Annotated in this window: 30 protein-coding genes; 23 read left to right on the forward strand and 7 right to left on the reverse strand. The window is 36.2% G+C overall.

Annotated elements, in window-relative coordinates; translation table 11 throughout:
• Nucleotides 1–74: 74 nt before the first annotated feature.
• Complete coding sequence (locus ABD792_RS01280) at nt 75–404, reverse strand: four helix bundle protein (protein WP_345003899.1); 330 nt, start codon at nt 402–404, stop codon at nt 75–77.
• 83 nt (nt 405–487) lie between these two features.
• Nucleotides 488–1306 (reverse strand): 3-methyl-2-oxobutanoate hydroxymethyltransferase, encoded by an 819-nt coding sequence (gene panB / locus ABD792_RS01285; RefSeq protein ID WP_345003900.1) that lies wholly within the window; start codon nt 1304–1306, stop codon nt 488–490.
• 119 nt (nt 1307–1425) lie between these two features.
• Between panB and ABD792_RS01290 the strand changes: the two genes are divergently transcribed.
• Nucleotides 1426–1887 (forward strand): nuclear transport factor 2 family protein, encoded by a 462-nt coding sequence (locus ABD792_RS01290; RefSeq protein WP_345003901.1) that lies wholly within the window; start codon nt 1426–1428, stop codon nt 1885–1887.
• 9 nt (nt 1888–1896) lie between these two features.
• On the opposite strand, the gene ABD792_RS01295 is transcribed toward ABD792_RS01290, so the two are convergent.
• Complete coding sequence (locus ABD792_RS01295) at nt 1897–3321, reverse strand: L-serine ammonia-lyase (protein ID WP_345003902.1); 1425 nt, start codon at nt 3319–3321, stop codon at nt 1897–1899.
• A 201-nt stretch (nt 3322–3522) separates the two neighbouring features.
• On the opposite strand from ABD792_RS01295, the gene dnaK reads away from it, so the two are divergent.
• Nucleotides 3523–5436: a molecular chaperone DnaK gene (gene dnaK / locus ABD792_RS01300; protein WP_345003905.1), complete on the forward strand. Its 1914-nt coding sequence runs from the start codon at nt 3523–3525 to the stop codon at nt 5434–5436.
• Between the two features lie 137 nt (nt 5437–5573).
• Here dnaK and ABD792_RS01305 read toward each other — a convergent pair whose 3' ends face one another.
• Nucleotides 5574–7049, reverse strand: coding sequence for a carboxypeptidase-like regulatory domain-containing protein (locus ABD792_RS01305; RefSeq protein ID WP_345003906.1), 1476 nt, complete (start codon nt 7047–7049; stop codon nt 5574–5576).
• A 243-nt stretch (nt 7050–7292) separates the two neighbouring features.
• Here ABD792_RS01305 and ABD792_RS01310 point away from each other — a divergent pair, with 243 nt between their 5' ends.
• Nucleotides 7293–8324 (forward strand): metallophosphoesterase, encoded by a 1032-nt coding sequence (locus tag ABD792_RS01310; RefSeq protein ID WP_345003907.1) that lies wholly within the window; start codon nt 7293–7295, stop codon nt 8322–8324.
• A 244-nt stretch (nt 8325–8568) separates the two neighbouring features.
• Complete coding sequence (locus ABD792_RS01315) at nt 8569–9798, forward strand: class I SAM-dependent rRNA methyltransferase (RefSeq protein WP_345003908.1); 1230 nt, start codon at nt 8569–8571, stop codon at nt 9796–9798.
• 186 nt (nt 9799–9984) lie between these two features.
• On the opposite strand, the gene ABD792_RS01320 is transcribed toward ABD792_RS01315, so the two are convergent.
• The gene (locus ABD792_RS01320) at nt 9985–10449 is read right to left on the reverse strand and encodes an Lrp/AsnC family transcriptional regulator (protein ID WP_345003909.1); all 465 of its coding nucleotides are present in this window, start codon (nt 10447–10449) and stop codon (nt 9985–9987) included.
• 375 nt (nt 10450–10824) lie between these two features.
• Here ABD792_RS01320 and ABD792_RS01325 point away from each other — a divergent pair, with 375 nt between their 5' ends.
• From ABD792_RS01325 to ABD792_RS01380, 12 genes are all read left to right on the forward strand, one after another.
• A complete protein-coding gene (locus tag ABD792_RS01325) occupies nt 10825–11367 on the forward strand; it encodes an RNA polymerase sigma factor (RefSeq protein WP_345003910.1) in 543 nt (180 codons plus the stop codon).
• Between the two features lie 183 nt (nt 11368–11550).
• Nucleotides 11551–12492, forward strand: coding sequence for a FecR family protein (locus tag ABD792_RS01330; RefSeq protein ID WP_345003911.1), 942 nt, complete (start codon nt 11551–11553; stop codon nt 12490–12492).
• A gap of 72 nt (nt 12493–12564) precedes the next feature.
• On the forward strand, nt 12565–16005 hold the full coding sequence (locus tag ABD792_RS01335) for a SusC/RagA family TonB-linked outer membrane protein (protein WP_345003912.1): 3441 nt from the start codon (nt 12565–12567) through the stop codon (nt 16003–16005).
• A gap of 20 nt (nt 16006–16025) precedes the next feature.
• Nucleotides 16026–17507, forward strand: coding sequence for a SusD/RagB family nutrient-binding outer membrane lipoprotein (locus tag ABD792_RS01340; RefSeq protein ID WP_345003913.1), 1482 nt, complete (start codon nt 16026–16028; stop codon nt 17505–17507).
• A gap of 242 nt (nt 17508–17749) precedes the next feature.
• Nucleotides 17750–20296, forward strand: a complete 2547-nt coding sequence (locus tag ABD792_RS01345; RefSeq protein ID WP_345003914.1) for a phosphocholine-specific phospholipase C — start codon at nt 17750–17752, stop codon at nt 20294–20296.
• Nucleotides 20297–20653: 357 nt separating this feature from the next.
• Complete coding sequence (eat, locus tag ABD792_RS01350; protein WP_345003915.1) at nt 20654–21973, forward strand: ethanolamine permease; 1320 nt, start codon at nt 20654–20656, stop codon at nt 21971–21973.
• Between the two features lie 3 nt (nt 21974–21976).
• Nucleotides 21977–23335 carry a glutamine synthetase family protein gene (locus ABD792_RS01355; protein WP_345003916.1) on the forward strand — a complete coding sequence of 453 codons (1359 nt, stop codon included), beginning with the start codon at nt 21977–21979 and terminating at the stop codon, nt 23333–23335.
• 8 nt (nt 23336–23343) lie between these two features.
• Nucleotides 23344–24495, forward strand: a complete 1152-nt coding sequence (locus ABD792_RS01360; RefSeq protein ID WP_345003917.1) for an iron-containing alcohol dehydrogenase — start codon at nt 23344–23346, stop codon at nt 24493–24495.
• A 10-nt stretch (nt 24496–24505) separates the two neighbouring features.
• Nucleotides 24506–25243, forward strand: coding sequence for a gamma-glutamyl-gamma-aminobutyrate hydrolase family protein (locus tag ABD792_RS01365; protein ID WP_345003918.1), 738 nt, complete (start codon nt 24506–24508; stop codon nt 25241–25243).
• Nucleotides 25244–25331: 88 nt separating this feature from the next.
• Nucleotides 25332–26705: an aldehyde dehydrogenase family protein gene (locus tag ABD792_RS01370; protein ID WP_345003919.1), complete on the forward strand. Its 1374-nt coding sequence runs from the start codon at nt 25332–25334 to the stop codon at nt 26703–26705.
• A gap of 389 nt (nt 26706–27094) precedes the next feature.
• Nucleotides 27095–28042 carry an NAD(P)H-dependent flavin oxidoreductase gene (locus tag ABD792_RS01375; RefSeq protein WP_345003920.1) on the forward strand — a complete coding sequence of 316 codons (948 nt, stop codon included), beginning with the start codon at nt 27095–27097 and terminating at the stop codon, nt 28040–28042.
• Nucleotides 28043–28206: 164 nt separating this feature from the next.
• Nucleotides 28207–29226 carry a fasciclin domain-containing protein gene (locus ABD792_RS01380; RefSeq protein WP_345003921.1) on the forward strand — a complete coding sequence of 340 codons (1020 nt, stop codon included), beginning with the start codon at nt 28207–28209 and terminating at the stop codon, nt 29224–29226.
• Nucleotides 29227–29343: 117 nt separating this feature from the next.
• Here the strand turns inward: ABD792_RS01380 and ABD792_RS01385 are convergent, their stop codons facing one another.
• Nucleotides 29344–29724: a RidA family protein gene (locus ABD792_RS01385; protein ID WP_345003922.1), complete on the reverse strand. Its 381-nt coding sequence runs from the start codon at nt 29722–29724 to the stop codon at nt 29344–29346.
• Nucleotides 29725–29805: 81 nt separating this feature from the next.
• Nucleotides 29806–32553, reverse strand: coding sequence for a putative LPS assembly protein LptD (locus tag ABD792_RS01390; RefSeq protein ID WP_345003923.1), 2748 nt, complete (start codon nt 32551–32553; stop codon nt 29806–29808).
• Nucleotides 32554–32755: 202 nt separating this feature from the next.
• Between ABD792_RS01390 and ABD792_RS01395 the strand changes: the two genes are divergently transcribed.
• The 7 genes from ABD792_RS01395 to ABD792_RS01425 form a co-directional block, all read left to right on the forward strand.
• Nucleotides 32756–33832, forward strand: a complete 1077-nt coding sequence (locus tag ABD792_RS01395) for an N-acetylmuramoyl-L-alanine amidase family protein (protein WP_425568095.1) — start codon at nt 32756–32758, stop codon at nt 33830–33832.
• A 50-nt stretch (nt 33833–33882) separates the two neighbouring features.
• Complete coding sequence (locus ABD792_RS01400; protein WP_345003925.1) at nt 33883–34824, forward strand: MlaD family protein; 942 nt, start codon at nt 33883–33885, stop codon at nt 34822–34824.
• Nucleotides 34825–34830: 6 nt separating this feature from the next.
• Nucleotides 34831–36138: a 4Fe-4S dicluster domain-containing protein gene (locus ABD792_RS01405; protein WP_345003926.1), complete on the forward strand. Its 1308-nt coding sequence runs from the start codon at nt 34831–34833 to the stop codon at nt 36136–36138.
• Nucleotides 36139–36250: 112 nt separating this feature from the next.
• Nucleotides 36251–37045 (forward strand): (Fe-S)-binding protein, encoded by a 795-nt coding sequence (locus tag ABD792_RS01410; protein ID WP_345003927.1) that lies wholly within the window; start codon nt 36251–36253, stop codon nt 37043–37045.
• A gap of 58 nt (nt 37046–37103) precedes the next feature.
• Nucleotides 37104–37589, forward strand: coding sequence for an ABC transporter ATPase (locus ABD792_RS01415; RefSeq protein ID WP_345003928.1), 486 nt, complete (start codon nt 37104–37106; stop codon nt 37587–37589).
• A 212-nt stretch (nt 37590–37801) separates the two neighbouring features.
• A complete protein-coding gene (locus tag ABD792_RS01420; RefSeq protein ID WP_345003929.1) occupies nt 37802–40720 on the forward strand; it encodes a serine hydrolase domain-containing protein in 2919 nt (972 codons plus the stop codon).
• 376 nt (nt 40721–41096) lie between these two features.
• The coding region (locus ABD792_RS01425) for an IS110 family RNA-guided transposase (RefSeq protein ID WP_345003931.1) at nt 41097–41801 on the forward strand (705 nt) is incomplete at its 3' end.

Below are 41801 nucleotides of genomic sequence, written 5' to 3' on the forward strand. Positions count from 1 at the left end.
GCGCTGTAAAACTGAAAATATTCATAGAGACACTGTTTTTTCAAAAATAACCCTATTTTTTGAATTATGATATATTACGGATATTCAATTATCATTTCACTTAATTCTTTACTTGATTCAATAAGTTCTAATTCTGTAATAAAGTTTAAATCAAAAGATATAAGTAATTGTGTTTCTATTTCATAAGCTGAACCTAAAGTAATTTCAAGAAAACGACAAAAGTCCTTATTGGATTTTCTGGAAGATCCTTCAGCAATATTTGAAGGGATGGATACGGAAGCTCTTCTTAATTGGTTGGTTAATCCAAATTTTTCTGATTCGGGAAACTTAGAAGTTAAGTCGTAAATGTTAGAACAAAAACATCTACTTCTTTTCCATATTTCTAATTCTTTAAATCTATGCATCTATTGAATCTAAAATATCTATTCTCAAACACATTGGTAGTCTAAAAGACTAATAGGGTCTAAGAATCTAATAAAGCCCATATTTAATATTGCTCCATTTCGTTAGGGAAGTCCAACGATTTTACATCGTCAACATATTGAGAGATTGCATTGGTCATATCTTCGTAAAGGTTCATATAACGACGTAGAAAACGCGGATTGAATTCGTGTGTCATGCCTAGCATATCGTGAAGTACTAACACTTGACCATCAACACCATTTCCAGCTCCAATACCAATAATAGGGATACTAACGTTTTCGGCCACTTGTTTTGCTAGCTTGGCAGGTATTTTTTCAAGAACAATGGCAAAACACCCAACACGTTCTAGCATTTTAGCATTTTCAATAAGATCTAATGCTTCCTGCTCTTCCTTGGCACGAACGGTATAGGTACCAAATTTATAAATAGACTGTGGTGTTAAGCCCAAGTGCCCCATAACGGGAATACCAGCATTTAGGATACGTTTAATGGAGTCTTTAATTTCTTTACCTCCTTCAACTTTCACAGCATGGGCACCACTTTCTTTCATGATTCTAATGGCAGATCGTAAGGCTTCCTTGGGGTCGCTTTGGTAGGTTCCAAAAGGTAAATCGACTACAATTAAGGCCCTGTCTATGGCTCTAATTACGGAAGACGCATGATAAATCATTTGGTCTAATGTAATAGGGAGTGTGGTTTCGTGTCCAGCCATAACGTTACTAGCCGAATCACCGACTAAAATGACATCGACTCCTGCACCGTCAACAATCTTGGCCATAGTATAATCGTAGGCAGTAAGCATTGATATTTTTTCACCATTAGCTTTCATATCAACTAATGTTTTAACCGTAATGCGCTTGTATTCTTTTTTAGCCGTAGACATGTCTTTTTATTACTGATTTTGATAGGGTGTAAAAGTAATAAATTAAACTGTTAAACTTTTCTTTAATGGCTTAGTTTCTTAAAAGCGATAAACTATTTTAGTGGGAAAAATAATAACATATGGTACGCGGCATACTTTATTTGATAGTTATAATGACCTCTACATTGTATGGTCAGGAAAATGAAAAGAATAGTGTAAAGGCAACGGTCGACACTTTTTTTGAAGCATTTCATAAAGGAGATACGGTATTGCTTAAATCGGTGATGGCCGATAAAATACGTTTACAAACAGCTTATAGAGATAAGGAAGGAAAAGACGTTTTAGTAACCGATGAACCACAAAAACTTATTGATGCCATTGCAAACAGACCAGCCGACCAAAAGTGGGATGAGCGTCTATTAGAATACAACATTCAGGTAGATGGTAATATGGCCAATGCATGGACGCCCTATGAATTTTGGTTTAACGATAAGTTCAGTCATTGTGGCGTGAATTCTTTTCAGTTATTTAAAGATGGAGAACATTGGAAAATTATTTATTTGATGGATACCAGGCGCAGGAATGGGTGTGGTAATGAATAATTTTTAAAATTAACAATCGGTTAAATTGACACCTACAGCAAGTCCACCTTCAGATGTTTCCTTGTATTTGGTGTTCATGTCTTTAGCTGTTTCCCACATCGTAGAAACCACTTTGTCCAGAGGAACTTTAACGTTGTTAGGATCTGTTTCAAGTGCCAGTTCGGCAGCATTAATGGCTTTGATCGCTCCCATAGAATTACGTTCTATACAAGGTATTTGAACCAAGCCTCCAATGGGGTCGCAGGTGAGTCCCAAATGATGTTCCATGGCAATTTCGGCAGCAACAATAACCTGTTCGGGCGAACCTCCCAATAATTCGCATAAACCAGCAGCGGCCATTGCCGACGACACACCAATTTCTGCCTGACAACCACCCATGGCAGCCGATATGGTAGCGCCCTTTTTAAAAATACTGCCTATTTCGCTAGCTACCAATAAAAATTTCTTGACCTGTTTAAAATCGGCATCGTGATTTTCTATCACCATATAGTACATAAGTACGGCAGGAATAACGCCGGCACTTCCGTTTGTGGGGGCGGTAATCACACGCCCGAGAGACGCATTTACTTCGTTTACCGCCAGGGCAAAGCAGCTTACCCATTTAAGGATCTGACGAAACTTTACTTCGGTTTTGCGTATTACTTGCAACCACGTTTCGGGAGTGTCGTAAGGTAAATTTCCTTTTAGCTTTTGGTGCATGTCATACGCCCTACGTCTAACATTAAGTCCGCCAGGCAGGTTACCTTCGGTATGACACCCTGTATACATACATTCCAGCATGGTATGCCAAATACGCTGTAATTTGGAATTGATTGTATCAATATCCCTAATGGATTTTTCGTTTTCCAGAACCACGTCCGAAATAGGTAAATTTAATTGATGGCAATATTTTAATAACTCACTTCCTGTTTGTGCCGGGTATGGAAAGGTGCAGTTGAAGATGATTTTGTTATTCTCGGCCGATTTTCGTTCTTCCTGTACTACAAAGCCGCCTCCAATGGAATAATAGGTCTCACTAGTTTTAGTGCCTTTGGCAAACGCCGTGAATGTGATGGCATTGGCATGGAATGGTAAAAACGATTTGTTTAGTCTAATATCTTTTTCTGCATCAAACGGTAAAGGCTTTGTATTATTTAGTACCAATGTCTTTGTACTCTTTATAGAAGCAATAATATTGTTTATGTCGTCTACGGGAATATATTCTGGATCGGCTCCACTTAAACCGAGCATTACGGCTAGATCGGTGGCATGTCCCTTTCCTGTTAAGGACAAGGAACCATAGAGATCTACTTCTACTTTTTCAATACTATCGAAGGTATTAGAGGTTTTTAGTTTGTCGATCCATCGTTCAGCTGCCCTCCAAGGCCCTAAGGTATGCGAACTAGAAGGGCCGACACCAATTTTAAGCATGTCAAAAACAGAAATACATTCCATATAAGATTCAATAATTAGATTTTGTTCAAGTTTAGTTTATGCGACAAAAATAGATCTTTAAACAATATGGGATATTAAATTAATATGAATAGTGAAAAAATAACAAATGACAAGGTGTCATATTTTTTGTCATGGCATAATCATTGACATATGTGTTATGAATTTAAAATGAACATTCAACACAATAAAGTATAAGATATTATGAGTAAAATTATTGGAATCGATTTAGGAACAACCAACTCTTGCGTTTCGGTAATGGAAGGTAATGAGCCTGTTGTAATCCCGAACTCAGAAGGTAAGCGTACAACACCGTCTGTAATCGCATTTGTAGAAGGTGGGGAAATTAAGGTTGGTGATCCTGCTAAGCGTCAGGCTGTAACAAACCCTAAGAAAACGGTTTATTCTATCAAGCGTTTTATGGGTAATAAATATTCTGAATCTAAGCATGAAGCAGAACGTGTACCATATACAGTAGTAAAAGGAGATAATGATACACCGCGAGTAGACATAGAAGGCCGTTTATATACGCCTCAAGAGTTATCTGCCATGATTCTTCAAAAGATGAAGAAAACAGCTGAGGATTATTTAGGAACATCGGTAAGTGAAGCTGTTATTACTGTGCCAGCATATTTTAACGATGCACAACGTCAGGCTACAAAAGAAGCTGGTGAAATTGCAGGGCTAAAAGTTCGTAGAATTATCAACGAACCTACAGCAGCAGCCTTGGCTTACGGTATGGACAAGAAAGGTACCGATCAAAAGATAGTGGTATTTGACTTTGGTGGAGGAACACATGATGTATCGATCCTAGAATTAGGAGATGGTGTATTTGAAGTATTGTCTACCGATGGAGATACACACTTAGGAGGTGACGATGTTGATGAAAAAATCATTAATTGGTTAGCCGATGAGTTTAAGGCTGAAGAGAACATGGATTTAAGACAAGACCCTATGTCTCTTCAACGATTAAAAGAAGCTGCAGAAAAGGCTAAGATCGAATTGTCGTCTTCTGAGCAAACAGAAATTAACTTGCCGTATATTACGGCAACAGCCACAGGACCAAAACACTTGGTACGTAGCTTAACACGTTCAAAATTTGAACAATTAATCGATGATTTGGTAAAGCGTACCATCGAGCCATGTCAGTCTGCATTAAAAGCTGCAGGATTGAGCAAAGGCGATATCGATCAAATTATATTGGTAGGTGGTTCTACACGTATCCCAGCTGTTCAAAAAGCGGTTGAGAGCTTCTTTGGAAAAGCACCAAGTAAAGGTGTTAACCCAGATGAGGTTGTATCGCTAGGAGCTGGTATTCAAGGTGGTGTTTTAACAGGTGATGTTAAGGACGTATTGCTTTTAGATGTAACGCCTTTATCACTTGGTATTGAAACAATGGGGAACGTAATGACAAAACTTATTGAAGCCAATACAACCATTCCTACTAAAAAATCACAGGTATTCTCTACAGCCGCCGATAATCAGCCATCAGTAGAAATCCATGTGCTACAAGGAGAGAGAGCTATGGCAGCAGATAATAAGACTATTGGTCGTTTCCATTTAGATGGTATCCCACCAGCACAAAGAGGGGTGCCTCAAATTGAAGTGACTTTCGATATCGACGCCAACGGTATTATTCACGTAACTGCTACAGATAAAGCAACTAATAAAACGCAAAACATTCGTATTGAAGCTTCTTCAGGTTTAACGGAAGAAGAAATCGAAAAAATGAAAGCGGATGCTGAAGCAAATGCCGAAGCCGATAAAAAAGCAGCCGAGAATGCTAAGAAGTTAAACGAGGCGGATTCTATGATCTTCCAAACAGAAAAGCAATTAGCTGAATTTGGTGATAAGTTATCTGATGATAAAAAGAAACCTATCGAAGATGCTTTAGAAGAACTTAAAAAAGCTTATGAAACTAAAGATGTAGCCGTTATTGAACCAGCTTTAGAGAAAATAAACGAAGCTTGGAAAGTTGCATCCGAAGAAATGTACAAGGCACAAGCCGAAGCACAGCAGCAACAAGGTGGTGGTGATGCTCCTGGACCAGATGCAAGTCAAAATGGACAGGGAGAAGGAAGTGATGTTGAAGACGTGGACTTCGAAGAGGTGAAATAATATTTGAAGCTAGAAGGTAGAAGACGGAAGTTGGATGTCATAAAGGCTTAAATTAGAATAAAGGCGCAACTAGAAATGGTTGCGCTTTTTGCTTGTATGTATAAGCTGCTACTTAATCAGGTACTTCTTCACCAAAATCATTGGGAATTCCCAAACCGCTTCATTTCTTCAAGGGGTTCTATAATGGCCTCGTTTTGCCAAGCTGCTGTATCGAAAGCACTTAATTGTGTAAAAGGAACTTTATTTTCTTGTTTTATTTTACTAAAACTTTCCAGATCACACTTGTCCATTGCGGTTAGTAAGAATTCCTCTTTGGTATGGCTATCACCTTCAATTTTAAAGCCAAAGCCTACCTTATTTTTCTGCGGACTGTTTTCAATAAGTTTAAAATCGCGGTTTATGTAAAAATAGCTTCCCTTAACACGCTTAATGTATTTAGGTTGGTAGGTGCTATCACTTTGTTTTTCGAAAATATAAGAGCCTTCGCTAAGGTTATCAATGTACTTAATACCTAATAGCAAGCGTAGATTGAACTTGCTGCCGTGCCTTGATTTGTAGTAACTATAATCTACTCGGGTAATAGCATAATCACTATTGTTCACTACAAGTGTACCCGTTAATTTAGATTTGGCTTTTCTGGGTTTAAAACCAATAACGAAAACCCGTTCATTGCCGTTATAATTAATGTCATTTAATGCATACTCATACAGCTCGGGGTTTATAACAGTTTTTAAAAAAGACATATTGCTAAAGGTTCCCTTTTTTACCAGTGATCCTATACTGTGCTTTAAGTCGCTTACATTAATGGTTTTACTCTTGTCGCTTTTAAATTCTTCATCGTTTAAAGACATGGAGTCTTCAACTTTAAAAAGCCCTGTTTTTACCTTGTAGGTTTTAGTTGTGTCCAGATATTTTAAAACCAAGGTTTTGGCTTTGTTTTCAATATTTTCAATGGAAAAATCTTTTTTATGATCCAATAGTTTCGTGACTTTTTGAACAGCCATTTTACTACTGTCCTGATTAAGTGTGTGAAGCACAGCTTTAACATCAGTAAAATGTACAATGTTACTGTTAATAATGGTATTGGTGAGTTGTGTGAGATCGGTATTGGCCTTATCTATATTTTTGGATGATACATGTGAGGCCTTTTCAATTTCGAAATCCAAATGCTTAAAGTCGACATGTCCCGAAGTTCGGTAAAATAAGTTATAAGTATTTAAGTCTATATTGTAATTCTTGTCAATGTGTCGCTTTACTCTAGCCATGATAGAGTCTATGTGGGGTCTTTTATTGCTTAAGTGTACTGCGTCGAGTTGGTTTAAGGCTTCGTTTAATGTAATAATATAATTAAGGTTTTTTATATTTTCAATGCTAAGCGTTTTGGATTCATATCCCATGCAGGAAATCGTTATAGTACTAATGTTGCTATGTGAAATATTGATAGAAAAGTAGCCTTCCTCGTTAGAAATAACGCCGCTGTAATTACTCATTTTTACTGTGGCATAGGCAATGGGAGTACTGTTGGAAGCGGCAATAATTTTAGCGGTAATTGTTTGTGAAAAAGCAGAAAAATGAATGGTGAGGGCAACTGCAAGTAGTAAAACGTTCTTCATAAATAAGCTAGTTTTATAAAAATGACGATTTAGGCTATAGATTGTTACAAATTATTATTAAAGGTTTACATAAGGACATAGGAGGTAGATGTTTTAGCAGAATCAGAAAAAAATAATGCACGGAATTATTGGCATTCCATTAGTAAGAAGCATCTTATTTTATATTTTTAAAGCAAAAACCAAAATAGAACAAAGAGTATGAACTTTTCAAAATATATAGTAATGTTATTATGTGTTCTCTTTATGAAGAACACTGTTAATGGACAAAATGGCTACGAGGCTCCAAAGCTTTCAAATAAAGATTCGTGGTCACTAATATTATTGCCAGATCCACAAACCTATATGAAGTTTGGGAGGAATCAAGGTATATTCGAGCTTATGACGGGATGGATTGAAGAAAATATAGAAGCCTTAAATATTAAAATGGTCTTGTGTACTGGCGATTTGGTTGAGCAGAATGAATTACTGGTGACCGATAAGATTAATGGAAATAGGCCGAGTAGGGAGCAGTGGCTTACTATATCGAAAGCATTTGATAAGCTAGATGGAAAGGTACCTTATATTTTAGCTGCCGGGAATCATGATTTTGGTTATAAAAATATAGAAAATAGAAAATCAAATTATAATACCTATTTTCCAGCCCACAGAAACTTGTTAAATGCCAAACAACTAAAAGAAGTTACGAATAATATTGATGGATTGCCCACTGTTGAAAATGCTGCTTACGAATTTATTTCTCCACACGGACGTAAATTCCTTTTTCTTAATTTAGAATTTGCTCCAAGAAATGCGGTAATAGAATGGGCAAAAAAGGTTTCCGACAAGGAAGAATATAGCGATTATACACTAGTGGTACTGACACATTCGTATTTGAATGCTGAAAACAAACATATTGAAAAAGAAAATTATCCTATTGAAGATGGTAATTACGGAAAGGCCATATGGGAAAAATTGGTGCAACCATCCTCCAATATTCAAATGGTTTTTTCTGGACATATTGGGGCTTCCAACGATTTTAAAAAGCATGTAGGATACCGTGTAGACACAAATTCTGCCAACAAAAAAGTAAATCAGATAACATTTAACGCACAAGCATTAGCGGGCGGTTGGCACGGTAACGGAGGTAATGGTTGGTTGAGAATTCTTGAATTCCTACCAGACAAAAAAACGGTAAAAATGCATACGTTTTCGCCTTTATTTGCTATTTCTCCAGAAACAAAGAGTAAGGCTTGGAACAAAGAACCTTATAATGATTTTTCATTTCAATTGGATTGAAGTTAGTATTGGATATTTAATTTAATACTTTTCAATACCATCCAAAGCTTTTGCAGCAAGATCGTTTCACAGCCAGATAAAAAACTTACTGAAAATAAACCAGTCTAATTTCTTAAATACAAAGCATAGTGGTCTTTAGTCTATTTTTCGGATAGCTAGCAAATACTTTTATTAATCTAAAAGCAGTTAAAACGTTTATGGTTATGTATTAAAGTCATACTTTTGAGCGATTATAAACAGAATCATGGTATTTTCTCCAAAAATAAAATCAAATTATAACTCAAAACGCCTAGCTGTAAAATTAACAGCAAAGGGAGAACAGTTTGTTTTAAACGGACATCCTTGGGTGTTTTCCAATAGTATCGTCAAGATAAATGACGATGCAAAAACGGGAGATCTAGCTATTGTTTTTGGTAAGAATAAAAACAAGGTTATAGGTTTGGGGCTGTACGATGCACATTCACCTATACAGATTAAAATGTTGCACAGTGGTTATAAAAGTGTTCAAATTAATTCAGGTTTCTTTTTAGGAAAGATTCAAGAAGCATTTAAAAAGCGGCTACAGCTATTACAAACCAATACCAATAGTTATCGTTTAATATTTGGCGAAAATGATGGTTTCCCTGGTTTGATAGCCGATGTATACGCATCGGTTTTGGTAGTTAAGTTGTACTCAGAAATATGGTTGCCCTATTTGGAAGTTATTTTGCCACAATTGCAGGAAATTTCAAAAGTTGCAACCGTAGTTATCCGGTTGAGTAGAAGTTTGAACAAAGCTGCTCAAGATCATATAAGTGATGGTGAGGTGGTTTATGGCGCATTAGAGGATGAGGTTGTACAATTTGTTGAACATGGGGTAAACTTTTCAGCAAACGTTATAAAAGGACATAAAACGGGTTATTTTTTAGATCATCGAGCCAACAGAAAACAAGTAGGTGAGTGGAGTAAAGGAAAAACGGTGTTGGATGTGTTTTCTTATGCCGGTGGTTTTTCGGTTCATGCATTATACAATGGGGCCAAAGAAGTGACTAGTCTTGATATAAGCAAGCAAGCATTAGAGGTTGCCGTTCAAAATGGAAAGCGAAATGCCTATGAAGGTGAACACAAAATTATTGTAGGCGATGCATTTAAAGAACTTAAACACTTAGTGGATAGAAATGTTACTTTTGATGTTGTTGTAATTGATCCGCCAAGCTTTGCAAAAAGTGCCTCAGAAGTAGAACTGGCTAAGAAAAAGTATGCCCAATTGGCAGTTTTGGGAGAAAGTTTAACTAATAAAAATGGTTTACTGGTTTTGGCTTCTTGTTCGTCCAGAGTTACATCACAGGTCTTTTTTGATATTAACAATCAAAGTTTGGGATTTACAAAAAGGAGGTATGAGGTGTTATTGAAAACACAACATGATGTAGATCACCCTGTTGCATTTCCAGAAGGCGCCTATTTAAAATGTGGGTATTATCGGTTTTTAGATTAAAAAAAATCATTTATGCCGCAAATGTACAAATAAGGCAATTTGAATTATGCTAGTTTTGGCAAGTAGACCTAAATCGAAAAATGTATTAGGAAAGTATTCGTTTATTCTCGGTAAAATAGACTTTTAGCCTACACCAAACCTTAGATATTGCCGTCCAAAAGACTAGTTTAGTCTTTTAAGCAAATTCTATATAAATAAAGGTAAGCTGGTAGTATTTACTATTTCCTTCATAACAAAATGGCTTTCCATGTGCCTAATATTTTTAATGGCTGCCAGTTTTTTGAAATTAAATTCGTGGTAATGGTCAATATCCCTAGCATATACCTTTAACTGAAAGTCGAAGGCTCCCGTAACGTGAAGGCATTCCACAATCTCAGGTATTTTTTTTACTTCGTTCATAAACATCTGAGCATCCTCACCAGAATGCTTATCAATACGCACCGATACCAATACCATTACGTTTAGCCCTAGCTTTTTTCTGTTTAATAAATACACCTTTTTTTTAAGTAGCGATAGCGCGTTCAGTTTTTTAATGCGTTCGTAAACAGGTGTTACCGAGAGGTTTGTAATGGCAGCGATGGCTTTGTTGCTTATGTTGGCGTCCTCTTGTAGTAGGTTAAGAATAGTTAAGTCTTTATCGTCTAGTTTCATAATGCAGTAATTTTTAACTATAAAAAATAATATTGCAATGATAAACAAAAAAAATATACTGTTATAATTGTTAAATGTGGATTTATTTTTTGAAATAATAAATTTTACAGGTATATGTAATTGTGTAATGCTAAATTACAGTAGCTTTATGTCGATTCGTACAGTGTTTTCAGCAAGGTTTTATACATTACTATGCGTCATTTATATCTGCATAATATTGAGGTAGTAGTAATTTGGAGTAGAGAAAAACAAGAGAGCGTTCTGTCAGAGCATAGATAGGGATTGTTTTTTTAAAGAATACTTTACATAATGATAATACAAAGTGTAAAGAGTGAAACGGGAAAGAAAATATTTTTGTAATGACATAAAATAATAATGATTTTGGAATCGGATAGTAAATTAATAGACGCAATTAAAAAAGGTGATACCATTGCCTTTAATACATTGTATACCAAATATTGGGAGCAATTGTTTTCTTTTGTTTACAACATGTCCAAATCGGAAGCACTATCTAAGGACATTGTTCAGGAAGTTTTTATTTCCTTATGGGAAAGACGTGAAGTCCTTAAAATTATTAATGTAGAAGCTTATTTGACTCAATGTGCTAAATTTTCTTTTTTTCAGGCATATCGCAAGAAGAAGTTTAATACAGAAACTTTACATGCCGAATTTGAAAACCACTTAATTGATTGTATTACTGAAGAAAATCCGGAAATGGTCAGTTCTCTTATGCATCTCATAGAAACTTTACCAGAACGAAGAAAGGAAATCCTGTATTTGAGTAAATTCCAAAACTTTTCAATCAAAGAAATAGCTTCAGAGCTGAATATTTCAAATCAGACCGTTAAAAATCAAATGGGTTTGGCTATAAAGCAATTAAAAGAATCATTGAAAAAGGTGGCCTTAACCTTGTTTTAAGTTGTTTAATCAGCATTTAATTAAATAACGATGAAAACTTTTAATATCATTAATACTACACAGGCTTTTCTTTTTGTGTCTACAATGTTTAACGCTTAATTAATGCGTACCTAATAATTAATTAACATATTGGAATGGTACTTTTTTTCATTTTCTACACTTATTAGTGAAAGAAACGTATAAATGAACGAAAAAAATAAACATCCGTTTGAATTATTGGTTGATAAATATTTAGATGGAACAATAACGTCTGAGGAAGAAAAGCTTTTAACAAGCTTTTTAGATACATATAAAGAAGAAGGAGTTTGGAATCTGGAGTTAGGTAGTAAATATGAAGTTAGAGACGCTATAGCACAAACAATAAATAATAAGCTGTCAAGTCCCAAGCCAAAGTATAATAAGTATTATATGATTGCGGCGTCCTTTGTTTTACTATTAGGAATCTTTTTAGGCGTAAAATGGCAAAGCAGAATAATTGGGGATATGCAAGTAGTAACGACCACTACACAACAAGACTCTCTTTTGTTGGCAGATGGGAGTATGGTTTACCTTAACAGGCATACAATATTTAGATACCCTAAAACATTCAGAGATAATCAACGTCAAGTAGAACTTGAAAAAGGAAGCGCTTTTTTTAAAGTGACTAAAAATCCCAATAAGCCTTTTATTGTTAAATCCGGAGCTTTAAAAACTAAAGTGTTGGGGACTTCCTTTAATATAATTAATAAAGATACAATGGTAAATGTAAGCGTGTCTACAGGTAAAGTTGGTGTGTGTGCAGGTAACCAGTCTGTTAAATTGCTTCCTAATGAGCAGGCCAATTGGACTCAAAATGGAAGCATTGTTAAGCGGAAAGGAAATGCTAGTCTATATGATAATTGGATTCATAAAACCATCGATTTTGAAGATGTTTCATTAGGAGAGTTGTCTACACTTTTCGAATTACGGTTTGGGTATAGTTTTCATTTCACCCAACCTGAATTAAAAGATTATCATGTTAAAATATCTGTTCTCAAAACAGATACCATAGAATCCTTAGTAGAAAAATTAAGCTATATAACCGATGTGAAATTTAAAATAAAAGACAATTATGAAATAAAAATAACACTAGACCAATCAATGTAAAAAACAGGCCTGCTGGCACAGGCCTGAATAATCAAAGCATTAAACTACAAATTATTAATCACATTTAACACTATGAAATTTTATAAACAAAAAAATCGAATACTACTTTTACTGGTGTTTTTTCTAAACACACTTATTTACGCCAGTCCAAATACCGGTTCAAAAATTTCCTCAAAAATAAGCATTAATGTTAACCGAGTTACTCTAAATGAAGTATTTTCTATTCTAGAAGATAAATCGGCATTACATTTTAATTATGGAAGTGATATTTTAAATGATAAAAGAACATTTGATTTTCAATATGCAAATGAAGAAGTTAAAACTATTTTGGACGATATAGCTTTAACAGCTAAAATAGTATATAGTATTTCGGGAGAGACAGTACTTATAAAGAAAGAATTAGAAACAACTAAAAAAATACAACAACCTATAAAAGTTACAGGGCAAGTAGTATCTTCAGTAGATGGAGAACCTTTACCAGGAGCTTCAATTGTTGAAAAGGGTACGACCAATGGTGTCTCAACAGATTTTGATGGTAATTTTAATATAACCGTATCAGGTTCAGATGCTATTCTGTTAGTTACTTATATTGGTTTTGTAAATCAAGAAGTTAAAATTCCAGCGAATGGCAGGCTAACCGTTACTTTGTCTGAGAACATGCAAGGTTTGGATGAAGTAATTGTAACGGCTTTAGGTATCACCAGAGCAGAAAAAAAGGTGGGTTATGCTACACAAGGTATTGAAACATCTACTATCGAAGAAGTAAAGGCACCTAACGTAGGAAGCTTGTTTTCTGGTCAGGTTGCTGGACTTACGGTAACAAACCCAACAGGACTTTTTCAATCTCCTTCTTTTTCTCTTAGAGGTAAAAAACCATTAATTGTTATTGATGGAATTCCTGTAGATACAGATTTTTACGATGTGTCTTCTAACGATATAGCAGAGATAAACGTATTGAAAGGAACTACTGCATCTGCTTTATATGGATCGAGAGGTAGAAACGGAGCCATATTAATAAATACTAAAAATGCGAAGGCAGAAGGATTAGAAGTAACACTTTCCCATAGTACCTTGTTTTCGGCTGGTTTTACAGTATACCCAGAGTACCAAACCGAATACGGTAATGGATCTAATGGAAAATACGAGTTCTGGGACGGTAAAGATGGAGGAATCTCCGATGGTGATATGATTTGGGGACCAAAATTCGAACCAGGCGTTATGATTCCACAATGGAACAGTCCAATTTATGACAACCAAACAGGAGAAACCATACCTTGGTGGGGTGATTTAGCAGGAACACAATATAACGATAAATCACGCTACTCAAGAGTACCTATTCCATGGGAACGTCATGATAACCTTCGTGATTTCTTGGAGCTTGGATATATTTCAACTACAGATTTTGCAATTGCCCATAAAGGCGAAAAAGGATCGTTTCGTATATCGGGTATGTTTACAGATCAAAAGGACAGAGTACCTAATGCCAGTTTAAAAACAGGAAGTTTAAGCTTTAAAGGGGCTACCTTTTTAACAGATAAGCTTACCTTAAACAGTAAGTTAGCATACAACAAAGTATACTCGCCAAATTACCCCAGACACGGGTATGGGCCTAAAAACCATATGTATACTATTTTGGTATGGATGGGTGACGATGTAAATGGTAAAGACCAAAGAGCACATTTATATGTGCCAGGACAAGAAGGTTACAGGCAAGCGAACTGGAATTATGCATGGTACAATAACCCCTATTTTGCAGCCTATGAGTTAAATCAAAAGTATGACTCAGATATTGTAAATGGCCAGTTAAAACTAAACTACGCAGTAACAGAAGATTTGAATCTTCAAGTTCGGGGTTCTGCCGTTATAAAAGATAATTTTGAAGATAGGGAAAGCCCTAAAACCTACCTTAATTATGGGGATCCAAGGGAAGGTGATTACAAAACATGGAACAGGAATTGGACGACTATCGATTTAGATGTTTTAGCAAGTTACGACAAGACTATTAGCGATAATTTTGCTGTTAACATAAATGCAGGAGCTGCTACTTACTATCATAAATTTCAGGAAGAGTACAATGCTACCGATGGATTAATAGTACCATTCGTTTACAGTCTCAACAATACACAACGTAATGTAAAAGCTACTACGCTGTTAAGGGAAAAAGCAACAAATAGTGTGTATGCTACTCTGGGAGTAGATCTGTTTGATGCGGTCTTTTTAAATTTTGCAGCTAGAAATGACTGGTCATCAACCTTACCGGTAGAAAACAGATCGTATTTTTATCCTTCATTCTCGGCAAGTACCGTTGTGTCTAACCTAATTGAGATGCCAAAAGCAATAGACTTTTTAAAAGTTTACGGGTCTTGGGCAGAAGTTTCTAGTGATTTAGATCCGTATCAAATTTCTTCTTATTATAATAACAATGGTAACTTTGGAGGTTTAACAAAACTTACCTATCCAGGAGGTATTGTAAACCCTAATATTCAACCCGAAAATTCAACTTCTTACGAATTGGGGCTTAATTCCTCATTCTTAAAGGGTAGATTGAAGTTTAACTTCACTTACTACAATGTGGTAGATACCAACCAAATTATAGATTTACCAACTTCTATAGCTTCAGGGTTTGAGGACAGAAAGGTAAATGGTAATGAATATACAACAAATGGTTATGAAGTTGTGGTAGGAGCCATACCAGTTCAAACAGCAGACTTTAAGTGGAACGTAACAGCGAACTGGAGTAAGTTTGAAAAAAAGATCACTGATATTTATGGCGGACAAGAGCGTTTTGGAGATTTGTTCCTTAATGATAGAGCCGATAGTTACTATGCTACTGTTTGGCAAAAGGCTCCAGACGGACAATTAATATTGAACAGTAATGGGTTGCCAATAAGAGATAATTATAAGAAATTGTTAGGCAACAAATTGCCAGATTGGAGATTGGGGCTTCAAAATAGTTTTAAGTATAAGAAATTAAGTTTGGATATTGGAATCGATGGATCTTGGGGTGGTGTTATGCGATCGCTTTCAGTAGAAAAAATGTGGTGGGGTGGTAAACATCCAAATTCAACAGAATACCGTGATGCAGAATACGCTGCAGGTCAACCAGTTTATGTGCCTGAAGGGGTTAATATTGTTAGCGGAGAACTGATTCAAGATGTAAATGGAAATGTTGTTTCAGATACACGTGTTTTTCAGCCTCATACAACCCCTGTAAGTTGGCAAACATGGAGTCAGAACTATCCATATAGAGCACAGGTAACAACCGAAGAGAATAAAAAGTTTGCAAATGTGTTTGACCGTAGCTTCTTTAAACTACGCTCGGTAACATTTAAATACAACTTGACCGAGTTGTTAAACATTAAAGGTATTAAACACATTGATGCAGCTTTAAACGGGTACAATTTATTGGTATGGAAAAAGGCCGATATCATCGATCCAGATTTTGGAGACGACAACAATCTTCAAGATCCTTCTACAAGATATATAGGAATGGGGTTAAACGTGAAATTTTAATCAAATAAAAAATTAAGAAAATGAAAATTTTAATAAAGTTCTTTGTACTGGTTCTTTTAGTCTCATTAAGTGCATGTAGCGATTTGACCAGTATTAATGAGAATCCGAATAACGTAAGTGAAACGCACCCACAATTATTGTTAACACAAATAGCCCATAGTGCTTTTAGTGTACAAGGGAGAAGTGCTATGTATGCATCCAGAATGATCGTTCAAACCGATGGTGAAAATGCAGAACAGTATTATAGATGGAACCGAGGTGGTTTTGGAGATTACAACAGTCTTCGTAATGTTACAAAAATGCTGGAAGAGGCAAATAGAATAGACAATGACGTTTACAAAGCCATTGCCAAGTTTTTTAGAGCCTATTATTTTTACAAATTAACCTTAACGTTTGGCGATATTCCATATAGCGAAGCGTTGCTAGGTGAATCTTCAGAATTATATAACCCTAAATATGATACTCAAAAAGATGTATTTAAAGGTATTTTAAACGAATTAGCTGAAGCTAACACATTGTTAGAGAGTAATAATGACCTAATCGCGGGAGATATTATTTATGGAGGCAATCCTGCCAAATGGAGAAAGTTGGTAAATTCCTTTAGGTTAAAGGTTTTAATTTCCCTGTCCAAAAAGGAAAATGACACCGATCTTAATGTAAAATCGTCCTTCGCATCAATTTATAACAACCAACCAATATTTGAATCCAACGCAGATAACGGTCAATTGGTCTTTATTGATCAAGACGGAAGCCGATACAATGAGTTTAATTCCAGTAGCTATGGTTCTGGTTTATATATGGATTCAACTTTTGTAAAGAGATTACAAGATAGAAAAGACCCAAGGTTGTTTATTTTTTGCTCCCAAACAAGAAATGCCAAAGAAGCAGGCTTATCAGAAGATGATTTTGATGCCTATGAAGGAGGCGACCCATTAGCACCGTATGCCGAGGTAAACGATAAAGCAGCACAAGGAGATGCCTCAAAAGTTAATCTTCGCTATACCACAGATCCCACAACAGAGCCCCATAATTTACTTAGCTATGCAGAGTTAGAGTTTATTTTGGCTGAAGCTGCTTTAAGGGGATGGATCACCGCTGATGCTAAAATGTTTTATGAAAATGGCGTAAAAGCATCCTTTGCATTCTATAATACCTATGCAAAAGGTTATGAGAGTTATGTGACTCAAGCAGCAGCAGATGCGTATTTGATGGAAAGTTTGGTAGACTTGGATAATGCCTTGACTTCAGATGCAAAGTTAGAACGCGTTATGACCCAAAAGTATTTTACAGCATTCCTGCAATCAGGATGGCGTATGTATTTTGACCAATTAAGAACAGGTTATCCATTTTTTGAACATAATACAGGAGAAATGCCACCGACACGTTGGATTTATCCAGAGAGTGAATATTTGCAGAATTCAGAGAACGTTTCATCTGCCATAACGAGTCAATTTGGAAGTGGTAATGATAAAATTCGAGAAATTCCATGGTGGTTACAATAATAAAAGTATTAAGTTGATTTTAAGACTTTTGAGTTAAGTTAGTTTTTTTTCAATTTTGAATTGCAAGGGTGGAAAGTTTAACTTTACCGCCTTTGCTTTTTTGAAAAAGAAATATAGTAAATTACCTTGGTGTAAGCTTTGGAGTGTTTAAATCTCGATTATCGAGTAAGAAGTGTTGGCTGAGTCAAAATTTTCAATGAATTTTAAAATCATTTCAATAAAAAGCATTAAATAAAGATAAGATGAGTACAAGAAGAGATTTTTTAAAACAAGCAGGAATGTTAACAGGAGGTCTTGGTGTTATGGGAACATTGCCAGCTTCTATTCAACGCGCATTGTCTATTGATCCAGAAGAAGGCAGTAGTTTTGAAGATGCAGAGCATATTGTTTTGCTGATGCAGGAGAACCGATCGTTCGACCATTGTTTCGGATCCTTACAAGGGGTTAGGGGGTTTAATGATCCGAGGGCCATAACATTGCCAAATAAAACCCCAGTTTGGTTACAGTCCAATAAAAAAGGGGAAACCTATGTTCCTTTTCGATTAAACATGAAAGAAACTAAAGCTACTTGGATGGGTGATTTGCCCCATTCTTGGGAAAACCAAGTAGATGCACGAAATAAAGGAAAATATGATAATTGGTTAGAAGCCAAAAAGATGCATCGAAAGGCCTATGAGCATGTGCCTTTAACGATGGGCTACTACAATCGAGAAGATATTCCTTTTTATTATGCCTTTGCCGATGCCTTTACCGTATTCGATCAGCATTTTTGTTCCAGTTTAACAGGGACAACGTCCAATAGGCACTTTTTCTGGTCTGGAGCAATTAGAGAGACACCTACGGCAACACCGTGTGTACGTAACTCTGAGAGCTATTATAATAACGAAGCAAAATGGAAAACATTTCCTGAGCGTTTAGAAGAGCAAGGCGTTTCCTGGCGCGTTTATCAAAATGAAATTAGCCTTCAAACCGAACTGGAAGGAGAAGATGTGTCGCTGTTGGCCAATTTTACAGACAACAATTTAGAATGGTTTTCACAATTTAACGTGCGTTTTAGTAAAAGCCATCAAACCTTTTTAAAAAAGCGCTTTTCCGAACTTCCCGACGAAATCAGTGAATTAGAAAGTAAGATTAAAGAATTGCCCCAACAATCCGTACAGAAGCTGAAAAATAAATTAGAACAGAAAAAGAAGCAACTCATAAAGATAAAGAATGAGTTAGAGGTGTGGAGTCCCGAGAATTATGAAAAGCTAAGCGAGTTTCAAAAGCGTTTACACAAAAGGGCATTTACGACTAATAGTGGTGACCCGTACTACCATGAAACAGAAACTATGACTTTTGATGATAATGGAGAAACGCGTAGCATGAGAGTACCTAAGGGCGATATCCTTCATCAATTTAGGGAAGACGTTAACAAGGGTGAGTTACCAACCGTTTCTTGGCTGGTGGCACCCCAAAAATTTTCCGATCACCCCAGTGCCCCGTGGTTTGGAGCTTGGTACGTGTCTGAAGTATTGGATATTCTTACGAAAAACCCTGAAGTATGGAAAAAAACGATATTTATTCTAACCTACGATGAAAACGATGGTTATTTTGACCATGTTCCACCATTTGTAGCTCCAAATCCAAAGCAGAAGTATAAAGTGTCAGAAGGTATAGATACAACTTCAGAATATGTAACTTTAGAAGAAGAACTCAAAAAGGAAGGAATGAAACCAGAAAATGCTAGGGAGAGTACCGTGGGCTTAGGATACCGAGTTCCTATGGTAGTAGCATCACCTTGGACACGGGGAGGTTGGGTGAATTCTGAAGTATGCGATCTTACCTCTTCCTTGCAGTTTATGGAGACCTTCTTAAAAAAGAAAACAGGAAAGGAACTTAAGGAAACCAATATTAGTAGCTGGCGAAGAACAATAACAAGCGATTTAACATCTGCTTTTAGACCATTTGAAGGCTCAAACTTTAATTTTTCGGAGTTTGTAAACAGAAATGAGTTAATGCAAGATATCTACAAGGCGAGTTTTAAAGCACCTCCGGTAAATTTCAAGCCGTTAACCAAAGAAGAAATGGAACAAGTAAGGAAAGGAAATGAAATGGCTTCCTTTATGCCCAAACAGGAGCCAGGTATAAAAGATTCTTGTGCTTTGCCTTACGAATTGTATATACAGGATACTGTTGACAAAAACGCGGGATCCATACAATTGTCCTTTAAAGCTTCTAATGCTGTTTTTGGTGATAAAGCAGCTGGTGCTCCTTTTAATGTATACGCACCTGGAAATTATTTACAGGAAGATGACACAGGTAAAAAAGACTTCCAACCCGTAAAGACTTGGGCTTTTGCAATAGCAGCCGGGGATATTGTATCCGATACATGGACTTTGGATAGTTTTGAAGATAACAACTACCACTTACGTGTTTATGGACCTAATGGGTTTTATAGAGAGTTTAAAGGGAATCAAGCAGATCCTGAGTTAGCAATTACTTGCCACTATGAAAAATCAGGGAGATTTTTAAAAAAGCTATCCGGGAATGTTGAGTTGGAAATAATTAATAGTTCAGGAGGAGATTATACCATAGAACTTATCGATCACGCATATAATGCTCCCAGAGTAGTACAAAACGTTGCCAGAGGAGCAACAAGTCGAATACTATTGAAGTCTAGCGAGAGTTATGGTTGGTATGATTTTTCAGTGAAGGTAAAGGGCTGTAAAAACTTTGAGAGACGTTTTGCAGGTCGGGTAGAAACAGGTAAAGCATCAAAAACAGATCCATATATGGGACGAGTATAATAATAAATAAAACCCCGAGGATATGCCCCGGGGTTTCCTTTGAAATGGTTATTCTAATGTTTGTAATTGGAATTTAGGATTTATAAATTTAGAAAATAAAGTCTTACCAGAATTTAGGACAGTAGGTTTAGACTGAAAAAAATAATATTGCAATTATAAACAGTAAGTTAAAACTGTTCTTTTTTGTGTTACTGTATTTTTTTATTGAAAATATATATTTTACAGGTTTTTATGGTTGAAAAATTATTATTTGCAATAATTTTAAACCAAACAAGTGGTTTGGGTTAACAATCTCTGAAACGGTTTTATAATAGCATTGATATAAGCAAACAATTGAAGTAAAATAAAGAATAAATTATGAGTGATGATAAGTTAAAAAAAGTTCTTAGCCCTTTAATGTTATGGGGGCTTGGGGTTGGTTATGTAATATCTGGAATGTATTTCGGATGGAATTTAGGATTAGCCGAAGGAGGTACTTACGGTCTGGCCATTGCCACTTTTTTTATTATTATCATGTATGTTACTTTTACCTTTAGTTATACCGAGATGGCTTGTGCCATACCTAAAGCAGGAGGCGCTTTTGAATATGCAAACAAAGGATTGGGAAAACATTTGGGGTTTATAGCAGGAATTGCACAAAACATTGAATTTGTTTTTGCGCCCCCAGCCATAGCAGCCGCCATTGGAGCGTATTTAAACTTGTTGTATCCAACCATAGATCTTATGGTATTTGCCATTGGAGCTTATGTTATTTTTACTGGAATTAACATTTTGGGTGTAAAATTAGCCGCCTCATTTGAGTTGGTCGTTACCATTTTAGCCGTTATCGAACTTTTAATTTTTTCAGGCGTTACATTACCCGAATTCGAATTAAGCAACTTGCAATTAAACCCAATGCCTAATGGCATTTCGGGAGTATTTGCTGCCATTCCATTTGCTATTTGGTTTTTTCTGGCTATCGAGGGAGTAGCCAATGTTGCAGAAGAAGCTGTAAACCCACAACGTAGTGTACTTATTGGTTTTGGATCGGCGATTTTAACCTTAGTGATTTTATGTGTTTTAACTTTTGTTTCCGCAGTAGGTGTTGCAGGGTGGGAAGCTGTGGTGTATCCCGTAGGGAGTACAGTAGCATCCGACTCCCCATTGCCATTGGCCTTATCGAAAATTATAGATAGTGGGCATGTACTTTATAAATTATTAATAGGCATTGGGCTTTTGGGGTTAGTTGCTTCTTTTCATGGAATCATTTTGGCAGGAGGTAGAGCTACTTTCGAATTTGGAAGAGTAGGATACGCACCAAAATTATTAGGTAAAGTACACCATAAATTCAGTACACCAGCAAATTCACTTATCGTTAATATGTTGGTTGGTATAGTCGCTTTAATAACAGGAAAAACAAGTGAAATTATTACCATAGCTTGTTTTGGAGCCTTATTGCTATACATAGTTTCTATGCTGTCCTTTTTTGCTTTACGTAAAAAGAACCCGGAGATGGAACGCCCCTTTAAAGTACCTATGTACCCTTCATTTCCGCTAGTCGCGCTAATTATAGCTACAATTGCACTTATTTCGATGAGCTATTACAACCCAATGATTGCCTTAATATTTATAACAATTGTTGGATTGTCTTATTTATACTTTTTGGTATTCCTTAATAAAAAACATAAGATAGAATAACCTATGGACAAACAAAAAATAATTAAAAGATTAAAAGCAAGCAAGCATAACAAGGTAAAAGTAGCTATTACAGACATTGATGGTGTTCTTAGGGGCAAACTAATGCATGTGGACAAGCTTATTTCTGCATTAGAAAGTGGCTTTGGATTTTGTTCGGTAGTATTTGGTTGGGACGTGGGAGACTTTGCTTATGATAATACTGAGTTAGTAGGCTGGCACACTGGCTATGGTGATTTCGATTCATATCTCGATACCAACACTTTTAGAACAATACCATGGGAAAATGACACACCATTTTTGTTGGGAGACTTTAATAGTGAAGCCGCACAAGATGTACCAGTATGTCCAAGAAGTTTGTTGAAAAAAGTTGTTGCTAAAGCCAATGGCATGGGATATAGTCCTATGTTTTCTCAGGAATTTGAATGGTTTAATTTTAGAGAAACATCACAATCTTTGGATGATAAGAACTTTCAAAATCTAGAAGCATTAACGCCAGGTATGTTTGGGTATTCTGTTCTTAGAATGTCTGAAAACAGCGATTTCTTTCAAGATCTTTTTGAACTTTTAGAGGCATTCGGTGTCCCATTAGAAGGTTTGCATACCGAGACAGGGCCGGGTGTTACCGAGGCTGCTATTCAGTATAGTGATATATTGGAAGCTGCAGATAGAGCGACTTTATTTAAATCCGCAGTAAAAGAAATAGCTTGTAAGCACGGCATTGTATCTAGTTTTATGGCTAAGCAAACAAGTAAATTGCCAGGGTGTAGCGGACATGTACACCAAAGCCTTTGGGATTTGGAAAATAAGAAGAACTTGTTTTTTAACTCAGATGCTTCCGATAGTATGAGTAGTGTAATGAGGAGTTATGTAGCTGGTCAGCTTTATTGCTTACCCTATATCTTACCAATGTTTGCTCCAACTGTAAATAGTTATAAGCGATTGGTAGAGGGAGCTTGGGCACCCACAACCCTTACCTGGGGGCATGATAACAGAACAACAGCATTACGGATTTTGGCAACATCGAGCAAAGCAACCCGTATCGAACATAGGGTAGTTGGATCCGATGTTAATCCGTATTTGGCGATGGCTGCCTGTTTGGCAAGTGGTTTATACGGCATAGAAAAAGGTTTAAAACTCGAAACATCAGAAACTATTGGTAATGGTTATGAAGATTTGAGTAATGGTGTATTGCCAGCAAATTTATTAGAAGCATCCAATAAAATGAAAACCTCAAATATTGCTAATGCGCTTTTTGGAGAGTCTTTCGTAAAGCATTTTACAACGACTAGAGAATGGGAATGGCGACAGTTTTCGGCAGCAGTAACCGATTGGGAAACAAAACGATATTTTGAAATTATTTAATACAAACGATGATAGACATAACAAAAATCTATGGGTTTAACTTTCCAACACCTATTCGATTTGGTGCTGGGGTAATTAATGAATTGGTCGGCTATTTAAAAGCCAATGACCTTAAAAGACCATTGTTGGTAACCGATCCCAATGTGGCAGAATTAGCGTTTTTTAAAAAGATTAAAAACGATATTGAACAAAGCGGACTGAGTGCAGAAGTATTTAAGGATATGCACAAAAATCCAGTTAAATCGGATGTTATTAATGGAGGAGATATTTACCATCAAACCAATAGAGATTGTGTTATAGGCATTGGTGGTGGTGTAGCTTTAGATGTAGCCAGAGCCATTGTTTTGCGAATTAACCATACCAGAGATCTTTTTGATTATGACGATTTAATTGGAGGAGATAAATACGTAACCGAGGAGGTGCCGCACTTTATTACCGTTCCAACCACAGCAGGTACTGGAAGTGAAGTAGGGCGGAGTGCTATTATATCCGAAGATGATTCAAAGAAAAAAAGAATTCTTTTTAGCCCTAAACTAATGGCTAAAATTGTATTTGCAGACCCATTATTAACGATGGAGTTGCCGCCTTTCATTACAGCAGCTACAGGTATGGATGCCTTAACGCATAACTTGGAGGCCTATTTAGCTAAAGGCTTTCACCCAATGTGCGATGGTATAGCATTAGAAGGAATGGCACTCATTGCACAGTCTATAGAAAAAGCAACCCACAAACCAGATGTAGAATCTCGGGCAAAGATGTTGTTGGCCTCACTAATGGGAGCAGTAGCCTTTCAAAAAGGATTAGGGGTTGTACATAGCTTGGCACATCCGTTATCGAGTTTGCTTGACACCCACCACGGTTTGGCTAATGCCGTTAACCTGCCATATGGAATGAAATTCAATTACAATGGATTTGAAGACAGATTTGACAGTATGGGACTGGCTTTAGGATTAGGTAGTGCATCAGGAGATAAAGTGATCGATTATTTGTTTACTATGAATAATAAATTGGAACTACCCACAAAATTAACAGATATAGGAGTTAAACAAACTCATATAGAGACACTTTCAGCTTTAGCCGGAGCCGATTTTTGCCATCCAGCAAACCCAAAGCCTGTAAGTAGGGAAGATTTTAAAAAATTGTACGAAGAAGCATTGTAATGATTAGGTTATGATAAAGATAGGCATATCCTCTTGTTTTATGTATCCAGACAAGAACCGCACTGTTTTTGGTCCAAAGACTTTGAGTTATCTCGAAAATGATATGGCCAACTATGTGACCAGAAAAGGTATCTTACCTATATTGATACCAGATGTTAATGAGGATTATTTAAACGATATTTTGGGCGAAATGGATGGTTTTGTACTTCAAGGAGGTACAGATCTAGCACCCGAAACCTATGGAGAGGATCCTATAGGAATCTGGAATGGAGATGCGTATAGAGATCAATATGAATTAAAGATCTTAGATTATGCCATCAAGAACAAGAAACCCGTATTGGGTATATGTCGGGGCTTTCAGTTAATGAACGTTTATTTTGGAGGTACACTCTTTCAGGACACACTCACACAAAAGACAGATGCCGAAGATCATCGGTCGGCAGAATTGTACGATACAATTAAGCACTCCATACAGTTTGTAAAAGGAGGGTATTTTGATACATTGTACGGACACGAGAAACAACCGCAAGTAAATTCTGTACATCACCAAGCCATAAAAGATTTAGGGAAAGATTTAGACGTTTATGCATTGTCTGAAGACGGACTTATAGAAGCCTTTGGTTATAACAAAGAACCACAAGGTAAGGTAATGGCAGTACAATGGCATCCGGAGTTTTTTCATACCATTAAAGATCATTTGATTGATGCCGATATTTTATACGAGGCTTTTATTCAGCATTTAAAATAGAAATGATAACCTGTTATAACAGAAGCACAATAGTTAAAAGTGTATTTTGTTTTAATATGTAATAATTGAAAAATAATAAGTAGCATTCATGAAATTAACTATAACAAATCCCGCAAACGGAAACACAATAACAGAATTGCAAACAAATACAAAGGAAGATGTACATGCTAAGCTAAATATATTACGACAAGGGCAAAAGGAATGGTTCAAGAAACCATTAAAAGAACGCCTGGATTGCATTGTTAAGTTTGGAGCTTTAATTAAACAAAATAGTGAAACTTTAGCGGTTATTTTGACAGATGAAACAGGTAAACCAATTCAGCAGTCACGTAATGAAATAAACGGTGCGCATAACAGGATAGAACATCTGAGTAAGTATGCTGAACAGTGGCTTGCTGATGAGGTTCTTGTCGATTTTGGAGCCACGCATGAGAAGATAGTCTACGAGCCGCTCGGCGTTATAGCCAATATTTCGGCATGGAATTTTCCATACAATGTAGGGTATAATGTGTTTTTATATGCCTTGGTTGCAGGTAATGCGGTGATGTATAAACCTTCGGAATATGCAGCATTAACAGGTAAACAGTTTGAAAAATATTTGCACCTAGCAGGTGTTCCTGAGAATGTATTTCAATGTGTTATTGGAGATGGTAGTTTAGGACAAGCGCTTTTGGAGGCTCATTTTGATGGCTATTTTTTTACTGGATCCTATGCAACAGGAAAGCATATTGCTAAATCGGTTGCGCATAAGTTGGTGCCGGTACAATTAGAATTAGGCGGGAAAGACCCCCTATTTGTAGCTGATGATGTGTTGGATGTTAAACAAGCTGCCATTAATGCAGCTGAAGGAGCATTTTATAATAACGGGCAAAGCTGTTGTGCTGTAGAACGTATTTATGTGTCCGATAGTATTTACGATGCCTTTGTTAATGCCTTTGTGGAAGAAGTAGCATCCTATAAAATAGGAAATCCTATGCACGATTCTACATTTGTTGGACCGTTAACACGTGGACAACAGATAGAATTTTTAGAAAACCAGGTAAACGATGCTATATCCAAGGGAGCTGTATTAAAATTAGGAGGGCAGGCATTGGATGGAGATGGTAATTATTACGAGCCAACGGTACTCGTTGATTGCAACCATGATATGAATGTTATGGTAGACGAATCATTTGGTCCCATTATAGGCATTCAAAGAGTAGGATCAGATCAGGAGGCTATTACTTTAATGAAGGATACGGAATACGGATTAACAGCAGCGGTGTTTTCATCTAACGAACAACGTGCCATGGATATTTTACAAGATATGAATACGGGCACTGTTTATTGGAACTGCTGTGATAGGGTAAGTCCTAATGTACCTTGGTCTGGAAGAAAAAACTCAGGTTTGGGCAGTACCCTATCCTCACAAGGAATTCGTGCATTTGTACAGCCTAAAGCATATCATTTAAGAGTGTTATAAATAGACGAAACAGTTACAATATTAACCTCATACCATTTTAGTCTAAAATATTGTATTGAGGTTTTTATTGTCTCAAATTTAATTAAAACCATGCACTTTTGTGCATCTATCTTTAGCTTCTAAAAATATCTTACACCACGAATACACTAATATTTTTTACTATAAAGACTGAAAGTATTTGTGTTTTTGTGGTAAAAAGATCTTGAATGAAGAGGACTTTCAGTCCGTAATTAAACCTATGGTACTTTAGGCCATAGTGATTTCGTAATCTACATCTGTTCTAATCTAAAATGAAAGAAGAAACCAATAGTGTATATTACCTAAGGTATTTTATTTGTTTTCTATGCATGCATAATAAATTTAATTATATTTGAAAAAATATAGCAAATATGGAAACAGCTCTTACCCAGTTACTAAGTATTAAGCATCCTATTATTCAAGCTCCCATGTTTTTAGTGTCAAATACAACCATGGTCATAGAGGCGATGAAAAGTGGAATTGCAGGTTGTATTCCAGCATTGAATTATCGGACACTGGACGAATTAAGAGCATCCATTAGAGAACTTAAAGCAGCTAAAGTAGATGGAGGTGCTTATGGTTATAATTTGATAGTTAATAAATCCAATTTGAAATATAGGGAGCAATTAGATCTCATCTGTGAAGAAGGTTGCGACTTTATTATTACCTCTTTGGGAAGTCCAGAAGAAACCATTAAAAAAGCCCATAAAGTAGGAATTAAAGTGTTTTGTGATGTTACCGATTTATTTTATGCCAAAAAGATTGAAGCTTTAGGAGCCGATGCAGCAATAGCTGTAAATAATATGGCTGGAGGACATAGGGGCGATTATTCTCCTAAGGAATTAATTTCACTATTAAAGAATAATTTGAACATTCCCATTATTTCGGCCGGGGGAGTAGGCCGTAAAGAAGATGTAGATGAAATGTTAGGTTATGGAGCAGCCGGTGTATCGGTTGGTAGCCCTTTTATAGCATCAGTAGAAGCCTCGGTTACAAATGAATATAAACAGGCTTGTGTTGATTATGGAGCAGACGATATCGTAATGACAGAACGTATCTCAGGCACACCATGTACGGTTATCAATACGCCATACGTTAAAAAGGTAGGAACCAAGCAAACGTGGATAGAGTCTATTCTTAATAAAAATAGAAAACTAAAAAAATGGGTAAAGATGATTCGGTTTGCCATTGGAATGAATGCCACTAAGCATGCAGCAACCAAAGTAACCTACAAAACAGTTTGGGTGGCGGGACCTAGTATAGAATACACCAATGCCATTTTACCAGTAAAGGATATTGTACAGCGCTTAATAAGCTAATCCATTGATTTTTAATCTATTTCTTTGAATTGAATATATTTCAATGTATTTCAACGGATTTTTTATACATTTAATCTTTTTGTTTATGAATTCCTTTTAATTGTTAAACAAAATTATTATGTTTAATGAAAATTATTAATTGTTAAACAAATAAAACTAATATCATGAGAGCAAAAATGAAAGAAAGTCCCCAATTTAGCATTACGACAAGTTTAAAGATCATTGCAGTTTTAGTGTTATCAGCTATTGTTTTCTCTTGTAGTACTGAAGATACTATTGGTGTTGATCCGGACAATGGTGATATGTCTATAGTGGAAGTATTAAAGAGTTTCAATGTTGCAGATGGCACAACCGCTAAAATGATTAATAGCAAGAATGCCAATGCAGGGAATAAACCTACTTTCAGAACGCTTAGTGTGGCACTCGCCAGAACAGGTTTGGCCGGTACCGTTTCATCCAACATGTTAACGGTATTTGCGCCTAGTGATGCTGCTTTTGCCAAATACGATCTGGATCAAACAAATATTGCATCTGTTCCCAACTTAAAAGAGATTTTACTATACCATGTGTTAGCTGGTAAAATTTACAGCGATCAATTAGCAAATGGTTTCTTTCCAACTTTGAATGAAGCCGCCATACAAGTTGACTTGGAGGATGGTGTTAAAATTAACAATGCCAACGTTGATCTAAATTATATTGATATTAAGGCGAGAAACGGTGTGATCCATGTTATCGATGATATACTTTTTCCTCCTACATCAAATTTGGTGGAGTTGGCCATAGAAAGTTTTGGTATGGAGTCATCCATTGTTAAAGCGGTAATTAAGGCAGGTTTAGCTGGTACCTTGGCAGATGGAGGTCCGTTTACAGTTTTTGTCCCAACAGAACAAGCATTTACAGATTTAATAGCTGAATTGAATGATCCTGCTGTAAGCTCCGTTGACGATCTTCCGGCAGATCTGCTCGGAGCAGTTTTAATGTATCATGTGGTTGAAGGCCGAGTTTTTTCAAGTGATTTATCGAGTGGCCCCATTGAAACTTTAAATGGTACATTCGATCTGGATCTCGGTTCTTTAACGATAACTGATGCTAACAATAGAGAAGCGATGCTTATAGCGGAAGGTTTAAACATTCAAGCTACAAATGGCGTGGTACACTTGATTGATAAAGTGCTCTTGCCCTAAAAACAAGAGGCTATTTAAAATTTATTCTGGTTAAAGGTTAGTTGGTTGGTTATTAAGAAGACCCAGTGCTCAAAAACAGTACCAGGTCTTCTCTTTTATTGGAGTATAGAATTACTGCTATTTAACAGCAATCATGCCAATTTCTACATTTACATTTTTTGGTAGGCGTGCTACCTGAACTGTTTCTCTTGCCGGGGCATTGGTCTCATCGAAAAAACTACCATATACTTCATTTATTTGGGAGAAATCATCCATATTACTAATAAAGATAGATGATTTTATAACATTTTCGAAGGTCATGTCGGCGGCTTCTAAAACAGCTTTCAAATTCGTCATAACCTGCCTTGTTTCCGTTATAATATCGTCCAGAACAAGTGTTCCCGTATTAGGATCTAGTGCTATTTGACCCGATGTATATAATGTATTGCCACTTAAAACAGCTTGACTGTATGGCCCAATAGGTGCCGGGGCGCCGGAGGTGGTAATAATTTTTTTCATAGTTTATGGTTTTTTTGCTTGTATTGGCATATCGTACATTAATAAAGGTATTATTAAGACACGCCTTTATAGTATTATGTTTTATAATCGTTGATCTGGTTGCTTGCGTTTCTCATACTTTAAATCCTTTAAGATACTCGATTTAATACCAATAAAGAAATTCCAGGAAGATCTGCTGCTAAAAGGTATCCAACTAAAATTCATGCGCCAACTTAACAGGTCGCGTTCAAAGCGTAATTGTGTATAGGTGAAACCAGCATTTTTAAGATCGTAACCAGAAGAAGCACCAATAGACCATTTGGGGGATAATTCGATGTCACCCGAGAACATAAGCGAATGCGAAGATATTTCATTTTGGCGCCTAGAGTTGGAATAATTAACCGCATAAGCAAGGCGCAAACTCCAGGGAATAGGACTGTTATATAGCGCACTAGGTTTTTCTTCTTCCTTATCCTCTTCATTAAACTGGTTATTGGCAAAATCTTCAGAAACACCAAACATATCATCGTCACGGCCACCACTTCTTAAGTTTTCTTCAATACCTCTTGATTTTTTATCTTTCTTATCACCTTTTTTACTAGAAATAGACCAACTAGTCGTTAAGTTCGCACTAGTTAACCTAAAGAGGCTTCCTCCATTATCAATATTGAATTTATCAATACGGTTATTGTTATTGTCAAGAGCATAAGGATCTAATGTAGCACCAAAGTTAACACTCATTTTGTTGTTAAAGAGCTGTGTGCCACCACTCATTCTAACTGGGCTCCACTGTAGAGAATCTCCAGCAAAATTATAGGATGTAGCAAAGTTCAAGTTGTTAAGGATGGTAATCTTTTTAGGCTTTGTAGCAGTACTGTCCTTGTCACGAACTTTAGCTTCAATATTGTTTGAAACCGAAATTCCCATAGAGCTGGAAAAATTTTTATTGGGGGTTCCAAATACACCCCTTTCAAATCGACTATAATCAACATCGCTGGTAGTAAGTCCATCTGCGCTTATAACCTCATAACTGTCGTAATACTTGTCGAAGGCCGGGTTAATGTTATAACTTATTGAAGGTCTTATAACATGTCTTATAGCCTGTATCTTTCGGTCTTTTCCTTCCTTTTGAAAATCGAACATCCCATAAATGGTCGTTCCTAAACTAGTACTAAAGTTGTAAGTTCTAAACGAATCAAAACCATTAACATCTTCAATAACTTCTTTTCTTTCAATTGGATCAAAGGACTTGCTGATGGTTTTAAAGGTCCAAACCTCATTATAGTTTGTGCTGGCACTTAAACTAAAGTATTTAAATAGCTTAAAGTTAGTGCTTAAAGGTATGCTATGTTGAAACCCAGCTCTGGCATCATCGAACATTTCTTTTTTAAAGAAAAGCGAGTCGGTTGTTTGTATTCTGTTTTCTCCCCTTACATTGTACTGGAGGTTAATATTTTGAATAATACCCTTTTTTGAACCAGTTTTTGAAGCGAAAGGGTACATCCTGCCAACACTTCCTTGAAACGTTGGGAGCGTCATGTTTATTTGTTCCGTATTTGTGTTTTGGGAGTGGGTTGCCGTTAGGCTAAAGTTAACTTGAGGTTCTCCGTGAAAAGTTTTTGAATACGACACAGAAGACGATAATGTGTTATTTAAAAAAGCTCCTGTATTAATTTGGTTAATGGACGAACGATAATAAGTACTACTACCTAAGTTAACCGATGCCGAAAACCGTGAGTTCGGATTGGATTTTGAATCCTGGCTATGTGACCATCGTATGTTGTAAATTGTATTTTTTGAGTAATCAGGGAACCCACGTTCACTGTTTATTAAATTCTCATAGCGAAAACCAATATTACCCCTAAATTTATAACGCTTGGAATAGGTGCTTTCCATACGCATACCATAACTCCCATTGGTATAGTAGTCTCCCAAAACTGCCAAATCTATATAGTCGCTAATAGCAAAATAATATCCGCCGTTTTGTAAAAAATAACCTCGGTCGTTTTGTTCTCCAAAACTCGGAATAATGACACCAGAAGTATGTTTCTCCGTTTGGGGAAAAAAGCCAAAAGGTAGGCCTAAAGGTGTTGGTACATCATAGAAAAACAAATTAGCCAATCCAGTTACTATTTTTTTTCCAGGAACAATTTTGGCCTTCCTTAGTTTAATATAATACTCGGGGTCTTCTAGATCTTCGGCTGTCGTATACTTGGCATTTTTTAAAAAATAAACAGAATCGTTTTCTTTTTTTGTAACGTTGGCTATTACCGTACCCTCACCCTGTTCGGTTTTAGAATTATAAATAAGCGCTTTTTGCGATTTCGTATTAAAGACTATGGAGTCTGGTTCTACCACATTACTGCCTTGCGTGAAAACTGGAGCTTGCGTATAAGTGCCAACAGTATCTACAATACCTTTTGCATACACGGTATTGGTATTGTAATCTACAATAATGCTTCCAGCCTTAATGTTCATGTCGCCATAATCAATAACCGCTTCGTTGTACAGATAAAGCTTATGCTGCTTTTGGTTGAATTTATTGGTATCTATGGCACTGTATTTTACAATATGCTCGAGCAGTTCTTTTTTAGGTTTAACAGAGTCGGTGAGAACCGAATCCTGGGCCCTTTCACTAAGCTGTGGTGTAAGTAAACTATCTGCTTTTACGATCTTTACATCTTTAACGATAGGCTTGATAGAATCTTTCTTAGTTTGAATGTCTTGGGCGAAGCTTAACGTGTTAATAAACACTGTAAAACTTAATGCAAAAAGTATTTTAAAGTTGTTTGTGTGCAACGCTTTTAAATGTATTTTTGTAAAAGAATGGCTCGGTTTTTGAAAAGCCAAAATTACATATATTTTTCTGGGATTGATTTATTATTTAACGAAAAATTTAAAATTAAAATAAACCTGTCTTTTAAATCGTTAAAAACTTTTATGGAATATCCTTTTTTAAAACAGTTGTTCATTAATTTGGAGCTTTTATAAACTAATAATAGTTATGTTATACCTCATCAAAACGCATAAAGTATTACGTTTCGTATCTGTAATGTCATTATTAATATGTATATTTTTTATGGATGTTAGTTATGGACAAGGAGGCGATAAGTTTATTGTTGTATTAGATGCAGGCCATGGAGGAGATGATCCTGGAAATTTAGGAAATGGTTATAAAGAAAAAGACATAGCCCTAAACATTGTTTTGGAGGTTGGTAAGCAGTTAGAGAAAACTTCAGGAATAAAAGTAGTTTATACACGTAAAACCGATGTGTTTATAGGATTGAAAGATAGAGGTAAAATTGCCAATAAAGCAAATGCCGATTTGTTTGTCTCTGTACATTGTAATGCACACGGATCTCAAGCTCATGGAACCGAGACATTTGTTTTGGGGACACATAGGAATCAAACAAATTTTGAAGTGGCCAAACGGGAAAACTCGGTGATTTTTTTAGAAGATAACTATGAGGAAAATTATGGAGGTTTCGATCCTAATTCTCCCGAATCTGTAATGAGCATAGTATTAAGCCAAGAAGAGTTTTTAGATCAAAGTATTATGTTGGCTGGTTTGATCCAAAAAAAGTTTACAGAAAAGTTGAAACGAAAAAATAGAGGTGTTAAACAGGCAGGGTTTGTGGTTTTGCACCAAACTGTTATGCCGAGTGTTTTGGTAGAAACGGGTTTTTTAACATATAAAAAAGAAGGAAGTTACCTAAACTCAAAAAAGGGACAAACAGAAATTTCTACATCTATAACCAAAGCTGTTTTAGAATATAAAAAGACTTTGGACATTAATATTGGAGATGTAGTTTTCCTTGAAGAAGAAGAAACAAGAGAGACAGAATTGCCCAACGAAATTCTGAGGGATATTGTTTTTAAAGTACAAATAGCAACAGGGTCGAAAGCATTAGTACCCAAAGCCTATAATTTTAAGGGATTGCAGGATATATCTCGTGTTAAGGAAGGCAATTTGTATAAATATTATTATGGGGAAACTTCCGATTACAATAAAACAAAAACCTTGTTAGAAGCTGCAAAAAAGAAAGGCTATGTTTCAAGTTTTGTTGTCGCTTTTAAAAATGGTAAAAAAGTAGCATTAACCGAAGCGATAAAAACAGCTACAAATTAGACTTATTCTTGTTAAAATTATTTTAAATTTGTGGCTTAAACATATGTATTTTGAAAATATCAAAAGAAGTTAAAACCGGCGTATTAGTATTATTGGGCATTCTCCTTTTCATTTTTGGATTTAATTATTTAAAAGGCCAAAATTTACTCGGCTCATCACGGACTTATTTGGTTGTTTATGATAATGTAGAAGGCTTAACAGCTTCGGCTCCAGTTACCATTAATGGATTAACTGTTGGAAAGATTACCGAAATAACCTTTAAAGGAGATGGTTCTGGAAAGCTTCAGGTAACATTAATGATCGATAGTGAGTTTCAGTTTTCTAAAAATAGTAAGGCAGAGCTCTATGAAACAGGATTAATAGGTGGTAAAGCCATTGCTATTGTCCCAACATTTGACGGTGCCGAAAATGCTAAAAGCGGATCGTATTTAGAAGGGACCATGAAAGCAGGTTTAACGGAGTTGGTTAACCAACGATTAACACCGCTTCAAGAAAAAATAGAACGGGTTATGGCAAGTACAGATGTGCTGTTAGCCAATTTAAATGATGTTTTTGATGAAGAGACTAAAGAAGGCTTAAAAGTAGGTATAGCGGGTTTAAGTGAGGTGATAACTAATTTTAAGGCAACATCAAAGTCTATAGATAGGCTTGTTATAAGCAGTGAAGATAAATTGAAAAGCACCCTGTCTAATGTAGATAGCATCTCAGGCAATTTGTCGAAAGTTACAGAAGCTTTGGCAGATGCCGACTTGAAACAAATTACAAATAATTTAGAAACGACCCTCAAAAATTTCGATACCATATTGGCTGGTTTAGAAAAAGGTGAAGGCTCTATGGGCAAGCTGTTAAAGGATGAAGCTTTATATAATAACCTTACCGGGGCAACAAAAGAAATGAAAGCACTTTTAGAAGATATTAAGTTGCACCCTAAGCGTTATTTTAGGATTTTGTCAAAAAAAGAAATCCCTTATACAGCGCCAAAAACCAATTAATTGATCATGGAATATTTGCCGAATATTTTTTTCCTAATTGTACTCATTATAGGTATAGGTTACTTTACAAAAAATGTAAAAAAACTTATTAGAAATATTAAATTAGGAAAAGAAGTAGATGTTAGCGATAACAAACCGCAACGTTGGAAAAACATGATAAATGTAGCGTTGGGACAAGGAAAAATGGTACGTCGCCCTGTTGCTGGTATTTTGCATATTGTTGTTTACGTAGGTTTTATAATTATTAATATTGAAGTTTTAGAAATTATCATAGATGGTGTCCTCGGGACCCATCGTGTTTTTTCAGATTTAGGACGGTTTTATGGGATTTTAATAGCCTCTTTCGAAATATTGGCCGTTCTCGTTTTAGTCGCTGTTATTGTTTTTTGGATACGAAGAAATGGTATTAAGCTACGACGCTTCTGGAGTTCAGAAATGACTAGTTGGCCAAAGCAGGATGCTAATTATATCTTGTATTTCGAAATGGTTTTGATGTGTTTGTTCTTAATTATGAATGCTACCGATGTAATGTTTCAAGAAGCAAATTCCGGTAATATTATAAGCCAGTTTATTGCGCCTTGGTTTAGCGGGTTTTCAGAAAGTACAGTGCACCTAATAGAACGAAGTGCTTGGTGGTTGCACATTATAGGGATTTTGGTATTCTTAAATTATTTATATTTCTCTAAACATTTACATATTTTGCTGGCATTTCCTAATACCTATTATGGAAAGTTAACGCCAAAGGGGCAATTCAATAATTTAGATGCCGTAACCAAAGAGGTAAAGATGATGATGGATCCCAATGTCGATCCATTTGCAGTTCCCGAAGAAGGAGAAGATAGTGGTGAGCCAGATAAATTTGGTGCCAGTGATGTACAGGATTTAAGTTGGGTACAATTGTTAAGTGCGTATACCTGTACCGAGTGTGGGCGCTGTACAAGCGAGTGCCCGGCAAACTTAACAGGTAAAAAGTTATCGCCTCGAAAAATCATGATGGATACCCGGGACCGATTGGAAGAAGTCGGTAGGAACATCGACGCCAATAATGGTCAATTTAAAGAAGATGGAAAACAGTTGTTGGGAGATTATATTTCAACAGAAGAACTTTGGGCATGTACAACATGTAATGCTTGTGTAGAAGCTTGTCCAGTAAGTATAGACCCATTATCAATTATTTTAGAAATGCGCCGTTATTTGGTTATGGAGCAAAGTGCAGCACCAACAGAACTAAATAACATGATGACAAATATCGAAAATAACGGAGCACCCTGGCCCTATAACCAAATGGATAGGTTAAAGTGGAAAGACGAATAACAATAATTTGGGCGTTACCCTAACGGGTCGGGCTTTCGGCAGTCGCTCTCTATGAGTAGCTCCAACAATGCCTTAATCCCTAACGCAAAACCAAAAAATATATACTCACGACATGAGCGAAACGTTAAAAGTGCCAACTATGGCAGAATGTATGGCCGAAGGCAGAAAGCCAGAAATTTTATTCTGGGTAGGATCGGCAGGAAGCTACGACGATAGAGCTAAAAAGATAACCAAAGCTTTCGTTAAAATCCTTAATAAAGCAAATGTCGATTTTGCAGTTTTGGGAACAGAAGAGAGTTGTACGGGCGATGTGGCTAAACGTGCAGGGAACGAATTTTTGTTCCAAATGCAGGCAGTAAGCAATATAGAAGTATTAAATGCTTATGAGGTGAAGAATATTGTAACCGCCTGTCCCCACTCGTATAATACTTTAAAAAATGAATATCCAGAATTGGGTGGTCATTATCAAGTGCAACATCATACCCAATTTATTAATGAATTAATAAAGACGGGACGCTTAAAGGTTAAAGGAGATAATGCACTTAAGGGAAAACGTATCACGTTTCACGATCCTTGCTATTTAGGACGTGCAAATAATGTATATGAGGCGCCAAGAGAACTATTGAAAACCTTGGGGGTGCAATTGGTAGAAATGAAACGTAATAAACAAACAGCTTTATGCTGTGGGGCAGGAGGTGCACAAATGTTTAAAGAGCCCGAAAAAGGAGATAAAGATGTTAATGTGTTACGAACTGAAGATGCCCTGGAAACAAAGTCGGGTATAATTGCGACAGGTTGTCCATATTGTAATACCATGATGACTGATGGCGTAAAAGCTAAAGAGAAAGAAGCCGAAATCACGGTTATGGATATTGCTGAGTTAATTGCTAATGCTCAAGATGTATAAATGTAATCCTTGGAGGAGCGTAACGAAGCAGTTTTTAGTTTAATAGTTATTTATAAACATGTTAGTAGATTTTAATACATTACCAGAAGAATCACGTGTTTGGATTTACCAAGCCAATAGATCATTTACAGATAGTGAAATAGAGGAGATAAGTGCTAAAGTGGAGCAGTTTATCGAAAACTGGACAGCACATGGAGGAGATTTGAAAGTAGGTTACCTTATTGAATACAAGCGATTTATTGTTTTAGGTCTTAATCAAAACTTGAATAAGGCTACAGGGTGTTCTATCGATGCCTCTGTTCATTTTATTCAACAATTGGAAAAAGACTATAATGTGGACTTAATGGACAAAATGAATGTATCCTATAAACAAGGACAATTCATAGCTTATAAATCACTTACCGATTTTAAAAAAATGGCAAAAGACAAAGCAGTTTCTAAAAACACTATAGTCTTTAATAATTTGGTAACTAACATTGCAGAATTTAAAAACAATTGGGAAGTGCCAGCAAGTGACAGTTGGCATAGTAGGTTTTTAAAGTAAACCGAAGGGTTTTCTTATAGATTTTAAATCTATCTTAAAGTTTTTTTATCTTTTTTTTAAAAGTGTTATTTTGGCATGATTATTACGGCTAAAATCTGTCGTATCCAATTACTGTTTAAAATTTACGCGAAGTAGTATTTCTTGTTGTAAGTTTAAGGGGTAAGGGTATTTAAACTTGTTTAAGCGAGTTATAACGTAATTAATCCATATCTATGCGTCAAATCTATATTTTAATACTTTTTATAGCTGTTAACTTTTCTTCTTTTTCTCAAGGAGGTTTAAACCCCTTATTGGCAGAAAATGAAGAATTACAGAAAAAATGGGTAGATAGTGTATATAATACAATGAGCCTGTCTGAAAAAGTCGGTCAATTGTATATGGTTCAAGTGATGTCTAATCAAGATGCAGCTACCAAAAATAAAATCAAGGCATTAATTAAAGAACACCATATTGGAGGTATAATCTATTCGCTTGGCGGACCTGTTAAGCAGGCTAAATTAAATAATCAATTACAAGCACTTTCTAAATTGCCTTTGCTTGTAGGCATGGATGCAGAGTGGGGCTTAAGTATGCGATTGGACTCCACATACGCTTTCCCTTGGAATATGACGTTGGGGGCTATTAAGGATAATAAGTTAATAGAACAGACAGGTAGGCAAATAGGGGAGCACTGCAAACGTTTGGGGGTGCATTTTAATTTTGCACCAGTGGCCGATATCAATACCAATCCATTAAACCCAATTATAGGGAACCGTTCCTTCGGAGAAGATAGAGATAATGTTACCGATAAAGCACTTGCTTTTATGAAAGGGATGCAAGATGCTGGCGTGTTGGCCAATGCTAAGCACTTTCCTGGTCATGGAGATACCGATCAAGACTCGCATAAAACCTTACCAACTATTGGTTTTGATGAAAAGAGAATAGATTCCATAGAGTTGTATCCTTATAAAAAGCTTATAAATGAAGGCTTGTCCAGTGTAATGGTAGCACATTTAAATGTGCCTAGTTTAGAACCACGATCAGGCTATCCGTCATCCTTATCCAAGCATATCGTTACCGATATCCTTAAACAACGATTAAAGTTTCAAGGACTCATTTTTACCGATGCATTAACGATGAAAGGAGCTTCTAATTTTAGCGAATCTGGAGATATTGATTTGGCAGCATTTATGGCAGGTAACGACGTTATGCTAATGTCGGAAGATGTTGGTATTGGCATTAGTAAAATAGTTGAAGCATACAATCAAGGTACTATTTCTGAAGAGCGTTTGGCACATTCGGTTAAAAAAGTTTTAAATGCTAAATACAAAGTAGGCTTATACAATTACAAGCCTACAGAGACCTCTAATTTGGTAGCAGATTTAAATAGGGTTAAAGATGATGTTTTGTATGAGCGACTCATGGAGCACGCTGTAACATTGGTTAAGAACAAGAATAGTGTATTGCCGTTGCAAGACCTTGAAACAAAAGCAATAGCTTATGTTAAATTGGGAGATGATAGTGGTTCGACATTTTTTAAAGAACTAAAAAAGTATGCTAAAGTTCATGAAATTAAGGCCGATAAGCTCAACGAACTTATGAATAAATTGCAACCATACAATACGGTTGTTGTAGGGTTTCATCGCTCGAACGCTAGTCCGTGGAAAGGCTATAAATTTACAAACCAGGAATTGGTGTGGTTATACGAATTGGCGAGAACACATCGTGTTATTTTAGATGTTTTTGTCAAACCATATGCTCTTCTCGATATAAAAACAATTGAGAATATTGAAAGTATTGTCGTTAGTTACCAAAATAGTACTATTGCACAGCAAAAATCTGCACAACTCATTTTTGGGGCTATCCCATCAAAAGGTAACTTGCCTGTTTCTGCTGGACCCTTTTTTAAGGCTGGCGATGGTATAGCGATTAATGCTATTAAAAGATTGAGTTACGGACTCCCAGAACAGGTTGGTATGAGTTCAGAAAAACTTAAGAAAATAGATTCAGTGGCCAAATATGCCATAAAGAAAAAAATGACTCCCGGGATTCAACTATTGGTGGCGAGAAAGGGAAAAGTAATTTACAATAAGAATTTTGGAAAACATACTTATGCAGGAAAGGAAAAAGTAGGTTTTGACGATTTATACGACGTGGCTTCCTTAACAAAAATATTGGCAACGTTGCCTTTGCTAATGGAACTTGAAGAGCTGGGTGAAGTTTCCTTGGATACGAAGCTTTCAGAGATTTTGCCAGAGTATGCAGACTCAAATAAAGCCAATGTAACCATTAAAAGTATGTTGTCCCATTACGCCAGATTGCAACCCTGGATTCCTTTCTATTATGCAACATTAGACTCAGTTTCCAAGAAGCCCAGTCAAGAGTATTATAGAACTTCCTACAGCGATGAATTTAATATTGAGGTAGCCAAAGATCTGTATCTAAAAAGAGACTACCAAGATACAATTCAAAAGATCATTAAGGATACAGATTTATTGGGGCGATTAAGGTACCGTTACAGTGACCTTCCATATTATATCCTGAAAAAGTTTATTGAGAATTATTACGATAGAACGCTCGATTTTCTTGCTCAGGAGCATTTTTATAAGCCCTTAGGAGCAAATTATACAATGTATAATCCCTATCATAAAATAAGTAGTAAAAAGATAGCTCCAACAGAAGAGGACGATTATTACAGACATCAAAAAGTACATGGCTATGTACATGATATGGGAGCGGCTATGCAGGATGGAATTGGGGGACACGCCGGGGTTTTTAGTAATGCTAACGACGTGGCCAAGATCATGCAAATGTATTTGCAAAAAGGGTTTTATGGAGGAAAACGCTACTTAAAGCCAGAGACTATCGATAAGTTTAATACATGTTATTATTGTGATGACCACAATAGACGTGGCGTTGGTTTTGATAAGCCCCAGTTGGAAGAAGAAGGCCCCACTTGTGGTTGTGTGTCTATGACCAGTTTTGGACATTCTGGATTTACAGGTACCTATGCATGGGCCGATCCAGATTATGAAATCGTATATGTTTTTCTTGCTAACAGAACCTATCCTAATGTAGGTAAAAACTTGTTGTTAAGAGAAAACATTAGAACAGAAATACAGCGTTTAATTTACGAAGCTATAGAAGATTAATTTATTCGAGATAGAGTAAGTTTTAGGCTAAAAGTGCTACAAATAGTCAAGTTGATCGCATATCAATTAAAATTAGTGTAGCACAAAAGAGAAAAAGATTGAATTAACTAAAATTTAAACTTGTGAAACGAACATTAATAAATTTTAAGCATTCTTTCACAAAAGGAAATATTTAAAATTTTTAATGTGAGAACGTAGCGGTTGCATACGTTCTCAATTTTATAATTTACTTATTATTAAACAGTTATCAAAATTTAAACGAATGAAACCCTCATTACGTTGCAAAATAATTTTAGAGGAATCCGTCACAAAAGGGTATGAATAAGTAAAGAAAAAAATCCGTCTATTTGATAAAACAAACAAAAACAGACGGATTATGAGACAAGACACCGTTGCCTTCGAGCAAGTAGTATCCCGTGGATGTGGGATGGACGTCCACAAAGAGATTGTAGTAGTGACCATCCAGAGTAAAGGTATAAAAACGCTGACAAAAAGTTTCCATACCTATACAAGTTCTTTGATAAAATTGAGAGATTGGTTAAAAAAGCACAAGGTTAGCCACATAGCCATGGAAAGTACAGGCGTGTATTGGAAGCCTATCTACAATGTTCTGGGGGATGATTTTGAGATTTTGTTGGTCAATGCCCGACATGTAAAAAACGTACCGGGGCACAAGACCGACAAGAAAGACAGCAAATGGCTCTGTAAGTTATTGTTGAGCGGCTTGTTAAAAGGCAGCTACGTTCCCGAACGCAAGATTCGTGAGCTTCGGGACTTGACACGCTACAGGAAAAAACTGGTCCAAATGGTAAGTTCGGAGAAGAACCGTTTCCAAAAGATATTGGAAGATGCCAATATTAAACTGTCCGTTGTGCTGACAGATACGTTCTGCAAAACAGGGTTGAAAATGCTCAATGTTATTGTAAATGAGCAAAATTATAATCCCAAGCAACTGTTAAGTATGGTACATGGCCGGGTAAAAGCAAATCGCAAGGACATAGAAGAAGCCTTGACAGGCTATGTCACAGACCACCACCGTTTAATGTTAAGGGTGATCTGGGATAATATGGCACGTTTGGAG

The organism is Snuella lapsa (genome assembly GCF_039539345.1).
Lineage (GTDB): Bacteria > Bacteroidota > Bacteroidia > Flavobacteriales > Flavobacteriaceae > Snuella > Snuella lapsa.

What these genes read in the sequence shown, in the direction of transcription:
- ABD792_RS01280 (WP_345003899.1), bottom strand. Translation starts at nt 404, where the DNA reads ATGCATAGATTTAAAGAATTAGAAATATGGAAAAGAAGTAGATGTTTT.
- panB (WP_345003900.1), bottom strand. Translation starts at nt 1,306, where the DNA reads ATGTCTACGGCTAAAAAAGAATACAAGCGCATTACGGTTAAAACATTA.
- ABD792_RS01290 (WP_345003901.1), top strand. Translation starts at nt 1,426, where the DNA reads ATGGTACGCGGCATACTTTATTTGATAGTTATAATGACCTCTACATTG.
- ABD792_RS01295 (WP_345003902.1), bottom strand. Translation starts at nt 3,321, where the DNA reads ATGGAATGTATTTCTGTTTTTGACATGCTTAAAATTGGTGTCGGCCCT.
- dnaK (WP_345003905.1), top strand. Translation starts at nt 3,523, where the DNA reads ATGAGTAAAATTATTGGAATCGATTTAGGAACAACCAACTCTTGCGTT.
- ABD792_RS01305 (WP_345003906.1), bottom strand. Translation starts at nt 7,049, where the DNA reads ATGAAGAACGTTTTACTACTTGCAGTTGCCCTCACCATTCATTTTTCT.
- ABD792_RS01310 (WP_345003907.1), top strand. Translation starts at nt 7,293, where the DNA reads ATGAAGAACACTGTTAATGGACAAAATGGCTACGAGGCTCCAAAGCTT.
- ABD792_RS01315 (WP_345003908.1), top strand. Translation starts at nt 8,569, where the DNA reads ATGGTATTTTCTCCAAAAATAAAATCAAATTATAACTCAAAACGCCTA.
- ABD792_RS01320 (WP_345003909.1), bottom strand. Translation starts at nt 10,449, where the DNA reads ATGAAACTAGACGATAAAGACTTAACTATTCTTAACCTACTACAAGAG.
- ABD792_RS01325 (WP_345003910.1), top strand. Translation starts at nt 10,825, where the DNA reads ATGATTTTGGAATCGGATAGTAAATTAATAGACGCAATTAAAAAAGGT.
- ABD792_RS01330 (WP_345003911.1), top strand. Translation starts at nt 11,551, where the DNA reads ATGAACGAAAAAAATAAACATCCGTTTGAATTATTGGTTGATAAATAT.
- ABD792_RS01335 (WP_345003912.1), top strand. Translation starts at nt 12,565, where the DNA reads ATGAAATTTTATAAACAAAAAAATCGAATACTACTTTTACTGGTGTTT.
- ABD792_RS01340 (WP_345003913.1), top strand. Translation starts at nt 16,026, where the DNA reads ATGAAAATTTTAATAAAGTTCTTTGTACTGGTTCTTTTAGTCTCATTA.
- ABD792_RS01345 (WP_345003914.1), top strand. Translation starts at nt 17,750, where the DNA reads ATGAGTACAAGAAGAGATTTTTTAAAACAAGCAGGAATGTTAACAGGA.
- eat (WP_345003915.1), top strand. Translation starts at nt 20,654, where the DNA reads ATGAGTGATGATAAGTTAAAAAAAGTTCTTAGCCCTTTAATGTTATGG.
- ABD792_RS01355 (WP_345003916.1), top strand. Translation starts at nt 21,977, where the DNA reads ATGGACAAACAAAAAATAATTAAAAGATTAAAAGCAAGCAAGCATAAC.
- ABD792_RS01360 (WP_345003917.1), top strand. Translation starts at nt 23,344, where the DNA reads ATGATAGACATAACAAAAATCTATGGGTTTAACTTTCCAACACCTATT.
- ABD792_RS01365 (WP_345003918.1), top strand. Translation starts at nt 24,506, where the DNA reads ATGATAAAGATAGGCATATCCTCTTGTTTTATGTATCCAGACAAGAAC.
- ABD792_RS01370 (WP_345003919.1), top strand. Translation starts at nt 25,332, where the DNA reads ATGAAATTAACTATAACAAATCCCGCAAACGGAAACACAATAACAGAA.
- ABD792_RS01375 (WP_345003920.1), top strand. Translation starts at nt 27,095, where the DNA reads ATGGAAACAGCTCTTACCCAGTTACTAAGTATTAAGCATCCTATTATT.
- ABD792_RS01380 (WP_345003921.1), top strand. Translation starts at nt 28,207, where the DNA reads ATGAGAGCAAAAATGAAAGAAAGTCCCCAATTTAGCATTACGACAAGT.
- ABD792_RS01385 (WP_345003922.1), bottom strand. Translation starts at nt 29,724, where the DNA reads ATGAAAAAAATTATTACCACCTCCGGCGCCCCGGCACCTATTGGGCCA.
- ABD792_RS01395 (WP_425568095.1), top strand. Translation starts at nt 32,756, where the DNA reads ATGTCATTATTAATATGTATATTTTTTATGGATGTTAGTTATGGACAA.
- ABD792_RS01405 (WP_345003926.1), top strand. Translation starts at nt 34,831, where the DNA reads ATGGAATATTTGCCGAATATTTTTTTCCTAATTGTACTCATTATAGGT.
- ABD792_RS01410 (WP_345003927.1), top strand. Translation starts at nt 36,251, where the DNA reads ATGAGCGAAACGTTAAAAGTGCCAACTATGGCAGAATGTATGGCCGAA.
- ABD792_RS01415 (WP_345003928.1), top strand. Translation starts at nt 37,104, where the DNA reads ATGTTAGTAGATTTTAATACATTACCAGAAGAATCACGTGTTTGGATT.
- ABD792_RS01420 (WP_345003929.1), top strand. Translation starts at nt 37,802, where the DNA reads ATGCGTCAAATCTATATTTTAATACTTTTTATAGCTGTTAACTTTTCT.